Origin of the sequence: Azohydromonas caseinilytica, from assembly GCF_012927045.1 — a bacterium.
In the GTDB taxonomy this organism is placed as follows: domain Bacteria; phylum Pseudomonadota; class Gammaproteobacteria; order Burkholderiales; family Burkholderiaceae_C; genus Azohydromonas; species Azohydromonas caseinilytica.
Genome location: NZ_JABBFW010000002.1, coordinates 449,661 through 507,212, shown reverse-complemented (window position 1 = coordinate 507,212; position 57,552 = coordinate 449,661). Strand labels below are relative to the sequence as shown.

Here is a 57,552-nt window from a genome sequence, read left to right as displayed (position 1 = left end):
GTGCGCTGGCTGGGGGTCCACGACAGCCGCCAGCCGTAGGTAGCTCGCCCTTCCTTCTCGATGGAGCCGATGTCGGTGGACTCATAGCCCCCAATTACGCCGGCCGTGAACTCAGGACTGATGCGGTAATTGAGCACGCCTCGCGCGATGTCGCTGACGGTGCTGCGTCCGCGGCTGAAATCCTGGGTGTTGTGCGAAGCCTGCAGCGACCAGCCAATGGTCGTCGGGAGGTCACCGTTGCTGAGCTGCAACTGGGCCGATGTGGCCGACGAATTGGATACTGCAGAGGAATCAGCCTGACTCGTCTGGTAGGCCACGCGCGCATCCCATTTCGCCACGTCGCCGAACCGGCCCTGAATACGCGGCGTCACGCTCAAGGTACGTACTTCAGTACGGTTGCCACGGCCGAGCTGATCGTCCGTCGATTGCGAACGCAGAGGGTTGATGGCCTGCTGCGTGATGCTTGCTTCTGCATCGACGTAGGCATGCTGCTCCAGCAGCTCAGCCTGACCTTTGCTCTGCAGCGCATTGAGCAGGCTGTTGCGCTCAGTGGAGCGGGCATAGGCCAGACCGCTGAGTGTGTAGTCCAGGAAGCCCTGCACCCGCCCGGACTGGCGACGCAGCAGTACGCCAGGCGAGATGCGGGTAACGGTATCGGCCCGGCGCTGCGGGCGCAGGTCCACGTTGCTCGTGATGGTCTGTGTCAGGCCCAGCCGCGGCTCGAACCGGACAGGCACGCTGGCAGCCGACTCCAAGGGCTGGTCGTCCTGCTGTGCCCACGCCGACGTGACCGCCATGGCCAGCATGCCCAGGACAGGGAGCGCCGTGATCGTGTTTTTCATCGGCACGCGCTCCCCAAGCGCGGCCGAACCTCAGCTTGCCTGCTCACCTTGCTGCTCTTGCTCATATCCGTACCCGTATTTGTATTCGCTGGCGTAAGTATCAAACTTGTTGCCACGGGCCTGGTTCAGCAGCAGCAGCTTCACGGGGCAGAACTCGATGGTGGCCAGCGCAGCCTGCACGTCAGACTGACTGGTGCGTCCGGCTCGCACGACCATGATGATCTGGCCCATGTGGCTGGCCAGCGCGCGCGCCTCAGTGGTCAGCAGCAGCGGCGGCGAATCGAAGACGATGATGCGATCGTCATAGCGCTGTGCCACCTCCTGCAGCAGCGCGTGCATACCGTCGCTGGCCAACACCTCGGTGGCACGGTCGTGCAACGTGCCTGCGGACAGCAGCGTGAGCTTGTCGATGTTGGTGCGCAGCAGCACCTCCGGCATAGTGGCCCGCCCTTCCAGCACGTCGAGCAAGCCTGGCCCGGGCGCCAGCCCCAGTGTCTTGAGCACGGACGGACGGCCGACGTCAGCATCCACCAGCATCACTGTCGTATCAAGCTCGGCGGCGATGCTCAATGCCAAGTTGACGGCAGTGAATGTTTTGCCTTCTCCAGGCAAGGCGCTGGTGACCATGATCCGGTTGCCGTGGGCTACTGGTGCAGCACCCTTGCCCAGCGCGTTGGCAATCAGCGGGCGCTTGATGACGCGGTACTGGTCAGCAATGCGTGTGCGCGGCGAACCTGGCGTGACGAAATGGGCAGCAGCCAGTCGCTCTAAGTCCAGCTCGACACGGCGCGAGGTCGTCGGCGAGGACCGGAAAGTGGTCGGTGAGTGCACCGAGGCTGTGGCCATGGCGAACTCGCTTCCCGCGGGAGCGCCGGACTGGACGTCGGAATGCATGTCCGCGGGAAACTCGGAATGCATCATTGGCGGCTGCCCGGACGCGAACACGGGCGGCGAATCCGCCTGGAGTTCGAGGTCGAGCGTGGACTGGAAAGCGGGTGGGACGTCCGGTTGAAACTCGGTCGGAAACGGCGTTGTCGGTTCAGTGGGTACCGATGCTGCTCGCTCTACCCCAGTACCGCGCAATTGCGCCAAGCGCGCGGCGGCTTGTTCGATAAGACTGCTCATGACGTCACTTCGGGGATTTAATGGCCGTGATCGCCATGACGATCAGCAGCAGGCCCACCAAGCTACCTAGGGCACCGAGAAAGCGCATTCGGTCGAGTCGCTCCTGGCGCCGTTGGGCCGGCGACATCACCAACGTCACTACACCCAGCAGTGGTAGACCCAGCTTCTTGCGCAGGTCGCCACCCTGGTAGAACACGGGGCGTAACTGGCTCATGCCAAACGTCGTCAGCACACCCAAGACGAGCGCAGCGACCAGTACCACCGGCAACAGCAGCATCCGGTTCGGCGAAGTAGGCTTAGAAGGTACGCGCGGCGGATCAACGAGGCGGAATTCGGCCACGCCGGCATCCTCAAGTTGTCCGGACATGGTTGCCGACTCACGTCGTGCTACTAAGCCCTCATAGTTTTTCTTGTGAATGTCGTAGTCGCGGTTAAGCTGCGCCGCCTCGGCTTCCAACGCTGGAGCGTTCTTCATTTGTTCGCGCGCAGCGGCGTAGCGCGCGCTGTATTCGTCCACGCGGGCACGCAGCGTGGCTACCTGGACTTCAGCAGCAGCCAGCATCTTGCTTAGCTCCTGGTAAGCAGGGCTGGCGTTGCCTGCCGTGTTCGCAACGGAGCCGTTGGAAGCCGAGCGCTTCAGTTCGGCCACCTCTCGCTGCTTCTGTTCCTCTAACTCCTGAAGCAGACGCCGCGTGGCCTGTACCTCAGGATGCTGGTCCGTGAATCGCTGCAGCAATCCGTCCAAGTGGCGGCGCTGCGCCTCGATGCGCCCGTCGATTTCCGGCGTGGAGACAGACAGCGAGGAGTCCGACGCTGAGCTCGAAGCAACGGCGGCGCCCTTCGCCTGGGACTGTCCCCCAACAAGCTGCGCGCGTGCGGCATCGCGGGCCGTTTCGGCTTCGCGCAAGGCAAGCTTGGCCTGCTCCAGCTGATTGCTCAGCTCGCCCAGACGCAGAGCGCTGTCCTTGCCACCTGCCTGCATCTCGATATTGCGCAGACGAAACTCTTTCAGCCGCGTCTCTGCCTCTTCTAGCTTGCTGCGGTATGCCTTGATTTGCTCATCAAGGAAGAGCTTGGCGGAATTCGTGTCCTTGCGGCTGGCGCCTAGGCTGGACTCCACAAATATAGACACCAGAGATTGGATAACACGCCGAGCCTTCTCGGGGTTCGAGTCCAAATAGCTGAGTTGATAGAAATTGTCACGCCCCACGGCCTTGATCGAAAGTTTGTTCGTGAGCTGCTCAATGAGAGCTTCCTGTTGCGCGATGGGGGCGTCCTTGAGATCGAGATTGGCCATGTGGATGAGTTTTTCCACATTGGGGCGGCTGATCAGCGTGCGGCTGAGCATCTGCAACTGCTGGTCGACATTAGGCTGCACGGCCAAGCCTGACATCAGAGGACGCAGGATGGACTGCGTATCCACATAGATGCGCGCGGAAGCCTCGTAGCGGTCGGGCAGCCGCCACACCACGATAGTCCCAGCCACCGCCACAACCCAGGCCACGATAAGCCCGTACCAGCGGAAGCGCCACATGCCGCGCGCGAAACCAGTCAGCTGCTCAAGCAGCTCTTCCATCAGGATTCCTTCCCAAACACCAATTGGGACCTACCCCTCCAGGTCCCGGCCGCCGCGACAGACTGTGCTGCAGAGAGCTTCAGAAATAGCTCTGCGGGATGATGAGGATGTCGCCAGGACGCATCTCGACGTTGGCTGAGATGTCACCTCGGTTGAGCAAATCTTTCAAACGCACTGAGTACTGCTTGTTACCTTCAGCGGTCCGCAGGATGGTGGCGCTGTTGCCAGCCGCGAACTCCGTGAGCCCGCCCACAGCGATCATCACGTCCAGCAGTGTCATCTTCTGCTTATAGGGAAGGAATTGTGGCTTGGCGGCTTGGCCTACGACGCGTACTTGCTCGCTGTAAGGCCCGACAAACGTGGTGACGATCACGGTAACAACTGGATCACGCACGTACTTGGACAGCGCTTGCTCCAGTTCGCGGGCAAGTTGCTGCGGGTTCTTGCCTTGAGCCACCACCTCGTCGACCAGCGGCGTGGCAATCTTGCCATCGGGTCGAACCGGCACAACCATTGACAGTTCAGGGTTGCGCGAAACGATGATGTTGATGTTGTCGCCAGCACCAATGATGTAGGAGTACTCATCAGTAGCCGCGCTGGTTGGCGCTGCCGGGAAGTCGGGCGTGCTGCCGCAAGCAGCCAGCAGTGCCAATGCAGCGACCATGATCACACCGCGACCCGATCGTGCAGATTGTTTCACGTACTTTCCCACAGCCCCTCCCGATTGTGCTGCCAACAATTCATGGACTGGGCGGCCTGGCCTGCATGTCGCCCCTTTGGATTGCACAGACAGCCCTCGTCGTCTGCACCACTCAGCAACTCGTGCAATTTTGCAGGATCTATCACTTACAAAGACTTGCATGTCTCCCTCGGCACCCGAATGGGGCTCATTTGTCTTGAAACTAACAAGTTTGCACGTTGTGCTATAGGCAGATGAAAACCTTCTGCAAGCTTGTACGCAAAAATTAGAACGTGACTGTGCTGCAGTTGAAGCCCCACATCGTGAGAAACCACCGTTTCCGTTACTAAATGTACTTTTAATGCGGCGGATTCTAGGGCTGGCTCCCAGCAGCACCTGCCTCTATTCAGTTTTATCCCTGACCATGGATGGCAAATGACCGCGTCCGCCTTCTTGCATAAGCCGTCCTCTTGCAGGCTGCTCCCTGACGACAGGCCACACGTCAGCGCGCGACTTTGATTGCAAGGCGATTGAGCAAGTCGTACAGCGTAGGGCGGCTTACACCCAGCAACTCGGCTGCCTTGACAAGATTGCCATCGGACCGCGCCAGTGCAGTGACGACGGCGGCACGTTCTGCGCGGTCGCGTACGGTGCGCAGATTCAGTACGTCAACGTCATCAGCCGGCTCTCCGCCTGTCACGGACAACCCAAGATCTTCTAACGTAACAAGCTGGCCGTCGGCCATGATGACTGCCCGACGCACCACGTTAATCAACTCGCGCACGTTGCCCGGCCAAGCATGAGCCTCAATCGCTCGCAACGCTTCGCTTGTGAAACGCAACGCGCGGCGCTGTTCCTCGTTGAAGCGACGCAGGAACGCATGAGCAAGCAACACCGCATCACCTTGGCGCTGACGCAGCGGCGGGATCTGTACCACGATTTCCGATAATCGATAGTAGAGATCCTCGCGGAAGCGCCCCTCACGAATGAGTGCCTGCAAATCTTGGTGCGTGGCACAGACGATGCGCGTGTCGATAGGGATTTCCTGGCGCCCGCCGATACGCTCAATGGTGCGCTGCTGCAGGAAACGCAGCAGCTTCGCCTGCAACGGATGAGGCAGATCGCCGATCTCGTCAAGCAGCAACGTGCCACCATGCGCTGTTTCGATACGGCCCACAGTGGTCTTGGTGGCACCGGTGAAGGCACCACGCTCGAACCCAAACAACTCGCTCTCCAACAGTGCTTCAGGAATGGCGGCGCAGTTGATGGCCACAAAACGGCCACTACGCTTAGAAGCGTCGTGCAGCGCTTGTGCCAGTACCTCCTTACCCGTGCCGCTTTCACCCAAAAGCATCACGGACGCGCTGCTAGGGGCAACCTTCTCAATGGTGCGGCAGATGCGCAGCACCCCCTCGTCACGTGTGATCACACCTTGCGTGGCGTCACCCTGGTTCAACGTCCGTAATCTCGTGTTCTCGGCTTGCAAGGTATACAGCTTGTAGGCGCGCTCCACGATAAGGCCCAGCACGTCGGGGTCGAAGGGCTTCTCCAGAAAATCGTAAGCGCCGAGCTCAATGGCACGCAGAGCGTTGGAGCGGCCGTTCTGCCCGGTAATGACAATGACCTTGATCAGGGGGTCAAGCTCCAGCAGTTGCTCCAGCAACTTAAATCCCTCGGACACTGAGTCAGGATCGGGAGGCAAGCCCAGGTCCATCGTTGCTACCGCAGGCCGATGGCGACGACATTGCCGCAGCGCCGCCTCACGATCATTGGCTTCGACGCTGGCATAGCGATCCAGTGACCATTGGATCTGCTTCTGCAAAGCCGGATCGTCCTCAACGATCAGCAACGGGGGATTAGTCGTCGTCATGCGACACTAGCCATGAATGCGTCGGGAGGACGCTCGGTTTCAATCAACGGGATGAGCATCGTGATCACCGTGCCGCGACCCGGCTCACTTTGTGCAGAGATGTTGCCACCCAACTCCCGCAAATACTGTGCGCTTTCATAGGCGCCGATACCCATGCCTCCAGACTTGGTTGTGCTGAACGGCTTGAACAGACGGTTGGTGATGAAGTCCGCCGACATCCCGCAACCGTCGTCGCCAACGGTAATCTTGGCCTGCCCAACGCAACGCTCCACGCGCAGCCACACGCGCTTATCTGCGGGCGTGGCATCCAGGGCGTTCTGCACCACATGCCCCACAACTCGTTCCAACCGCAGCTCATGGCCACGCGCCTTCACACATTGAATCAACTCGATATCGAGTGTGCGCCCACGCGAGCTCACGCTGCGCTGTAGCCGCTGCGCCAACGCAGCCAGATCGACACCATGGCGGCCGTCGGCAGGAGCTTCTCCTTCGCGCAGCTGCGCCATCAGCTGGCGCATCTTCTCCAGCGCGTTCTCCACCGTGGCAAGCATGTCCTGCTGAAACTCGGGGTTATGCTGTAGCCGCTTGGCGTTCTTCATCATGAGCGACAACTGCGTCACGATGTTTTTGAGGTCGTGAACCACAAAGGCTGACATGCGGTTGAAGGCTTCGAACTTACGCGCCTCCAGCAGCGCCTCGGCCGCACGCATGCGGGCAATGAAGATGCCAGCTTGCCTGCCCGCCGTCTTTAGCAGATCTCGCACTTCCCAGTTCAGCGTCAAGGGCATGCGTGGACGAGCCAACACCACAAAACCAATGAACTCGTGCGCCACGGGTAGCGGCACGACAACCCATGCCGTCGCGTCCGACGCCAGCCATACCGGCATCGCTAGCCCGTCATAGCGCTCGGGACTCTCACGCATCTCCTGCACGTCCACAAGCCAGTCGCGCTCGCGCATGAAGTTTACGAAAGCTGAATTGATGGCTTCTCGTGCCGTCGTGCGTGCGCTGTTCCAATGGGCGGCGGGAAAAAAGTGGGATCCGTCAGCCGCTGCAATCCACAACGTGCCCGCTGGGCTCTCTACCATATCGCCCAGTCCGCGCACCACTTGCGGACCGAAATCTCCGCTGCCTGGATCGGCTGACAGAGCGGCCGTGAAACGCAGCCACTCGGTGCGGTAGTCGTAGTGGTAGCGAAAAAAATGCTTGCCCACGAAGACGCGCAGATGTGCCCGCACAGCACCTGAGCTCAATAGCATGGCCAGCGCCGCCAGCGCCGCCACACCGAAGCCGACCTGCAGCGCATGCCCCCAGTCGCCACCGAGTTCACGCACGTAATACCCAACGGCAGAAATGATGAGCAGGTAGCAGCCCACCAACAACAGCGTCAAGGTATGAAACGCCATGCTATGCGAAAGCTGCAGCGTACGCTGCCCCAGAGCCTGGCGTCGCAGTGCAATGGCCATGGCAGGCACCGTCAGCGAATGTACTGCGGCACGCACTACCAACGTGTGCGGCTCGGACTGCCCGAACAGTACGCCATGGGAATGGAGATACAAGTCGAATACAAAGACACAGCCCAACCCGATGCACATGGGCTTGGCTGCCCAGCGCAGCCCGTCGGACGCATTTCGGTAAAGTTGCTCTACCAACAAAAGTCCCAATATCGGCGTTGCCAGCGCTACCGCGGAAGTTAGATGCGGCAGCGACCATCCCGACAGGGCCAGGACAGGCAGTGCGACCGCCGTCAATACTAACCAGCGCGCGAGTTCGCACATCCAGCGTTGAGGATGCAGCAGCAGCAGTAGCAGCAGGAACCACGCGCCGTAGCGGGCTGCGTCGAACATCAGCGTTGCGGCAATCCAAGCCGGCCTACTGTGCAACTGCGTGATCAGTGCCACAGCTGCCCACGCTGCAGTACAGAGCAGCGCCAGACGCAATGCACGCACCACCGACGCACCGGGCTCACTGCCCACCCCCACACGAGCCGGTCTTGCTCCCAGCCATAGATGGGCAACCGCGGCCAGTGCATAGCTGCCAATCGCGGCTTCCCCGAGCATCAATGCCACTGCAGTTCCGCTTTAGTCATCTGGTTGCGCCCAGCGCCAACGTCTTCTTATCAGCGAGCGCCCTTGCCCGTAAGCACCACACCTACAGTCTCGAACAGCACCAGCAGATCCAGCAGCAAGTTGTGGTTTTTGACGTAGTAAAGATCGTACTGGAGCTTCTGGAGCGAGTCTTCGACGGTTGCGCCGTACGGATAACGTACCTGTGCCCACCCTGTGACACCCGGCTTGATGCTGTGACGCAGTCCATAGTAAGGCAGCTCGCACACAAGCTGCTCGACAAAGAACGGGCGCTCGGGACGCGGGCCGACGATACTCATGTCTCCCAGCAGTACGTTGAAAATCTGAGGTAGTTCGTCAATACGCAATCGCCGAATGACACGACCCACGCGCGTGACTCGATCGTCTTGAGCCGAAGCCCAACGCGGCTGCCCATCTTTCTCAGCATCAGTACGCATACTGCGGAACTTGATGACGTTAAAGGTGCGCCCGTTGAGCCCTACCCGTTCTTGCCGATAAAGCACTGGCCCCGGACTTTCTAGCTTGATCAGCAACGCTGTCACCAGCATCACAGGCGTAGACGCCAGGAGCAGCAGCGTTGCGCTGGCGATATCGCACACACGCTTGACAACTAGGCGCAATGAGCCTTGGTTGAACCCCTTACCAAACACCAGCAGAGCCGGATCAATGCAGTCCACTCGTAATTGACCTAACGTTTTTTCGAAGTGGCTGGACATATCTAGCACACGCACCCCCTGTGTGCGGCAGGCTAGCAGTTGATCCATAGGCAGGCCGCCTCCACGCCGCTCCGTCGGAGCCACGATCACCTCATGGACTTTGAGGCGTTGCACCAGCTCAGCCAGCGACTCCTGAGCGGACAGCAACTGGTGAGCAGGCACCACAATCTCACCTTCGTTTGGCGTGAGGTAGTAACCCACCAGTTCGGCCCCCGCGTCCGCTTCTTTCAGCGTATGACCAACGCGCGCGGCCCGTTCGCCGGCTCCAAGAATAAGCACGCGTGGACGCAGCCCAGCTGGCAGCACGGCATGCGCTGCATAAACTCGATGCCCAACCACCACTGCAGTGCCAAGTAATGCTGCAGCAGGTAACGCTGCCGCCGGCAGCACGCTGGTAGGCATCAGATGCCCGATCAAGAATGCAATAGGCAACACTAACAAAATGCAAACTAGCGCCCGGATGCAAGATTGGGTCAAGGAGCGCTTGTGAGCAGGTTCATAAAAGCCCGAAGCGGTATTGATCAGACAGAGGAACGCCGCCAATGAGAGGCCTTGCGCTGCCACGCCAGGCATCAACGTAGATGGCTCTCCCACCTGGGACATGCCGAACAAGACCACGACCGCTGTGAGAACTGCAAAGTCAAAGCCAACCTGAAACAACACTCGCTGATGCACGTGATGCTTATAGACGCTAATCACCTTCCCCCCTCGCTGTTCTAGAGAACAGACTCTTCCTTGTTGCCGTCACGGCTTAGGGCAGCTTTCGCCATATCGCCTCTGCCCGGGCCAGCTTCAATCACTGGCATCGGCCAAGCTGCCACAACTACTGGCAAGGCCTTTCTTCATCGGATGTAGACGGACTATTTTGTCCGCTCACTTGTAGCAAGACACTACAACTGTCTCAACATCCGCGACAGGCCGTAACAAATTGCGCACTTGTGAGATGGAAGTGAGCCAACTTGATGTTGCTGAGCCACTTTATGAACTCAGAACCAAGCATTCTGCCTGTGCGAAGGGGCACTCCTCTTTGGCTTACGTTCGCTTGCTCCCCAATCCCCCTGTTTGCGGTGAAGATCGCTTGGGACGTTGCAATGCAAGGCGAAAAGGTCTGCGCGGTATGCCTTGGCCAAGAGCTAAACCCTATGCCTTTCGCCTGCCAGCAGGCTCAGGTTGTGTATTAAGCATACTTAACCCCAGACAGGTGGGGGGTTAGAGAGCGAGAGCCCACCCCTCATCAGCAACTGCGGTAAACGCCAGCAGCGAGATCCCGCAGAGATCCGCGCTGCACATCGCTGCGTTAGCAAGCAGCGTGGTCAGCACGTCTTGATCGATCCGTGGTTGTCATGGCGTTGCTTCCCTTGAACAGCCTGCTTGGCTGCACTGGAAATCATGGGCGGCGCATCCCAATGGCGCAACATCATGACGCCAGAACAAGCAGCCTTGCGTGCGAAGCGTCACTGTACGCGCGGCACCGGAGCCAGGCAGGCTGGCCCCAGAGGATCAGTCGTCCAGGCCGAGGTCCTGGATCTTGCGGGTAATGGTGTTGCGCCCGATGCCTAACTTGTGCGCTGCCTCGATGCGTCGCCCCCGCGTAAGTTCCAACGCGGTGTGGATCAGCCGGCCTTCGAACTGACGCGTGAGGGTATCCCAGACTTCGGGAGATCCCGCCTCCAGCATGCCGCGCGCATGGCGCTCGAGATCGCGCAGCCAGTCGGCGTCCATAACAGTCCCGGTTGGCGGAACAGGCTCGCCTGCCAAGGGTTGCTCGACAGGCATTGCCGCAGTGGCCGCAACCGGGACAGGCACGGCTTCGTTGATCAGCGCAACGGAACTGCTCATGAGCTCGGGCGGCAGGTCTTTGGGCTCGATCACCTGAGCCGGCGCCATCACGGTGAGCCAGTGGCAGATGTTTTCCAGCTGGCGCACGTTGCCAGGGAAGTCAAATGCGGCCAGACGCTGCAACGCCGCCTCAGTAATGCGCTTGGGCTCCACACCCAGCTCGCGGGCGCTCTTGGAAAGGAAGTAGCGCGCCAGCGCCGGCACGTCCTCGCGGCGTTCGCGCAGCGGTGGCAGCCGCAGCCGGATGACGTTGAGGCGGTGGAACAAGTCCTCCCGGAATGCGCCCTCCTTCACCCGCTGTTCCAGGTTCTGGTGCGTGGCCGCGATCACGCGCACGTTGCTCTTGAGTGGCTGGTGTCCGCCCACGCGGTAGAACTGCCCATCCGAGAGCACGCGCAGCAGCCGCGTCTGCAGGTCGAAGGGCATGTCGCCGATCTCGTCGAGGAACAGCGTGCCGCCGTCGGCCTGCTCGAAGCGGCCGCGGCGCATGCTCTGCGCGCCGGTGAAGGCGCCGCGCTCGTGGCCGAAGAGCTCGGACTCCAGCAGGTCCTTCGGGATGGCCGCGGTGTTGATGGCCACGAAGGGCCCGTTGCTGCGCGGGCTGTGCTTGTGCAGCGCCCGGGCCACGAGCTCCTTGCCCGAGCCGCTCTCGCCGGTGATGAGCACCGTGACGTTGCTCTGCGACAGGCGGCCGATGGCGCGGAACACGTCCTGCATCGCCGGCGCCTGGCCCAGCATCTCCGGCACCTGCGCCAGCCGCTCGCCTTCAACCTGCTCGCGCAGGCTCTCCTCCACCGCGCGGCGGATGAGCTCCACCGCCTTGGTGACGTCAAAGGGTTTTGGGAGGTACTCGAAGGCCCCGCCCTGGAAGGCTGAAACGGCACTGTCGAGGTCGGAGTAGGCCGTCATCACGATCACCGGCAGCCCAGGCAGGCGCTGCTTGACCTTGGCCAGCAGATCCAGCCCCGAGCCTCCAGGCATGCGGATGTCGCTCACCAGCACTTGCGGCTCATCGTCGTCCAGCGCTGCGAGCACGTCACGCGGGCTGCCGAAGCTGCGGACTTGGAACTGCTCGCGCGCCAACGCCTTTTCGAGCACGAAGCGGATGGATTGATCGTCGTCTACGACCCAGATCGGTTTCATGCTTGGGCGCTTACCTTGGCTGTCAGGGCAATGGAATCAGGATTTTGAAAAGCGTCTGGCCGGGTGCGCTGTCGCATTCGATCGTGCCTTGATGCTGCTGCACGAAGGTCTGCGCCAGCGTCAGCCCCAGACCCGACCCGCCTTCGCGTCCCGACACCAGCGGGTAAAAGATGCGATCGCGGATCGACTCCGGAATCCCCGGACCGTTGTCCTCGATATGCAATTCCAATGCCAGTCTGTAGCGCGTCTTGCCGATGGTGACCTGCCGCGCCACGCGCGTGCGCAGCACGATGCAGGCGCCGCCCTCGGCAATGCGCTGCGACAGCGCCTGTGCCGCGTTGTGCGCGATGTTGAGCACGGCCTGGATGAGCTGCTCGCGGTCGCCGCGAAACTCGGGAATCGAGGTGTCGTAGTCGCGCTGCACGGCCAGCCCACGCGGGAACTCGGCCAGGATCAGCGCCCGCACCCGCTCGCACACCTCATGGATGTTCACGTCGCCCACCACATGCGGCTTGCGGTGCGGCGCCAGCAGCCTGTCCACCAGCGCCTGCAGCCGGTCCGCTTCCTGCACGATGACCTGCGTGTACTCGGTGAGCTCCTTGGACTGCAGCTCCATCTGCAGCAGCTGCGCCGCGCCCCGGATGCCGCCCAGCGGGTTCTTGATCTCGTGCGCGAGATTGCGGATGAGTTCCTTGTTGGCCTGCGCCTGGTCCAGCGCACGCTCCTCGCGGTCCAGCCGGGTCTGCTGCTCGATCTCGATCATCTCCACGATGATCCGCTCGGTGCTGTCGGTCTGGTTGACGATCACATGCACGGGCAGCGCTTCGGGCTGGACGCCCGGCAGCCGCTTGAGCTGGGCATCGAAGCGGCCGCTGGCGTAGTCGTTGCGCGCCACCGCCGCCAGCGTCTCCTGCAGCTGCCGCGGCAGCATGAACCACTGCGGCAAGCTCGACCCCAACAAGCTGCGCCGTGACAGGCCGATCTGGTCCTCGAAGGCCGAGTTGACGAACAGGCACTGCCCCTGGGGCGAGACCACGGCCACCAGCGTCGCGAGCAGGTCGAAGTTGTCGTAGTTGGGCTCGGCGTGGGACTTCATGGGCGGGAATGTCGGGCGAGTTCGCGCTGCAGCGCAGCGATGTCGGCGCTGCTGCGTTCGATGGCGGCTTTCAGGGCGGCCACGCGGTCGAGGTAGCGCTGGTAGTTGCGTTCGTGGCCCTGGCGCTCGGGCTGGCCGTCGTTGTACTCGGCCAGCAGCTGCTGCAGCCGCGCCTGCTCGCGTTGCAGCTCGGCCTGCAGGATGCTGCGCGCGTCGTTGTCACGCTCACGCTGCTGCGGCGGCGCCACGCGCTCGGTCTCGCGCGTGGGCGCACGCGCCGGCGCCGAGGCGGCGCTGCCGGCCGGTGCCGGCGCGGCCGCGCGGCGCGGCGGACGGTCCTGGGCCACAGTCACGGGGCCCGCCTCCAGGGGACGGCAACCGCGCTCCCGGGCCTGCTGCACGCCGATGGCGTCGGTGTAGAGCACGGGCGGCCCGGGGCAGCGGTAGACCGTGCCGCCCGGCGCCGACTGCACCGCCAGACCCGACAGCAGCGCCGCCCCCACCAGGACGGTTCCGATGGGCTTCATGCGCAAAGGTGTTCCTCCTCGTGAGCCCGCATTGTCCCCGAGCCACCGCAGCGGCGGCCACAAGCGAAAAGGGACGGCCCGGAGGCCGTCCCTTGCGCGTCACGATCCGAACGGGATCACAGCGCGTAGTACATGTCGAACTCGACCGGGTGCGTGGCCATGCGGAAGCGCGTGACTTCCTGCATCTTCAGCTCGATGTAGGCGTCAATGTAGGCATCCGTGAACACGCCGCCCTTGGTCAGGAACGCGCGGTCGGCGTCCAGCGCCTCGAGGGCCTGGTCCAAGCTGTGGCAGACGGTCGGGATCTTCGCGTCCTCTTCCGGCGGCAGGTGGTACAGGTCCTTGGTGGCGGCCTCGCCCGGGTGGATCTTGTTCTCCACGCCGTCCAGGCCCGCCATCAGCAGCGCGGCAAAGCCCAGGTACGGGTTCATCAGGGGGTCCGGGAAGCGGGCTTCCACGCGACGGCCCTTCGGATTGGCCACGTACGGGATGCGGATCGAGGCCGAGCGGTTCTTGGCCGAGTAGGCCAGCTTCACCGGGGCTTCGAAGCCGGGTACCAGGCGCTTGTAGCTGTTGGTGCCGGGGTTGGTGATGGCGTTCAGGGCACGGGCGTGCTTGATGATGCCGCCGATGTAGAACAGCGCGAACTCCGACAGGCCCGCGTAGCCGTCACCGGCGAACAGGTTCTTGCCGTCCTTCCACACCGACTGGTGCACGTGCATGCCGCTGCCGTTGTCGCCGACGATGGGCTTGGGCATGAACGTGGCGGTCTTGCCGTAGGCGGCCGCGACGTTGTGGATCACGTACTTCTGCAGCTGCGTCCAGTCGGCGCGCTCGATCAGCGTGCTGAACCGGGTGCCGATTTCCATCTGGCCGGCGTTGGCCACTTCGTGGTGGTGCACTTCCACGGGGATGCCCAGCTGCTCCAGCAGCAGGCACATTTCCGAGCGCAGGTCCTGGCCGGAATCGACCGGCGGCACCGGGAAGTAGCCGCCCTTGACGGTGGGACGGAAGCCGGAGTTGCCGTGCTCGTACTCCTTGCCGGTGTTCCAGGCGGCCTCCTCGCTCTCGATCTTGGAGAAGCAGCCCGACATGTCCACGTTCCAGCGCACGCTGTCGAACACGAAGAACTCGGGCTCCGGACCGAAGTAGGCGGTGTCGCCCAGGCCGGAGGCGCGCATGTAGGCTTCGGCGCGCTTGGCCAGCGAGCGCGGGTCGCGCTCGTAGGGCTTGCCGTCGGCCGGATCGATGACGTCGCAGCTCAGGATCAGGGTCGGCTCTTCGAAGAACGGGTCGATGTTGGCCGTGTTCGGGTCCGGCAGCAGCAGCATGTCGGAGGCTTCGATGCCCTTCCAGCCGGCGATGGACGAGCCGTCGAAGGCGTGGCCCGAATTGAACTTGTCTTCGTCGAAATGAGAGACAGGCACCGAGACGTGGTGCTCCTTGCCGCGGGTGTCGGTGAAGCGGAAGTCGACGAATTTGACTTCGTTCTCCTTCACCATCTTCATCACGTCGGCGACGGTCTTGGCCATCAAACTCTCCTAGCGGGAAATGCTGTGCGGGTGGGTTGAAAACAGCTGGTCAAACAAAGGCCCGGGATGGAACCGGGCCCTCGAAAGCGCTCCGGAATCTAGCAGAAAGCATGCCGATTTCAGCGATGCCGAATGTGCATTGCGTCAACTCGGGGCGGCCCTTAGTAAAGCCAGCCCCAGGGAGGGCCAACAGCGCCCCAAATCGATGCATTTTCACGCACCGATTTGGTGAAATGACAATCCTGCTAACGCACCATCTCGGTGCCGACGCGGATCTGCAATTGCGCCAGCCCGGCGCGCAGCGCTTCGAACGCGGCGTCTACCGTGCCGGCCGGGCCCTTGACGCCCAGCTCCACGTGCCGGCCCCACTGCGGGTGGTCCACGCTGGGCAGGCTGAAGACGCGCACCGAGTCATGCGCGGCCTCGATGGCCTCCATCAGCGGCGTGAGCGTGGCCTCCATGGCGCCCAGGACGATGAAGGAGCGCTCGCGCTGGCGCTGCGTGCCGTGCAGCGCCGCGTAGCGGGTGTCGAGCAGCCTCTCCATCATCGGGTGCGCCATCACCGGGAAGCCCGGCAGGAAGTGCACCTCGCCGACGCTGAAGCCGGGAATACGGTTGTAGGGGTTGGGCACGATCCGCGCGCCACGCGGGAACTCGCCCATGTGGAGCCGCTGCAGGTTGTCCGGATGCCGGGGATCGAAGGCTTCACCTCTCTCCGCCGCCATCTCGCGCATGCGCTGCGTGATGAGCTCGCGGGCCTCGGGATGCAGCTCCAGCGGTACGCCCAGCGCCGCGGCGGCAGCCTGGCGGGTGTGGTCGTCGGGGGTGGCGCCGATGCCGCCGCAACTGAACACGGCGTCGCCGCTGTCGAAGGCCTGGCGCAGCGCCGCCGCGATCTGCGCGCGCTCGTCGCCCAGGTAGCGCGCCCAGCTCAGTTGCAGGCCGCGCGCGCCGAGCAGCTCGATGGCCTTGGCCATGTGCCGGTCCTGGCGCTTGCCGGAAAGGATCTCGTCGCCGATGACGATCAATCCGAAATTCATGCGTGGGGCTCCCGGGGCAAGTGGAGGGATGGCGTGGCCGGCGGCATCTCGATGATCTCGCCGCCGGGCGGCGGCGCCATGGCGGCCGCGGCCTCGCGCGCGCGCAGCCGCTGCAGCGCCGCCAGGCTGAAATGGGCGAACCACAGCGAGGAGAAGGCGAACACCAGCGTGTACAGCCACACCGACACCACCACCAGCAGCGGCGCCAGGATCAGCACCGTGGCGCTGAAGGCCCACAGCAGCGAAGGCGCCGCGCCCAGGTAGCCGGTGACCACGCCCATGGCCAGCAGCGGCCAGCGCTGCTCCTGCAGGATGCGCCGCCGCTCCTCCTTGCTGGCGTGGTCGGACAGCACGTCGAAAGCCACCATCTGGTAGGTCAGCCAGCCCCAGATCAGCGGCGGCAGCACCAGCACCAGCGGCGGAATGAGCCACAGCGGCACCGACGCCGCCAGGGCCAGCAGCGCCAGCAGCGAGCAGCCCAGCGACCAGGCCACGCTGTGCCAGAAGCCCGCGCCATGGCGCCGCTCCAGGCCCGGGAAGCGGCGCCGCGCCACCAGGCCGGTAAGCGCCGGCGTGGCCAGCACCGAGACCAGCAGCAGCGACAGCACCACCAGCACCGGCACCGCCAGCGCCACCACCAGCAGCGGCGCGACCACGGCGCGCAGGCTCTCGCCGCCCATGGCGTCCAGCCAGCCCAGCACCGCTGCGGTGAGCGACCAGCGCTGCAGCGTCTCGCGCACGCCGTCCAGCGCGCTTTCCCAGTACAGCCAGCCCAGGCCCAGCGCCAGCCCGGCCGCGATCACCAGCGGCAGCAGCGTCAGCAGCACCACGCGCGGATGCAGGCAGTAGGCCGCGGCACGCCAGAAGGCATCCAGGAGTTCCTTCAGTGGGCGCATGAGGCTTTCCAGGTCAGGACCGGCCAGCAGCCGGCAGGTTCAGGCGCCGCGGCACGGCGCATCGAAGCGCAGTGTGGCGCCGACCGCTCAGGCACGGCCGGCCAGCCGCTTGATCCCGAGCCACTGCTGGGCCCAGAAGCTGCGCCCCCAGTCGCGCCCGTCCTCGGGCAGTCCGGTGCGCTCGTAGTGCTCGCCGAAGTAGGCGGTGCCGAAGAGCCGGTCCCAGATCGGGAACAGCACCGAGAAATTGTCCCCGCCCGGGCGGCCATGGCCGTCGGCCACCTCGCCGTCGCCGGTGCGGTGGTGCCAGCGGTGGTAGCGCGGGCTCACCAGCCAGCCCTCCAGCGGCCCGTAGGACAGGCGCACGTTGGCGTGCGAAAGGCTCTCCAGCAGCTGCGTGCAGGCCACCACGGCCACGAACTGCCCCGGCGCGATGCCCACCAGCAGCCCCAGGATCACCAGCGCGCTGTCGCGGATGACGTCGTCCAGCAGGTGGTTGCGGTTGTCGCTCCACAGCGTCATCTGGCGCTGGCTGTGGTGCAGCCCGTGCAGGTTCCACCACCAGCGGAAGCGGTGCTGGCCGCGGTGCAGCAGGTAGTCGACGAAGTCGAACAGCACCAGGTACAGGGCGAAGCTCACCAGCGCGATGTCGGTGACGCCCGGCCACAGCGCGTCGAGCTGGAAGGTGGGCAGCCCCTGCACGCGCAGCCGGCCGATGAGCAGGTCCCACAGCGGATCGAGCGTGAAGAACAGCACCACGCGGAACAGGCCCAGGCGGTGGATGAGCGTGTAGAGCATGTCCACGCGCACGGCGCGGCGGTCCGCCACCGGCTCCACCGGGCGCCAGCGCTCCAGCGCGCGCATGAAGGTCAGCATCACCACGATCTGCAGCAGCCCCACCAGCAGCCAGCCGGTGGCAACGAAGGCGTCCTCCATCACGCTGGCCAGGCCCAGCTCGAACAGCAGCGGCTGCACCACCCGCTCGAACAGCAGCTGCTGCGCCTGCGCAAAAAGGTCAATGAACCATTGCATGGGGTCGAGTTCAACGTCCGGCGGCCAGCGCCGCGTACTTTGGATGCTCGCGCAACGTGGCGAAGCAGAAGCCGCGCTGCTTCAGGCCCTCGATCAACGGCTCCAGCACCGCCGGGGCCCAGGGGTCCTTGCGCGACCAGATGCCCAGGTGCGCCAGCAGGATGTCGCCCGGGCGAATGTCGCGCAGCGCCTGCGCCAGCAGCCTGTCGTTCGGATAGCGCTCGCTGGGCAGCTCGTCGCCCAGGAAGCCGGCCGGCGCCCAGCCCACGTGCGTGAAGCCGCAGCGCTGCGCCGCCGCCAGCAGCGCCGGCGAGGTCTTGCCGCCGGGCGCGCGAAACAGCGGCAACATCTTCCGGCCCGTCATGGCCTCGAAGCGCTGGGCCGGCTTCTTCAGCTCGGCGCAGTACGCCGCCTCATCCATGGTCAGGCGCTGGCCGGCCTGCTCACCGGCCGTGGGCTGCATGCGGAAGGCGCCGCGCTCGTCGCCGCGCCATACCACGTGGTCCCAGGTGTGCGAGCCGAAGGCATGACCTTCGGCGGCACGCGCGCGCCACCACGGCGCCCAGTGCTCGTCCAGGCTGCCGCCCCCGTCGAGCGTGCGCTCGTCGGCCAGGAAGAAGGTGGCCTTGACGCCCTGGCGCTGCAGCACCTGCGCCACCAGCGGCGCGACGCCCATGTGGCCGGTGTCGAAGGTCAGGTACACCGGCTTGTCGCAGGGCTGCGCCGCGGCCCAGCCGGCCGCCAGCCCGAGGCCAAGGGTCAGGACGCTAGCGGCGCGACGCATGGTCCAGCGTCCAGATGCCGTGCGGCGAACGGCCCACCGCCACCTGCTGCACGATCTGCTTCTTCTCGGTGTCGATCACCGTGACCTTGCGCGCCCAGCGCGAGGACACCAGCAGCGTCTTGCCGTCGGAGAGCAGCTCCATGCAGTCCGGGCCGCCCGGCGCGGGATAGTCGGCCACCACCGCGAGCGCCTGCGTGTCGATCTTGCTGATCGTGTTGGCCACGCGGTTGGACACGAAGATGTGCTTGCCGTCACCGCTCGAACGGAAGGCGTGCGCGCCCTTGCCGGTGGGGATGCGCTTGATCAGCTTCGGCTGCGCGCCGCTGACGTCGTAGGCCTCCACCACCTCGTCGCCGGTCAGCCCCACCAGCAGCGTGCGGTCGTCGGGCGTGAGGTAGACGTCCGCGGGCATCTTGCCCACGGGCACGCGCCAGCGCGGGGTCTGGGTGTGCAGGTCGATGGCGATGAGCTCGTCGCTGTCCTGCAAGGAGCCGTAGACCACCGTGGACTTGCTGTCGATGGACAGGTGGCTGGGCGTGCGCCCGGCCGGGATGCGCTTGGCCAGCTGCAGCGGCTGCGCGGCGTTGGCGGGCTGCCACTTGTAGATGTCGATGTGGTTGAGGCGGTTGGCCGCCGTGACGAACCACTTCATGTCCGGCGAGAAGCGCAGGTGGTAGGGGTCGCTGATGTCCGTCACCGTGCGCTGCACCTGCGCGGTCTTGGGGTCGATGAAGGTCAGCGAGTCGGCCAGCGCGTTGGCCACGACGATCGACTTCTCGTCCGGCGTCAGGTAGAGGTGGTGCGGCTCCTTGCCGGTGGGAATGAGCGCGCGCGGCTGCATGGTGGCGCGGTCCAGGACGCTGACGTTGGCGTCCTGCGAATTGAGCACGAACACCGGCGGCAAGGCGGTGGCGGCAGCGGCGCCCTGGGCGGCGGCCCAGGATGCGGCGGCCAGTAAAAACACACCGGCGCCAGCGCGCGCCACCGTCGAGAACAGCTTCATGGGTCCACCACCGTTTGCAGGGGGCGTCAGTGTAGTCAAGCCACCCCGGCCCGACAGCCCGGCGGGCTGCTCGGATGTTGACGTCCGTCACGGTCCCGCCATGCACGTGCCGCCCGCCGCTGCGGCACCCCGGCGCGCACGCCGGAGCGCGTGCCTTATCAATCGTCGTCGCCGCCGCCAAAGAGGCCGCCCAGCAGCCCGGCGCCGGCCGCCATGGGCAGGATCGAGCCCTCCTCGCGCCCGCCGCCGCCGGTCTGCGGCGCGGCCGCGAACACGCGCGAGGCCAGGCGCGAGAAGGGCAGGCTCTGCAGCCACACCGTGCCCGGGCCGGTGACGCGCGCGAAGAACAGCCCTTCCCCGCCGAACAGCGCCGTCTTGATCTTGCCGACGTACTGGATCTCGAAGTTGACGCTGGGCGTCATCGCCACCACGCAGCCGGTGTCGATCAGCAGCGTCTGCCCGGGCTGCAGCTCGCGCCGCACCACGGTGCCGCCGGCGTGCACGAAGGCCAGGCCGTCGCCGTCGAGGCGCTGCATGATGAAACCCTCGCCGCCGAAGAAGCCCACCGAGAGCTTCTGCTGCAGGTAGATGCCCAGCGAGACGCCGCGCGCGGCGCACAGGAATGCGTCCTTCTGGCAGATGAGCGTGCCGCCGAGCTGGCGCAGGTCCATCGGCAGGATCTTGCCCGGGTAGGGCGCGGCGAAGGCCACGCGCTGCTTGCCCGGCGCCTGGTTGGTGTAGACGGTGGTGAACAGCGACTCGCCGGTGATGAGCCGCTTGCCCGCGCCCAACAGCTTGCCGAACAGGCCGCCGCCGCCCTGGCGCGCGCCGTCGCCGAACACCGTGTCCATGGCGATGCCGCCGTCCATGAACATCAGGCTGCCGGCCTCGCCCACCGCGGCCTCGCCGGGATCGAGCTCGATCTCGACGAACTGCATCTCCGCGCCCTTGATTTCGTAATCGACGACGTCCATGGCCATGGTGCAAACCCCCTGGGTGTTGAAAGCGCGGCGATGGTAACCAACCCCCCCAGGCACCGGCCCTGCTGTATCCAGGCGTCAGCCGGGCCGTCAGGGTGATGCAGGCGGTTGCAGTCCGTGCCTTGCCGATAGCGACAGTGCGGCTGCGTCCCCACCACACTGGCCGGCGGCGCCCGGTGACGATGCAACCCGACCTTCCGACCCTGCTGCTGGCCGACCTGGTGCTCACCGCCGGCGTGGCGCTGCTGATGGCTGCCTGGGGCCTGCTGCATGCCATGCCGCGCGGCCATTGGGGCTGGGTGGCGGCGCCGGCGCTGGCCGCAGCCGGCGCGGCGCTGCAGCTCGCGGGCGAGGAGTCGCGGCTGCTGGCGGGCCTGGGGCTGTGGCTGCTGTCGCTGTGGCCGCTGGCGGCGCTGCAGGGGCTGCGCCGCTTCGACGCGCGCCAGCGCCTGCCCGGCAGCGCCGGGGGCGACGCGCTGCTGGCCGGGCTGGCGGCGCTGTGGGCGCTGGGCCTGGAGTTCGAGGAAGGCCCGCAGCGCGACGCGCATGCCGCGGTGCTGGCCGCGGCGCTGCAGGCCTGCGTCGCGCTGGTGCTGGCCCGCGCCCAGGCGCACCGCCACAGCTTCGTGCTGCGCATCTCGGCGCTGACGCTGGCCACCGGCGCCACGCTGCAGGGCCTGGCCGCCTGGCTGGCACTGCAGGCGCAGGCCTGGGCCGCGCCGGCGGCGCTGATGCTCAATGCCCTGCTGGCCATGGCCGCCAGCGGCGTGGCGGCGCTGCTGGCGCACGAGCGCGCGGAGAGCGCGCTGCGCGAGTCGCGCCGGCGGCTGCGCATGCTGGGCCGGCGCGAGCTGCTGGCCCCGGGCAGCGCCCATTTCGAGGTGCTGGCGCGGCGGCTGCTGCGGCGCGAGACCCGGCCCTCGGCGGTGCTGCTGTTCGACATCGATCCCCATCCGCAGGCCAACCAGGAGGAGGCCCGCGTGCGCGCGCGCCAGCGCGTGGTGGCGCACGGCGTGCATGCCACGCTGCGCGGGCACGACCTCGCCGGCCGCCACGGCGATGCCTTCGTGCTGCTGCTGCCCGGCACCACGCTGCGCAACGCCATGGCGGCGGCGGCGCGCATCGCCGAGCGCGTGCAGGCCCTGGCGCTGCTGGAGCCGCCGCCGCCGTTGAGCCTGAGCTTCGGCGTGGGCGAGCTGCGCGCGGGCGAGGACTTGGCGCAGGGCCTGCACCGCGCGCGCCTGGCGCTGGCCGAGGCCCGGCGCCAGGGGCCCGGCCGCGCCGTCAGCGCCGCCGCCGGCGAGCGCGAGCCGGTGTTCGTGGAAAGCCGCCGCCTGGGCGCGCGCGATCCGTGGCCGCTGGGCGCTACTGCGCCACGTAGCGCCCGGGCCGGTGGTTGAGCGCCAGCACCAGGTTCAGCGCCACCGCGCCGACGATGGACAGCGCCACGCGCTGCCAGGACACGGTGAACAGCGCCGCCGCGACGATGGCGCAGTCGATGGCCATCTGCACATGGCCCGCGCGCCAGCCGCGGCGCTCCTGCAGCACCAATGCCAGGATGCCCACGCCGCCCAGGCTGGCCCGGTGCCGGAACAGGATCAGGAAGCCCGCGCCCAGCAGCATCCCGCCCAGCACCGCCGCGTACAGCGGCGCCAGCCGCCCGAAGTCCACCCACTGCGCCTGCGCGGCGGTGAACAGCGACAGCAGCGACACCGCCACCACCGTCTTGGCCGTGAAGCGCCGGCCCATGCGCACCCAGGCCAGCGCGTAGAAGGGCAGGTTCAGCACGAAGAAGGCCGCACCGAAGGGCACGTCCAGCAGGTAGTGGGCGAGAAAGGCCAGCCCGGCCGTGCCGCCGGCCAGCAGCCCCGCGTGCTGGAACATCGCCACCGCCAGCGCGATGAACAGCGTGCCCATCACCAGCGCCAGCACGTCCTCGAAGGCACTGTGGCGCAAGGCCTCGGCCGGGGCGGCGGCGGCGGCGGGGGAAGACGTGGCGGGGGTGGTCATGGCACTGCGGGCAAAGGCGCGATTGTTCCGCAGTCCGCGCGGCCGGCCGCGCCCGCGATGGCCCGCGCCCGGCGTGCCGCCTGCCGGGCTGGCAGCATCGCCCCATGGACTCCCTCACTCATGTCGCCCTGGGCGCCACCCTCGGCGTAGCCGTGCTGGGGCGCCGCATCGCCCCCTGGAAAGCCGCGCTGTGGGGCGCGGTCTGCAACACCCTGCCCGACCTGGACGTGCTCATCGACCACGGCGATGCCGTGAGCAACATGGTGCTGCACCGCGGCCACAGCCACTCGCTGCTGTGGCTGGCGCTGCTGGCCCCGCTGCTGGCCGCGCCGATGGCGCGCTGGCTCGGCGGCGGCTTCAAGCGCTGGTGGCTGGCCACCACGCTGGCGCTGCTGACGCACCCGCTGCTGGACCTGATGACCGTCTACGGCACGCGGCTGGCCCTGCCCTTCAGCGACCACCCCTTCGCCGTGGGCTCGCTGTTCATCATCGATCCGCTGGTGACGCTGCCGCTGCTGGGCGGACTGCTGGCAGCGCTGGCGCTGCGCGGCGCGCGCGGGCGGCGCTGGAACCTGCTCGGCCTGGCCCTGTCCGTGGGCTACATCGCCTGGAGCGTGGTGGCCCAGCAGCAGGTGCAGCGGCTGGCGCTGGCCTCGGCGCGGGCGCAGGGCTTGGCGCCGCAGCGCGTGCTGGTCACGCCCGCGCCGCTGAACACCCTCCTGTGGCGCGTGGTGCTGGTGCAGGACGGCCACTACCACGAGGGTTTCAGGTCGCTGCTGGACCGCGGCGACACCATGGCCTTCGAGCGCTTCGACCGCGGCACCGCCCTGGCGCCGCTGCTGCGCCCGGTGCAGGCGGCGCAGCATGTGCGCAGCTTCAGCCACGGCTTCTACAAGCTCGCCCAGGCGGGCGAGGAGCTGCTGATCACGGACCTGCGCATGGGCCAGGAGCCGCAGTACGTGTTTGGCTTCGTGGTGGCGCGGCAGGAGGCCGACGGCGCGGTGCGGCCCGTGCCGCCGCGCCAGGTGGGCGGACGCATCGACACCGGGCGCGCCCTGGCCTGGCTGTGGCCGCGCATGCTGGGCCGGCCGCTGCCGCCGCCGCGTTGAGCTAAGTCATCCGACGACTCGGGACAAGCCCCAGGGGGCCTCTTTTTGTCAGCTTTGTGTGGGTTGTCGCGCCTAACGTGAACAACTCCACACAACAGAGGCACCCCACATGACTCAGGAAGTGTTCGTTCTCTCGGCCATGCGCACGGCCATCGGCACCTTCGGCGGCACGCTCAAGGACACGCCGCTGGCAGACCTGGCCACCACTGCCGTCAAGGCCGCGCTCGACAGGAGCGGCGTCGATCCGCAGCGCATCGGCCACCTGGCCATGGGCAACGTGATTCCCACCGAGGCCCGCGACGCCTACCTGAGCCGCGTCGCCGCCCTCAACGCCGGCTGCCCCAACGAGACGCCGGCCTTCAACGTCAACCGCCTGTGCGGCTCGGGCCTGCAGGCCATCGTCTCGGCCTCGCAGGCGATCATGCTGGGCGACTGCGAGTTCGCCATCGGCGCCGGCGCCGAGCACATGAGCCGCGGCCCGTACCTGATGCCCGCCGCGCGCTGGGGCCAGCGCATGGGCGACGCGCAGCTGCAGGACTACATGCTGGGCATCCTGCACGACCCCTTCGGCCGCATCCACATGGGCGTGACCGCCGAGAACGTGGCCGACCGCTTCGGCATCACGCGCGAGCAGATGGACGCGCTGGCCGTGCAAAGCCACCAACGCGCCGCCGCCGCGATTGCCGCGGGCCGCTTCAAGGACCAGATCGCCCCGGTGCAGATCGTCACCCGCAAGGGCACGGTGAGCTTCGAGGTGGACGAGCACGTCAAGGCCGACACCTCGCTGGAGACGCTGGCCAAGATGAAGCCCGCCTTCCGCAAGGAGAACGGCCGCGTCACCGCCGGCAATGCCTCGGGCATCAACGACGGCGCCGGCGCGCTGGTGCTGGCCAGCGGCAATGCCGTCAAGGCCGGCGGCCTGAAACCCATCGCGCGCCTGGTGGCCTACGCCCACGCCGGCGTGGAGCCCGAGGTCATGGGCATCGGCCCGGTGCCGGCCACCCGGCTGGCGCTGCAGCGCGCGGGGCTGAAGGTGGCGGACCTGGACGTGATCGAGTCCAACGAGGCCTTCGCGGCCCAGGCCTGCGCGGTGAGCAAGGAGCTCGACCTCGACCCGGCCAAGGTCAACCCCAACGGCTCCGGCATCTCGCTGGGCCACCCGGTGGGCGCCACGGGCGCGATCATCGCCACCAAGGCGCTGCACGAGCTGCAGCGCGTGCAGGGCCGCTACGCGCTGGTGACCATGTGCATCGGCGGGGGCCAGGGCATCGCGGCGGTGTTCGAGCGCTGCTGACGGAACAACGCCCCGGCTAGCCGGGGCGTGTCTCCATACAAACAAAGGGCCCCGCGGGCCCTTTGTGTTTCACAAACCCCAGTCGGCACCGGACGCCACACCACCCGTTCGCCCTGAGCTTGTCGAAGGGCATGCGCCCGGATGCCGCCGCGGGGGCTTCGACAGGCTCAGCCCGAACGGGAGTCGTGAGTTCACGAGCTTCGTGGGATGCGAATCACCCCCAGCGCGTCGTGCTGCTGACCGAGATGCGCTCGTCGCCCGGGGGCGCGCCGAACTGCTCCTTGGGCTTGGTGAGCACGTTCTCGATGAGCTCGCCCCACGGCCCGTCGGTGGGCGAGGCTTCGAGCTCCTTCTCGCGCTGCTGGACCAGCTCGTCGAAATGCTTGGCCGCCACGGCGGGCACGCGGTCCACCACGCGGTGCTGCCCCGGATGCCCGAAGTGGTTGGAGATGCGCTGCAGCACCGACTTGTAGAGCTGCGACACGCGCGAGGGCGTGACCTTGAGCGAGGCCGCCAGCTCCACCGGCGTCATGCCCACGCCCAGGTAGGAATCGATCACCTGGCGGTCGCGCTCGGGCAGCTGCGCGAAGAACTTCTCCAGGTGGCGCATGACGATGCTGGTGTCCACGCGCGCCTCCACCTCTTCCTTCTCGGTGGCGGGGTGGAACTCGTGGTGCGGCTCGTCGAAGTCCGAGTCGGGCCCGCTGCTGCTGCGCGTGCGCCCGGCCTGGTCCAGCATCTCCAGCGCGGAAATCTCGTCCACGCTGATGCCGCAGACCTTGCTGAGCTGCGCCAGCGTGGGCTCGCCGCCGTTGGTGGCGCGCCAGCGCTCGCGCGCGATCTGGATGATCTTGACCTTGCGCCGCTGGCCACGGCCCAGGTGGTCCATCTGGCGCAGCTCGTCGAGCATCGCGCCCTTGACCCGCATGCGCGCATAGCGCACGAAAGCCTCTTTCGCCTCTTCGGTGTCGCGGTCGCCCTCCCACTCGAAGCTCAATGCGGCCTGTGCCACGGCAATGAGCCCGACCTGGATCAGGTCAGCCTTTTCGACGTTGGCCGGCAGATGCCGCACCAGGGCCTGCGCCTGCTTGCGCACCCAGGATTCGTTGCGGGCAATCAATGCCGACGGGACGCCTTGCATAGGGAGAACCATGAGCCGATTCTAGGCCTCCCTCTTTCGGGGGAGAGCTTGCCGGATTTCACGCTCCAGCCAGCGCTCCAGCGTGGCGTAAAGCAATACCGGATTGACGGGCTTGGGGATGTAGTCGTTCATGCCGGCCTCGATGCAGGCGGCGCGGTCCTCGGCAAAGGCATTGGCCGTCATGGCCAGGATGGGCACCTGCCGCCCTTCGGGCAGCGCCCGGATAGCGCGCGCCGCCTGCAACCCGTCCATCACCGGCATCTGCATGTCCATGAGGATCAGCGCGTAGCCAGCCTTGTGCCCGCGCACCTTCGCCACGGCCTCGGCGCCGTCGTCGGCACAGTCCACCTCGAAGCCGGCAAAGCGCAGCAGCTCCATGGCCAGCTCGCGATTGACGGGGTTGTCCTCCACCAGCAGCACCCGCGTGCCGGCAAAGCGCGTCCGCAGCGCCGCCGCGCCGGCGGCCGGCGTAGTGGCCTGCGCGGACCCGGAGGCCGGCACGGCCACGGGCATCGGCATCGCCGGCGGGGACGCGGACAGCGGCAGCTGCACCAGGCGGTCCAGCAGCGTGGAGGCCGTCAGCGGCTTCATCAGCACGCCCGCGAAGCCGGCCCGCCGCGCCACCGCCTCCAGCGCGTCCGGGTCGTGCCCCGTCACCAGCAGGCTCGGCGGCAGCTCGCCGCCCAGGCGCCGGAGCTGCTGCAGGGTTTGCAGGCCGTCCATGTCCGGCATCTGCCAGTCGACGAGCAGCAGCTCGTAGGGCTCGTGGCGCTGCCGCGCCGCCTGCACGGCCTGCAGCGCCTGCGCGCCGGAGCCGGCCTGGTCCACCCGCAGCCCCATCAGTTGCAGCATGTGCTCCAGCGCCTCGCGGGCCTCGGGCAGGTCGTCCACCAGCAGCGCGCGCTGGCCCTGCAGCGCCAGCGGCAGCATCGGCCCGGGCACGTCCCGCGCCACGCGCAGCGGCACGGTGAACCAGAAGCGGCTGCCCTGCTCCGGCACGCTGTCCACGCCGATCTCGCCGCCCATGAGCTGCACCAGCCGCCGCGTGATGGCCAGGCCCAGCCCGGTGCCGCCGAAGCGCCGCGTGGTGGAGCTGTCGGCCTGCTCGAAAGCCTGGAACAGCTGCGCGCGCTGCCCGGCCGCGATGCCGATGCCGGTGTCGCGCACCTCGAAGCGCACCAACAGCTCCACCTCCTCGCGCCGCAGCGGCTCGGCGCGCAGCAGCACCATGCCCTGGTGCGTGAACTTCACGGCGTTGCTCAGCAGGTTCACCAGCGCCTGCGACAGCCGCGTCGGGTCGCCGTGCAGCGCCTCGGGCAGCCCGGTGCCGTCCACCACCAGCTCCAGGTTCTTCTGGTGCGCGGCCTGGGCCACGAGCGCGCAGCTGCGCGACAGCAGCTCGTCGAGGCGGAAGTCCACGCGCTCCAGCTCCAGCTTGCCGGCCTCGATCTTGGAGAGGTCCAGCACGTCGTTGATGACGCCCAGCAGGTGCTGCGCGGCGTCCTCCATCGTGGCCAGGCGCTCGGCCTGCGCCGGCGTGGGCTGGTCGCGCCGCAGCAGGTGGGTCAGGCCGATGATGGCGTTGAGCGGGGTGCGGATCTCGTGGCTCATGTTGGCCAGGAACGCGCTCTTGGCCCGGTTGGCGGCCTCGGCCTCGTCGGCGCGCTGCGCCAGCCGCGCCGTCAGCGCCTGGATCTCGGCCTCGCGTGCCTTGCGCTCGCGGTTGTCGAACATGGTGGCGCGGGTGCGCAGCAGCCGGCCCCGGCTGTCGAGCTCGGCCACCACGTCCACCACCACCGGCAGCACGCTGCCGTCCTTGCGCACGAGGTCGTATTCCAGGCCGCGCAGCATGCCCAGCCGCTCCAGCTGCGCGCGGTACTGGGCGAACAGCGGGCGCTGCGCCGGCGGCATCAGGTCGGGCAGGCGAAGCCGGTTGACCAGCTCCTCGCGCCGGTAGCCGAGCATGGCCAGCTCGGTGTCGTTGATGGCCACGAAGGTGCCGTCCGTGTCGGTGGAGTGGTAGCCGCAGGGCGCACGGTTGTAGAGCGTGGCCACCTCCTCGGCCTGCACGCGCAGCGCGCGGTTGGCGTCCTCCAGCTGGCGCGTGCGCTCGGCCACGCGCTGCTCCAGCAGGTCGCGGTGCTGCGCCAGCTCGGCGGCCTGGCAGCGCAGCGCCGTCACGTCCTCGAACACCAGCAGCAGCTCCTGCTCGCGCCCCTCGGGATGCTGGATGGGAGCCAGGCGCACGAGCAGGTCGCGCGGCTCGCCCTGGCGGCCGCCCAGGCGCAGCTCGCCCGTCCAGGGCAAGGCGGCGTCCAGCGCCGCCCACAGGGCACCCACCTTGGCCTGGCCCAGCCCGGCCTCGCGCAGGCTGCGGCCCGGGAAGGCCTGCACCGGCTCGCCCACGAAGTCGGCCCAGGCGGCATTGGCATAGTGGATGAGCCCCTGGCGGTCGGTGATGACGACGCCGTTGGGGCTCTGCTCCACCGCCAGCGACAGCCGCCGCAGCCGGTCCTGCGCGGCATCCATCTCCGTGATGTCGCGCGCGATGCTGAACAGCCCGATCACACGGTCCTGACCGTCGCGCAGCGGCCCCTTGGTGGTGAGGTAAGTCCGCGCCCCCCGCACCGTATGGATGTGCTCCAGGCGGGTGGCGACGGTGTCTTCCACCAGGGCCCGTTCGTCGCTGGCGCGCACATGGGCGGCGTCCTCGGCCGACATCAGCTCCCGGTCGTCCCTTCCGCGCACCTCATCAACGCTGCGGCCCAGCGCCTGCGCCGTTGCGCGGTTGCACAGCAGGTAACGGCCCTGCAGGTCCTTCACGAAGATGGCGTCGGTGGAGTTCTCGGAAATCGCTTCCAGCAGGGTGAGCGCGCGCAGCCGCTCCTGCTGCGCCGCGGCCAGGCGCCGCGATTCCTCCAGCGTGCGGCGCTGGCGCTGCAGGTACAGCGCCGTGGCGGCAGCGGCCAGCAGCGCGGCGGCCGCGGCGCCGATGCTGGCGGCCAGGCGCTGCGTGGCGGCCAGGGCTTCGCCGCGGTCCATCTTGGCCACCAGCACCCAGTCCGTGTCCGGCACCGCGCGCCAGGCGGCCAGCACCGGCACGCCGAGGAAATCCATCCGGTCCGTCACGGCGCTGGGCGAGTCGGGCTGGCCCATCACGCGCCCCAGCACCCAGTCCTGCAGGTCCAGCGGCCGGCGCAGCCGCAGCGGAGCCTGCGGGTCGCTGCGCAGCGGGGTCAGGGCCAGGGCCTGCTCGCCGTCCCGGCGCCACAGCACGGTCTCGGCCGTCTCGCTGGGCACGGGCCAGCGGCGCAGCAGGGGATAGAGCTCGGTGTGCGGGTCCACGCGGAACACCAGCAGCGCCCGCGCCGGCGTGCCGCTGTGGACCAGGGGCGCCACCACGTCCAGCCTCAGCGGCAGCGGCAGCCCGGGCTGCTCGTAGAGGCCGCTGTGCTGCACCTCGCCGGTGGACAGCGCCCGCGCGATGGCCGTCTGCAGCTCGGGCGCGGGCGAGGCATCGGCCGGCCCGTCCTGCTGCAGCACCCGGCCCTGGGCGTCCATGACCAGCACCTCGCGCGCATTGATGACCGCCCGGTAGCCCTGCAACCGCTCCTGCAGCACGGCCCAGGCGCTGTCGCTGCCCTCGTCGCGCCACTGGCGAAACAGGTTGGCCAGCGGCTGGCTGGTGCCCAAGAAGCGCGCGGCGCGGTGCATCCCCTCCAGCCAGCCGGCCACCTGGTTGGCGCGCAGCTCGGCCACCGCCTCCAGCCGCGCGGCCTCCCGCTGCTCGTCTTGCCGGTACAGCGCCCGGATGCCCAGCACGGTCAGCACGACGGTGAACACCGTCAGCAGCAGCAAGGAGCCCCACAGGCTGGCGCGCGGCTTGGCGCCTCGGCTCATCGAGTCCCTCCGGTGCGGCAGTGATCAAGGTGAAAGCCCGGGTTCATTGAAGTTCTTGATGGGGCGGACGGACATGATGCTCAGGCGCCCGGAAACCCCAGCAAGCGTGCTGCCATGCCCCCCGGACAGGGCAAGCTATAGTCGCCGGCCTCGCCCGCTCGCGGGCCTTCCCCTGCAGCTCCGGCCTTGCCAGCCGTCCGACCCGTGGATTTCGCCCGCCAGCAACGCAACCCCGCACGCCATCTCGCCGGCATCGCGGCCGTGCTGGGGATGCACCTGCTGCTGGGCTGGGCCCTCTACACCGGCCTGGCGCGCAAGGTGGTGGACGTGGTCAAGGCGCCCGTGACGGCCATGCTGCTCGACGAGCCGAAGCCCGCCCCGCCGCCTCCTCCACCCCCACCTCCGCCGCCGCCACGCCCGGCCCCTCCGCCACCGCGCCCCGCGCCGCCGCCGCCCCGTCCGGCCCCCGCGCCGCCGCCGCCCGCGGTGGTGCCCGTGCCCGAGGTGCAGCGGCCGGCGCCGCAGGCTCCCGCCATCACCAGCGTGCCGGTGGCCCCGCCGCCCGCGCCGCCGGCTCCGCCCGCGCCCCCGGTGGAGGCCCCGCCCGCCCCGCCGGCGCCGGTGCAGCGCACGGCGCCGGTGATCAGCTTCTCGGCCTGCGCCAAGCCCGAGTACAACGCCGCGGCGCGGCGCGCCGAGGCGCAGGGCTCCACCGTCATCAGCTTCCTCATCGACACCGACGGCCACGTGCTGGAGAGCCGCATCGACCGCTCCGCCGGCCCCACGCGCGAGCACAAGATGCTCGACCGCCTGGCCGTGGAGGCGCTGGCGCAGTGCCGCTTCAAGCCCGGCACCGTCAACGGCCAGCCCGAGCGCTCCTGGTCCAAGGTGGAGTACGTCTGGAAGCTGGTGGACTGACCCGACGCCTCCCCTCAATCCGTTCGACCTTCGCACCCGTTCCCGACCATGCCCTCCAAGAACAAACCTTTCTGGCCCCGGCTGCTGAGCGCGGGGCTGCTGACCGTCTGCCTGCATGCCGGCGCGCAGCCCGCCGCCCCGGCCGAGCCCGCCGCGCCGGCGGCCGCGCAGCGGGAGGCCGTCGCCAATCCCTACGGCCTGCAGGCGATCTGGGAACAGGGCGACCTGGTGGCGCGCGGCACGCTGGTGCTGATGCTGCTGATGTCCATGGGCAGCTGGTACGTCATCTTCACCAAGCTCGCCGAGCAGCGCCGGCTGATGAAGAGCGCCGAGGCCGCCTCGCGCAGCTTCTGGAACGCCGACAGCGTCAAGGCCGGCACGCAGACGCTGCAGGACGGCAGTGCCTTCCGCTTCATCGCCGAGGCCGGGCTGAAGGCCAGCGAGCACCACGAGGGCAAGCTCACCGAGCAGATCGACCGCCACACCTGGATCTCGATGTCGATCCAGCGCGCCATCGACAACGTCGCCAGCCGGCTGCAGGACGGTCTCGCCTTCCTGGCCACCGTGGGCTCGACGGCGCCCTTCGTGGGCCTGTTCGGCACGGTGTGGGGCATCTACCACGCGCTCACCGCCATCGGCATCAGCGGCCAGGCCAGCATCGACAAGGTGGCCGGCCCGGTGGGCGAGGCGTTGATCATGACCGCCCTCGGCCTCGCCGTCGCCGTGCCGGCGGTCATGGGCTACAACTGGCTGATCCGGCGCAACAAGGCCGCCATGGAACAGGTGCGCGGCTTCGGCAGCGACCTGCACAGCGTGCTGCTCGCCGGCAAGCGCTGACGGAGCCCCGCCATGGCCATGGGCCTGAGCCCGCAGGACGGGGCGTCCGACGAGGAGGCGATGATCTCCACCATCAACACCACGCCGCTGGTGGACGTGATGCTGGTGCTGCTGATCATCTTCCTGATCACGGTGCCGGTGGTGACCGCCTCCATCCGGCTGGAACTGCCCAAGGAGCGCAACCAGCCCACGCAGACCAAGCCCGAGAACATCGTGCTGGCGGTGGACCGCGACGGGGCCCTGTACTGGGGCCTGGAGCCGCTGGACCTCGCCGCCCTGCAGGCGCGGCTGCGCGCCGTGGCGGCGCAGGACCCGCAGCCCGAAGTCCACATCCGCGGCGACATGGCCGCGCGCTACGAGGCCGTGGGCCGCGTGGTGGCGGCCTGCCAGAAGATCGGCATCCGCAAGGTGGGCTTCATCACCGAGCCGCCGGCCGGCGGCGGGCGCTGAACGGGGCCGAAGGAGAAGACGCCGATGGCGATGCAATTCCGCGATGACGGCGACGACGGCCTGATGGCCGAGATCAACACCACGCCGCTGATCGACGTGATGCTGGTGCTGTTGATCATGTTCATCGTCACCATCCCGATCCAGACCCACGCGGTGAAGATGGAGCTGCCCGTGGCCGCGCCCGCGGCGCCGCCCACGCCGCCGACCATCGTGCGCATCGACGTGGACGCCGCCGGCGCCGTCACCTGGAACGGCGAGGCCCTGGGCGCCGAGGCGCTGGAGGCGCGGCTGGCCGCCGCAGCGGCGCAAGTGCCGCAGCCCGAGCTGCACCTGCGCGCCGACCGGGCCGTGCCCTACGCGGCGGTGGCCGGCGTGCTGGCCGCGGCGCAGCGCCAGCGCGCCACGCGCATCGCGCTGGTGGGCAACGAGCAGTTCCTGCCCTGAGTCATTCCTTCCCCATTTCCATTCAGCCCATGACGCTCCCCACCTTCCTGCAGCCGGCCGGCGCCGGCGTGTACGCCATCGACACCGGCTTCCAGCGCGAGGGCTTCGATGCCGCCTACCTGCTGGTGCAGGACGGGCGCGCCGCCTTCATCGACACCGGCACCAACCATTCCGTGCCGCGGCTGCTGGCCGCGCTGGAGGCGCTGGGTTTGCAGCGCGAGGCGGTGGACCTGGTGATCCCGACCCACGTGCACCTGGACCATGCCGGCGGCGTGGGGCTGCTGATGCAGGCACTGCCCGAGGCCACGCTGTGGGCGCATCCGCGCGGCGCGCGGCATCTGATCGACCCGCGCGTGCTGTACCAGGGCGCGCTGGCCGTCTACGGCGCCGAGGAGATGGAGCGCTCCTACGGCCGCCTGGTGCCGGTGGACGCCGCGCGCGTGAAGACCACCGAGGAAGGCATGAGCATCACGCTGGCCGGCCGCACCCTGCGCGTGCTGGACACGCCCGGCCACGCCCGCCACCACCACTGCCTCTGGGACGAGGCCAGCGCCGGCGTCTTCACCGGCGACACCTTCGGATTGAGCTACCGCGAGCTGGACGTGAACGGGAACGCCTGGGTGTTCCCGACCTCCACGCCGGTGCAGTTCGAGCCGGACGCGCTGCGCGAGTCGGTGAGCCGCATCGCGGCGCTGCGGCCGGAGCGGCTGTACCTGACGCACTTCGGCGCCGTGCAGGACGTGCCGCGGCTGAAAGAGCTGCTGCTGGAGGTGCTGGACGGGATGGTCGAGTTGGGCCGGCGGCTGCAGGCAGCGCCGGGGCGGCATGAGGCGCTGAAGGACGGGCTGTTCGAGCTTTATTTAGGCAGCCTGCGGGCACATGGGTGTGCGCTTTCCGATGCGCAAATCCATGAATTGCTGGAAATGGATATTGAGTTGAATGCGCAGGGGATTGAGGTTTGGTTGGATAAAGAAGCCAAGGCCGCGGGCTAAGCGGTGCGGCACTCCGGTTCGTCTGATCGACTGGGATTTTCTCATTACACCGACGTAGGCCGGCGTCTATGATTACCGGTCTGTGTCTTGGTTACGGTTGGTGCTGGCATTAGACGGCATGACGGCAAATATTTCAGACTCGGATAAAGAATAGGGTAAATTCTACTATCCGAAAGACTACTTAATGCCCATTGCTGCCTGCCGGCGGCCGCCACTGAATGACTGCTCTGTAGCAGGAGCATTTCTACCCGTGCCGTCATGAAAATCCAAGCGCGACCGGAACTCCAACACCAAATGCACTTACCCGCAAGTGCGCCGAGCATATGGTGCGAGCCGGAGGTCTTTACATAAGCCAAGACGCATTCGTCCTTGTTCGACGGTTTGTCGCAGTCGAAGGCATTCAGGCCTTGGCTACGGCTGCGGCAACGGACGTTTTGTCGACGTCCACGGCACCAGTGTCAAGCTGCAAAGGCTCACTCTTTTGGTACCTCCGGAAGAGTTGAACGGCAGCTTCGGTGTATTTATGCGTAAGCTGGTCCGACTTGTGGCCGATCTTATACGCGATGTGGTATTTGTTATCCGTTGCCGTGATGTCGAATCCGGTTTCCTCTGCAATTTTGCTGATCATCACACGAACCGGATACCAGTAAGTGAAGCCAAGTTGCTGCGCAACACCGCTGATAGTGTATTTGTAATCCAGGTTAACCTTCGATGGATCAGCGAGCGATGTGACACCAAACAGCTTCGCAAAGTTCTCACCTGACTCAACGGCGTGTTCCAGTTGCTGAAAATTGATCTCGACATACTTTTTAGGGATATCTGACCGAATTAGCTCGACCGACCGGGCCATTAGAGCGCGTAGGAGCTTGGTGTTGATCTTTTCGAGGTTGCCAGCTTGACCAAACGCCTTGAAAACCCACTCGAAGGAGTTCGCGGTGATGCTTTTTATCCGGATATTGATGTCCGGCGCGACTGAAATAACGTACTCACGCGCGGGGTTCGAATCATCGGTAATCGACGGGTCCCACTGCAGAATGTAGATGTTTGGGACAATGTCTGCAGTTGAAGCGCGCACCATGCGGTATACGTCGTACAAAATCGCCTTGATGTTCGGGTCGTCAGCACGGTAGCCGATGAAGATGAGCGGGTGCTCAATGAAGTACGTCAGGAGCTTTGCGCTGAGGTACTTGTGATCCTCATCGAACCGTTGATAGTCTGCTTCGTTGACGACAATCGACTGCGGTATCGTGCAGCAACCATGGATTTTAAAAATCTCTCCGATCGCTAGGTATCCCTTCCGCATGATTTGCTGCCCGATGATAGGCTCATACTCGGGGAACAGCGGATCGAGCATCTGATCGTAGTTCGTAGTAATTATGGCATGCGCGCTAATGTTTTTGAGTGCTTCGATTTCTGCGTCAAGGTCCTTCGAGCCATACGATCCCTTGGCGTTAGGTCCGAGGTTCTTCAGCAGCTCTGCGATCATATGCTTGATGAAAATGTCCGCGGGCGCCGTCGCACTAAAGTACTCGGCAGGAAACTCACTCTTGCCCTTGCCCCATGCCCATTCCCGGTAAAGATCAGTGAATACTGAGCCAATCTTCTTGAGATCGCCTTTTTGCGCCTGCTTATAGTAGGCAAAGTCTTTGTCGATGAGCGGGCACTTCTTGGCAAGCGCTGTCAACAGTTCCTCCCAGTTCGGTCCCTTCCCGTACCGCTTTGAAAACCCAGAACCGACGAATAGAATTGGCTGACACTCGGCATCGCGGAGGACCTTCGCGACATCAGCGGTGACCTCCTCTTGGTACTGCTTGTAATTCATTGGCATGGGTTGGCTCCTGTTGTAATTTGCCGATAATTATGCCCAACGACGTATAAAGCCTTCCATCGAGAGGAAGCGCGCCTACGAACCGGGGCACGTCTTTTATTTCAAACGTTGACTATCTACTCAGCGTCGGCTCTTGTGATATTCGAGACCGCAACAGACACGACCCCCCCCCAGGAACACATTCGGTGAAGGACGGCTTCTCCCCAAACCAGCCTCTCGCTTCAACAAGACGACTTAATCACTTAAACCGAAGCCGTACCGGTAGTGCCAAAACCACTTCCCGGTGATTCTACTTCAAGAAGTATCTGCATCAGCTCGTTCAATTCAAATGCGCAGAATTTTTAAGTTTCAACTGCTCTGTGCAGGCAGTATATGCCTCTACATCGATGTCCAGCGACAGTGCGTCGCTTTAATTTATATCGTGATGCTTCGTGTTATTCCGTGTGAAGTTCATTCTTCGACCAATTGAGCACAATAAAGCTTATATGAAAGCCTCATGCTTACGTAGCCTACACAGCGTGAAAAAGTCACATGAGCCTCCTGTTTTGATCGTTACCGCATCAAGAGAGTGGCAAAATTTCTGAAACTGCAACTGTTGTATGCAAAATTGCGCGGGACCGCTTTTGGTAGCAGCCTATTAATCATGATTCGCCTTAACATTGTTGGATTGCCGAACTTCTACGACAGCATGATAGAGGCTCGCTCTTACTCTAACGCCATTCAGACTGTCGCAGGCGAGGAGCTTGGACTAGCGTTGTTGCTCCACTATATGCAGGAGCAAGAAAATCAGTCGATTTAATTTATTCAAGCAATATCATGACAACAAACACAAAATCAAAACCTAGGACGACTCTTTCGCAGCCTAACGCTAGAAGTCAAGGCGCGCGGGAACACACACAAGATCAACAGTGGTTCCCGGGTGATATGGAGCGAAATTTTCGACGCTCTCTCGGTCGACACAATTTACACCTTGCCCTGCTCGAACTAGCAGCAAGAACATTCACCAAGAAGATCGCCGAACAACCGAGCGAAAGCATATTTATTCGAGATATAGCCAAAACAGAGGGATTCCATTCATTGCACCTACAAGGAGAAGCGTTTAAAAATGCGCGAGCATACTTAGTTTTCTCCCATATAGCTTATGTGTTTAGCGCGGGAGATGCATTGTGTCAGCGCATTCGATCGCATGCAGAAATTCGAACCCTTAAGACGCAGGACCAAACTTTGGCGCGCGCCTTAGACGAGGGCGATTTTATTACTAAGACGCTTGCACTAACGGTTTGGGCCAGCTCCAGCCCTGAGAAACGCCTAGTTTCGGCAATTCAAAAAGAAGCCGAAAAAATAAAAACCACACCTTCGTTTGAAACGGTCAACTACTACCGACTTGTGCGGAACATGGAACTTCATACTGAAAGCGACGAAGGCACAGGAATTCTTGAGCCCGAATGGCAAGCACTTCCTCATGAGGCCATATTGTCCCGTTACGGCTTGAGGCCAAGCCGCTATGGCGATCTAAACTCAAACGATGCACTACTTTGTTCTAAAGCTTGGCAAGACGTAGCCAAGTGGCTATGTAGGCACGTACTCAATGACTCGCAGATCACGATACCTCTGCTGGCACGTCGATACGGTAATTTGTCACACGCACGAAGAAAAAATGCTGCCACCAACTTCATGAAGGAAGCGTTGCTCATGTCTGATGCTGAAGTCGTTGATATACTGACTGAACTTGGTTGGTTAACCGACTAAGGGCCGGTTAGCACAGTGGCAGTGCGTTCCTAGGTCGCGGGAGAAATCCCGCGGCTTCCCTACACAAGCTAATAAGCATTGGCTTGTGTAGGGAAGACGAAGGTTCGATTCCTTCACCGGCCACCATTACTCTCTGATTTCTCCAAGTAATACGAGCGGGTATTCGCGGTCAAAGCCACAGCGCTACCGGCGCGCGCCGCTTACACCCCTCTCCACCCGCTCCTGCGTCTCCTGGTGCCGCAAAATGATGATCGCTTCGCTCTGCGTCAGCGTCGCGGCCAGTTCCAACTCCTGCGCCCAAGGTGCCCACGGCTCCTTCCCATACATCGCCAGGGAGCCCGCCAGCGTCCCTGGCAACGTCTCCACCGGAAACGACAAACAGCCCCGGTAGTCGTATTCGAGCGCTAGCGAGGTGCAAGCCAGCCACCCGGCGACACCGGCATGCGCCCCGTGCTCCGGAAGCGATGCCCGGCAGGCCTTCTCTCCCCCACCCCCTAGACTGCCCCTTCCATCCATCACGGGAGGCACGCATGGCAGACATCGGTTTTGGCCTGGACGAGCGGGTGTTCGTGGTCACGGGCGGGGCGCAGGGCATCGGCGCAGCCTGCGCGCGGCGGTTGTTCGCCGACGGGGCGCGCGTGGCGCTGTGGGACCTCCACGACGAGGCCGGCGGGGCGCTGGCGGCGGAGCTGGGCAGCGAGGACGGCCGCGCGCTGTACCAGCGCTGCGACGTCTCCAGCGCCGCCGAGGTGCAGGCCGCCATGGCGGCGACGCTGAGCTTCTTCGGGCGCGTGGACGGGCTGGTCAACAACGCCGGCATCTTCCGTGCCGCGGAGTTCCTGGACATCACGGAGGCCGACTGGGACGCGGTCATCAACGTCAACCTCAAGGGCGCCTTCCTCGCCGGCCAGGCCGTGGCGCGCGAGCTGGTGCGCCAGGGCACGGGCGGCTCCATCGTCAATATGAGCTCGGTCAACGGCCGCACCGCCATCCCGACGATCGCCAGCTACAACGCCAGCAAGGGCGCCATCGACCAGCTCACCCGCGCCATGGCGCTCGGGTTGGTGAAGCAGCGCATCCGCGTCAACGCGGTGGCGCCGGGCACCATCGCCACCGAGCTGGCGCGCCAGGCGGTGCTCACCAGCGAGGAGGCCAAGGCGCGCATCCTCAGCCGCACCCCCATGGGCCGCCTGGGCGAGCCCGACGAGGTGGCCGACACCGTGGCCTACCTGCTCAGCGACGCCGCCAGCTACATCACCGGCGAGATCGTGGTCGTGGACGGGGGGCGCATGGCGTTGAACTACACGATGCCGGTGTGAGGGTTGGGGCGCGGTGCCCCGCCCCCTCCGTTCCGCCATGTGGCACCGCGCCCCCGGAGCCCGCACGCCGCGCGGGCCCGCCCCGGCAAGCGCCCTACGGCGCCCGGAGCCGGGTGGCACACTCGCCCGCTCTTTCCACACCCCTGGAACACATCCCATGAGACTTCTGCACACCATGCTGCGCGTGGGCAACCTGCAGCGCTCCATCGACTTCTACACGCAGGTGCTGGGCATGGAGCTGCTGCGCACCACGCAGCGGCCCGAGCAGCAGTACGACCTGGCCTTCGTCGGTTACGCCGGCGGCAACCCGGGCCAGGCCGAGATCGAGCTGACCTACAACTACGGCGTCGAGAAGTACGAGCTGGGCAGCGCCTACGGCCACATCGCCATCGGCGTCGAAGACGTGGCCGCCACCTGCGCGGCCGTGCGCGAGAAGGCCGCGGCCCTGGGCGGCGCCATCACGCGCGAGCCCGGCCCGGTCAAGGGCGGCAACACCGTCATCGCCTTCATCACCGACCCGGACGGGTACAAGGTGGAGCTGATTCAGCGCGGCACCTGAGCCTGCGCCCCGGCCCCGCCCACGGGGCCATGACGGCGGCAGTCTGCCGCCGTCCTCAAGCCCGGCACACCGCCGGGCAAGCCCTTCACCCCCGCAGCGCCTGCGCCTCGCGCGCCAGCTGCGTGATGCGGCCCCAGTCGCCGGCCTGCACGGCGTCGGCCGGCGTGAGCCAGGAGCCGCCGCAGACCTTGACGTTGGGCAGCGCCAGGAAGTCCGGCGCGTTCTGCGGCGTCAGGCCGCCGGTGGGGCAGAACGCCACGTCGGCGAACGGGCCGGCCAGGCCCTTGAGCATCGGGATGCCGCCCGCCGCCGTCGCCGGGAAGAACTTCAGGAAGTTGAAGCCGTCGATGTTGGCGGCCATCACCTCCGAGGCGGTGGCCACGCCGGGCAGCAGCGGCAGGCCGATCTCGCGGCACTCCAGGCCGATCTCCGAGACGTAGCCCGGCGTCACGGCGAACTGGCAGCCGGCGTTGAACGCGGCGCGCGCGTCGGCCACCGAGCGCACGGTGCCGGCGCCGACGATGGCGTCGGGCACCTCGCGCGCGATGGCCTCCATGCACTGCAGCGCCACCGGGGTGCGCAGCGTCACCTCCAGCACGCGCACGCCGCCTTCGACCAGGGCTTGCGCCATGGGCACGGCGTCTTCCAGGCGCTGCAGGACGATGACGGGAATGACCGGGCCGAAGCCGGCCAGCTCGATGGGATTGGTTACAGCCATGTGCAGGCGCCCTCCTCGGCGCTGGTGACATTGCGGCGCATGCCGCCGAAGAGATCGCGGCCCAGGCCATGGGCGTTGTCCTCGGCCTGCGCGGGATCGATGGTGGCCGGCTCGCGCGCGGCCCAGGTGGCGTCGTCGATCAGCACCTCCAGGGTGCCGGCGCCGGCGTCGAGACGGATCAGGTCGCCGTCGCGCACGCGCGCCAGCGGGCCGCCCGCCAGCGCCTCGGGCGTGACGTGGATGGCGGCGGGCACCTTGCCCGAGGCGCCGCTCATGCGCCCGTCGGTGACCAGCGCGACCTTGAAACCCTTGCCCTGCAGCACCGCCAGCGGCGGCGTGAGCTTGTGCAGCTCGGGCATGCCGTTGGCGTGCGGGCCCTGGAAGCGCACCACGGCAACGAGGTCGCGCTCCAGCTCGCCGGCCTTGAAGGCGGCCATCAGCGCCTCCTGCGAGTCGAACACCCGTGCCGGCGCCTCGATCACATGCCGGTCGGCCGGCACCGCGGAAACCTTGATCACCGAGCGGCCCAGGTTGCCGGTGAGCAGCTTCAGGCCGCCGGTGGCCGAGAACGGCGCGGTGTGGGTGCGCACGACAGCGGGGTCGATGGGCGACGGCGGCAGCGCGCGCCAGGTGAGCTTGCCCTCGTCGCGCACCGGCACCTGCGTATAGGCGCCGATGCCGCCCTCGGCGACGGCGGCCACGTCGGGGTGCAGGCAGCCGGCGTCCAGCAGCTCGCGCAGCACGAAGCCGGGGCCGCCGGCGGCCTGGAACTGGTTCACGTCGGCACTGCCGTTGGGATAGACGCGTGCCAGCAGCGGCACCACGGCGGAGAGCTCGGCGAAATCGCTCCAGTCAATGTGGATGCCGGCCGCGCGCGCCACCGCCACCCAGTGGATGAGATGGTTCGTGGAGCCGCCGGTGGCCAGCAGCGCCACCATGGCATTGACGATGACACGCTCGTCCACCTGCTCGCCGATGAGCTGCCTGCGCTCGACCAGCGCCAGCGCGCTGCGCACCGCCTCGCGGGTCAAGTCTTCGCGCAGGCCGTCGTGCGGATGGATGAAGGCGGCGCCGGGCACGTGCAGGCCCATGGCCTCCAGCAGCATCTGGTTGCTGTTGGCGGTGCCGTAGAAGGTGCAGGTGCCGGGGCCATGGTAGGCGGAGCTCTCGGCCTGCAGCAGCGCCTCGCGGCCCACCTGCCCCTGCGCGTACTGCTCGCGCACGTGGGACTTCTCGGTGTTTGAGAGGCCGCTGCTCATCGGCCCGGCAGGGACGAAGACGCAGGGCAGATGGCCGAAGTGCAGCGCGCCGATGAGCAGGCCCGGGACGATCTTGTCGCAGATGCCCAGCAGCAGCGCGCCGTCGAAGACGTCGTGCGACAGCGCGATGGCCGTGCCCATGGCGATGGTGTCGCGCGAGAACAGGCTCAGCTCCATGCCGGGCGTGCCCTGCGTGACACCGTCGCACATGGCAGGCACGCCGCCGGCGACCTGCAGCGTGGCGCCGTGGCGGCGGGCCTCGTCGCGCAACAGCCCGGGGTAGCTCTCGTAGGGCTGGTGCGCCGAGAGCATGTCGTTGTAGGCCGTGACCACGCCGAGGTTGGGCGCGCGCTCGGCCACGATGCGCAGCTTGTCGCTGCCGGGCAGCGCGGCGAAGGCGTGGGCGACGTTGGCGCAGCCCAGGCGGTCGCTGCCGCGCTGGCGAGCGGCCAGGCGCCGCACCCGCGCCAGGTAGGCGCCGCGGCTGGCCGCGCTGCGCTCACGGATGCGGTCGGTGATGTCGAGGATGGCGGTCTTCATGGGCGTCCCGGCGTCGTGTAACTCAGTTACCCATTTTGAAGTAACCAGGTTACAGCGTCAAATCGGTGGAACTACGGGGCCGGCAATCGCTGCACCCGCTACGCTGGTCGGCATGGACGAGACGCTGCTGCACGAGAGCCTGCAACTGCGCGATCCCGTCCGACTGCTGCAGCAGGTGCTGCGGCAGTGGGATCGCGGCGACCTGTGGGTGTTCGGCTACGGCTCGCTGATCTGGCGGCCGGAGTTCGAGGCCGAGGAGCAGCGCCCGGCGCAGGTGCATGGCTACCACCGCGCGCTGCGCATGCGCTCGCGCGTCAACCGCGGCACGCCCGAACGTCCGGGGCTGGTCTATGCGCTGCTGCCCGGCGGTTGCTGCCGCGGCGTGGTGTACCGGCTGGCGCAGGAGCGCGTCGAGGAGGAATTGCCGCGGCTGTGGGTGCGCGAGATGCCCACCGGCGTGTACGACCCGCGCTGGCTGCGCTGCCGCACGCCCGGCGGCCCGGTGCGGGCGCTGGCCTTCACGCTCAGCCGGCGCAGCCCCAGCTACACCGGGCACCTGAGCGAGGACGAGCTGCTGGAGGTGCTGCGCCATGCGCGCGGGCGCTACGGCAGCACGCTGGAGTACCTGCTGCACACCGCCACCGCGCTGCGCTGCCACGGCATGCCCGACCGCGAGAGCGAGAAGCTGCTCGCCCTGGCGCGCCGGCATCGGCTGCTGGACGAGCGCTGAGCCCACGTCCCGAGAAAAACAAAGGGCCGCCCGTGAAGGCGGCCCGGTGAGCGTGTGCGGCGCGTCGAGCGAGGCGCCGCAGGAATCAGAAGAGCGGCGGCACCGGGGCCAGGGCCGGCGGCCCGGGCGGCAGCGGCAGGGCATGCAGATCCTGCAGCGATTCCAGGTCGAGCTGCGTGCCCGGGTCGTCCACGTCCACGCCGCAGGAGGGATAGCGCGCCACCAGGCGGCGCGCGGCGCTGTCGTCGGGCAGCTGCACCAGCTCGGAATAGAGCTCGGCGGCGAAGCCCACCGGGTGGCCGCGCCGGCCCGCGTGCTGGGCATAGGCCACGGCGTGCACGCGCAGCGCCTGCGCCACGGCCACCAGGGTGCCGGGCTGCACCAGCGGCATGTCGGCCGGCAGCACCACCCAGCCCGAGGCGTCGGGCCGCGCGCCGACGCCGGCGGCGATGGAGGCGCTGAGCCCGGGCGTTGCCAGGCTGCCGTCGGGCAGCTTCACGTCCGGCAGCACTGCCACGTCACGCGCGGCCACCAGCGAGCGCGCACTGGGCTCTAGCGCCGGCGTGGTCACCACCAGCACCGGCAACTCGCTGGCCACCGCCTGGCGCAGCGTGGCTTCGAGCATGTCGGCATCGTCGAGTTGCCGCGGCGCGCGTTGCGGGCCGTAGAAGCGGCTGCCCCGACCCGCGGCCAGCACGATGACCGTGGGGCAAAAGGTCATGTCGAGCACCATCGTCAAACCTCCACGAACACCTTCGGGTGCCCAAGGCCGGCAGTCTCGTTGCAGTGCAGCAAGAATCACAGTGGGAACTGTCCCTAGGGCCCACTGCGGAACCGGTCCAGGCTGACCCAGGGTTTATCCTTGGTCATGGACTCCAAACTCGCCGACCTGCGCAAGAGCTACGAGCGCGCCGAACTCGATGAAACGGCCTCCCAGGCCGATCCGCTGCAGCAATTCGAGCTGTGGCTGCAGCAGGCGCTGGACGCGCAGCTGCCCGAGCCCAACGCCATGACGGTGGCCACCGTGGGCCCCGACGGCCGGCCTTCCACGCGCGTGGTGCTGATCAAGGGCTGCGACGCGCGAGGCATCGTCTGGTACACGAACTACCACAGCCGCAAGGGCCGCGAGTTGGCCGTCAATCCCTTCGCGGCGCTGCAGTTCCACTGGGTCGAGCTGGAGCGCGTGGTGCGCATCGAGGGCCGCGTGGAGAAGACCAGCGACGCGGAATCGGATGCCTATTTCGCCTCGCGCCCGCTGGACTCGCGCCTGGGCGCCTGGGCCTCGCCGCAGAGCGAGGTCATCCACGGCCGCGCCGTGCTGGTCGCCAACGCCGCCAAGGCCGGCGTGCGCTTCGGGCTCAACCCGCCGCGCCCGCCGCACTGGGGCGGCTACCGGCTGGTGCCGGATCGCTGGGAGTTCTGGCAGGGCCGCAAGTCGCGCCTGCACGACCGGCTGCAGTACCGGCTCCAGGACGGCCAGTGGGTGCGCGAGCGGCTGGCGCCGTGAAGTTGAAATTCCGTTCGGGCTGAGCCTGTCGAAGCCCTGCGGCGACAACCAGGCGCCTGCCCTTCGACAGGCTCAGGGCGAACGGGAAACGGACTGTCCTATAACCACTTCAAACCCGCGTCAAACCGCCCTCACCCGCTCCTTGAAGGTCTTCCTGAACTTCTCCACCTTGGGCGCCACCACGAAGGCGCAGTAGCCCTGGCCGGGGTGGTTCGCGAAGTAGTGCTGGTGGTAGTCCTCGGCGCGCCAGTAGTTGGCCTCGGGCATCAGCTCGGTGACGGCGCGCCCGCCCTGCGCCGCGTTCACCTCGGCCAGCACCTCGCGCGCGACGGCCGCCTGCTCCTCGCTGTGGGTGTAGATGCCGGAGCGGTACTGCGGCCCCACGTCGTTGCCCTGGCGGTTGCGGGTGGTGGGGTCGTGGATGGTGAAGAAGATCTCCAGGATCTCGCGCAACGAAATGCGCTGCGGGTCGAAGGTGACGCGCACCACCTCGGCATGGCCGGTGTCGCCCTCGCACACCTGCTCGTAGCTCGGCCGCACCACCTGGCCGTTGCTGTAACCCGATTCCACCGCCAGCACGCCGTCCACCAGCTCGTACACCGCCTCCAGGCACCAGAAGCAGCCGCCGCCCAGCGTGATCGTTTCAGAAGCCATGTGGGCCCTCCTCGCATGCGGCCCGGCCGGGCCGCGACGCGGGGATTCTGCGGCCTGGACCATCAGCCCTTCGGCGGCCCAGGTCGATGCGCCGGGCGGCGCGGCCTCAGGGCTGGTAGGTGATGCGGTAGATCGCGCCGGCGTAGTCGTCCGACACCAGCAGCGAGCCGTCCTTCATCACGGCCACGTCCACCGGGCGGCCGCGCAGGGTGCCGGTCTCGTCGTCGAGCCAGCCGCTGGCGAAGACCTCGGTCTTGTCGGCCGTGCCGTCGGGCTTGAGCGAGGTGAACAGCACCTGCGCGCCGTTGGGCTTGGTGCGGTTCCAGGAGCCGTGCTGGGCCGAGAAGATGCCGCCCTGGTACTTCGCCGGGAAGCGCTTGCCCGTGTAGAACACCAGGCCCAGGTCCGCGGCATGGGCCTCGGTGAGCACCTGCGCGGGCGTGACGTTGGGCGGCAGCGGGTCCTTGTCGTAGCCGTTCTCGGTGATGCGGGTCTTGCCCTGAATCCATGGGTAGCCGAAGAACTGCCCGGGCTTGGTGGCGCGGTTGATCTCGCCGTTGGGAATGTCGTCGCCCATGCCGTCGGTCTGGTTGTCGGTGAACCAGAGCGTGCCGTCCTTGGGATTGAAATCCTGGCCCACGGAGTTGCGCACGCCCGTGGCGAAGACCTCGCGCTTGCTGCCGTCGAGATCCATGCGCACGATGCCGCCGATGCCCCACTTGTTGTAGAGCTCCAGCTTCTCGCGCGGGGGCACGTTGAAGGGCTGGCCCAGCGTGATGTAGAGCTTCTTGTCCGGCCCCACGCGGCAGGTGCGCGCGCCGTGGTTGAAGGATTCCTCCTCCACCGGGATCAGCTTGCCCTGCGGCACCACCTCGCCCACCGCCACGTCCGGCCCTTCATAGAAGAACTCGGCGGCCGGGAAGCTGAGCACGCGGTTGTGCTCGGCAACGATCAGGATGCCGTCGCGCGTCCAGCACACGCCGTTGGGGTTGGTGAACTTCAGGCTCGGCGCGAAGGGCTTCACCTCGTCGGCCACGCCGTCGGAGTTGCGGTCCGTGACGGCCCAGACGGTGGTCTTGCGCGTGCCCACGAACAGCATGTTGGTGGTGGGCGCCACGGCCATGTGGCGCGCGTCGGGCACGACCGCGAACAGGTCGATCTTGAAGCCCGGCGGCAGCTTGACCAGCTTGAGGTTGTCGCGGATGGCGTTGGCGTTGCGGCCTTCCTGCGGCACGGGCGGGATGTTGAGGTCGGTGCCCGAGACCTTGAACTGCTTGAGCTTGTCCATGTTGCTGGACGCGGGGGCCGCCGGCTGCGCCTGCGCGGCGGTGGCCAGCAGCAGCGCGGACGCCAGCAGGCCCAGGGTGAACGGTCGATTCGGGTTCTTCACGGCGCTGTCTCCTTCACCAGTGAGCCGTTGTCGCCGCAACGGGGGCGACACGGCGGGACCGGCGCGGATGCGGCGCCGGGCCCGCCACTGTGACCACGGCCCAGGGGCCGAGGCAGATGGGGCAATTCCCTATGCCCGGCGCCGCCCCAGTGGGGCAGGCGTGCCGTTTCAGCGCAGTGACAGCTCCACCCGCGGCGTCCAGCGCGGCGCTTCCTTGTCGCCCGGCTCGCCCTCTTTCTGGCCCTCGTGCAGGCGCGGCGCGGCCACGAACAGCCGCTCGCCGGGCACGCCCTGGGCCGTCAGCTCGTCGCGCACCGCCAGCGCGCGCTGCACCGCCAGCGCCCGCGCGCTCTCCTCATTCACGGCGATGCCCGCCAGCAGCCGCTGCTCGACCTCGGCCAGGGGCAGCTCGCGCGCCAGGCCGATGAAGTTGCGCGGCTTGTTGGGCAGCGGCGTGTCGGCGTAGAGGCGGCGCAGCAGCGTCTCGCGCTCGGCCGGCGTGGGCTCGGGCAGCACGGCCTGCGCGGACGCGCCGCCGCGCAGCGCCAGCTTGCGCTGCTCGGCGCGGATGCGCGCCTCCAGCTGCGCGCGGCGGATGGCCTCGGCCTCCGCGGCGGCGTCGGCCTCGCCGGTGATGGTGGTCTGCAGCTCGGGCTTGTCCACCAGCGCCTGCGCCGCGCGGCGCAGCACCTCCTGCCCCTGCTGCGCCGGCAGCGCGCTGCCCGGTTCGAAGGGCACGCCGCTGAGGTCGGGCCCATGGGCGCCGGCCAGCAGCGCGAAAGGCGCCGTCACGGCCTTGAGCAGCAGGTTGCCGATGAGGCGCAGGATGATGCCGCCGATGCTGAACTGCGGGTCGTTGAGGCTGCCGCTGACGGGCAGGTCCAGGTCGATGTTGCCGTTGCGGTCCTTGAGCAGCGACACCGCCAGCAGCACCGGCAGCTTGGTGGCGCTGGGCGACTCCACGCGCTCGCCGAAGGTGAGCTGGTTGAGGACGACGCGGTTGCTGGCCTGCAGCCGGCCCTCGCCGTCGATGCGGTAGCCCAGCTCGACGCTGAGCTTGCCGCGCTCGATGGCGTAGCCGGCGTACTTGGCGGCGTAGGGCGACAGCGGCGGCAGCTCCAGCCCGGTGGCGCGGGCCTGCAGGTCCAGCTCCGGCGGGTTGCTCAGCGGATTGAGCGTGCCCTGGATGTCCAGCAGCGCGCTGCCCGCGGCACGGCCGCGCAGGCTCAGCGGCGCCAAGCCCGGGCTGTCCGAGCGCAGCGGGCCCAGCGAGCCGTTGAGCTCGGTGAGCTCGGCGCTGTAGTTGGGTCGCACGAAGCGGTCGTTGAAGTCGATGCGGCCGTTGACCAGCGTGGTGGTGCCCAGCGCCAGATCCAGCGGCAGCTCGCGCGTGCGCTGCCGCGGCGGACCGACCGTCACACCCTCGCGCGTGGTGGGCGCCGCGGCCGGCGCCGAGGCGGCTCCATCGGCCGGCGCGTCCTTGGGCGCCTGGCCGGCGGGAGGGTTGTCCAGCACGGCGCGGCCACCCAGGTCCTGCAGGTTGAGGCGGCCCTGCTCCGTCACCACCAGGCGGGCATAGAAGTCCGACAGCGTGGCCGACTGCAATTGCACCCGCGGCTTGGCGCCCGGCTGCAGCGCCGCGTCCAGGCCGCGCAGCGCCAGCGACTGCCAGCTCAGCAGCTCGTCGCCGGCGGCGCGGTCGCGGGCCGCGGCCACGTGCACGCCCGCCAGCAGCGCGTCGCCGCGCGCCTGCACGCGCGGGCCTTCGGCGCCCAGGCTCAAGGCCAGCTCGCCGTCGAAGCCGCCCTCGGCATGCAGCAGGCGCAGCGGCAGCTCCGTGCCGGCATAGGCCTGCAGCAGGTGCAGCGGCAGCCGCTCGATGCGCCAGCGCCCGTCCAGCGCCAGGGGCGCCGCCTGCAGCCGGCCGCTCCACTGCACGCGCGCCGGCGTGGCGTCGCCGGGCTCGCGCAGCTGCATGCCCAGGCTGGCGCGGCGCGCTCCGGCGGCCAGCGGCCATTGCAGGTCCTGCATCACCAGCTGCAGCCGGCTGGCTTCCAGCCGCAGCGGGGACTGCGGCGCGGGCTGCGCATCCAGCCACGCCACGCGGCCTTCGGCAATCTGCAACTGGCGCAGCTTCAGCCGCCAGGCGTCCGCTCCGGGCGTGGACTTGGCCGGCTGCGCCGCAGCCGCGGGAGCCGGCGCGGCCGGCTGGAACCAGGCCGCGGCGTTCAATTGGCCCTGGGCGTCGCGGGCGAGCTGCAGCGCCGGGGCCTGCAGGCGCAGCCGGCCGATCTCGGCCTCCCGGCGCGGCAGCTCGACGCGCACGCCTTCGAGCACCAGCTCGTCCCAGGCTGCCACCGGCGGCGCGGCGCGTTCGCCCTCGCGCAGCCGCAGCCCGTCGAGCCGCGCCTGCGCCAGCTCCACCGCCTGCAGCCCGTCCGGCGTCCAGCGCAGCCGGCCCTGCGCGCCCAGCCGGCCCTCCGGACGCGGCCGCAGCGCCTGCGCCAGCACCGGCGCCAGCGGCCCCAGGGGCAGCGCCTCCAGCTCGAAGTCGAGCGCGCCGCCCTCGGCCGCCGCCTCGCCCTTGAGCTTCAGGCTGGCGGCGGGCGCATCGGCCGTGCCGTCCTCGGGCCGCAGCCGCGCGGAGCTTTCAAAGGGCATCGCGTCGCGCAGCGGCCACTGCAGGCCGCGCGCCTGGGCCGCCAGCGCCTCCACGCGCCAGCGCAGCTTGAGCGCCTCGTCGCGCCAGTGCAGCGCGGCGTCCTGCACGGCCAGCTCCTGCACCGACACGGTCCAGGCGCCCTGGGCCGGCGTCCCGTCATCCGGGCGCGCCGCGCCGCCGGGCTTGGTCGAGCTGCCCTGGGCCGCCGGCGCACCGGACGGCGCCAGCGCCGGCAGCAGCCGGCCCTGCGCGTCCCGCCCCGCGTGCACATCAAGGCCGTCGAGCCGCACCGCGCCCAGCGCGACATGGCGCTGCAGCGGCTGCGAAGGCTGCACCTCGATGCGCAGCGACTTCCAGCCCAGCAGCGGCTGGCCCTGGGCGTCGGCCAGGGCCAGGTCCTGCGCCTGGAGCTGGCCCTGCACGTCGAGCCGCGGCGTGCCGTCGTCCTCCAGGCGGAAGCGCAGCTGCAGCCGGGTGTCCAGCTGCCCGCCCTGCAGCTCCAGCGCCGCGGGCAGATAGGCGCTCAAGGATGCGAGCTTCAGCGCGTCGAGGCGCAGCTCCAGCGTGCTGTCGCGGTGGCGCGAGAACGGCGTCGTGGTGGCGCCGCTGTCGAAGCGGCTGCCGTCGAGCACGAAGGCCAGGCGCGGCTGCACCTGCGTCTGCACGTCGGCGGGCAGGCTGGAAATGAAGGGCAGCCCCAGCTGCAGCTCGCGCACCTCGTGGCGCACCTGGCGCGCCTCGTCCTCGTAGACCAGCTCGCCGCGCTCCAGGCGCAGGTTGTGCAACGCGAAGCGCGGCGGCGGGCCGGCGGGCTCCTCAGTCTGAGGTTGCGAGCGCAACGCCTGCAGCATGTCATCGATGTCCGTACCGCCGTCGGCACGCTGCCTGAGCCGCACTTTCGGCGCCTCGATCTCGATGGCGCTGAGCACCGGCGCGCGCTTCCACAGCGAGCTCGCTTCCAGGTTGAGCATCAGGCGCTCGATCTGCAGCTGCGGCGGCTGGGGCTCGGCCGCGGCGGCTTCCCGCGGTGCGGCGCCGGCCAGCGCGATGCCCCGCAGCGTGAGCTGCAGGTTCCACGGCGTGAAGCGGACGCTCTGGACGCTGAGTTCCCGGCCGAGCAGCGCGCTGCCGCGCTGCTGCAGTTGCCACTTCAACAACGGCGGCAGGGCCAGCGCGCCCAGCAGCCACAGCACTCCCAACGCGATCGCCAGCGCGGCCGCGATCCTTGCCGCGCGCTTGCCCTTGAACATGATTTCTTTCCGCTTGGTCACGCAGGCGGCCTGCGCACAATGCGCGCCACTGCAGGTGAGAGAACAACCAAATGAACGAGATTGTGATGCGCCTGGGCCTGGAGGCCTGGAAGCCGGCGCTGGGCTCGCTGCTGCTGCCGCCCATGCCGGCCCTGCTGCTGGTGCTGCTGGGCCTGGCCCTGTGGCGGGAGCGGCTGGGCCGGGCGCTGGCGCTGCTGGGCGTGCTGACGCTGTGGCTGGGCGCGAGCGACGCGGTGGCCGAGCAGGCCAAGCGCTGGCTGCTGGCGCCGCCGCCGGCGCTGGCCGCGGCGTCCCTGAAGACGCTGCGGCCCGCACAGGCCGCCATTGTCGTGCTGGGCGGCGGGCGCGAAGCCTGGGCGCCGGAGTATGGCGGCTCCAGCCTCAGCCTCCACTCGATGGAGCGCCTGCGCTACGGCCTGTGGCTGGCGCGCGCCAGCGGCCTGGGCGCGGGCTTCAGCGGCGGGGTCGGGCACGCGGGCGCCACGGGGGAGCCCGAGGCGCGGATTGCCGCCCGCATCGCCGCCGACGAGTTCCGCCAGCCACTGCGCTGGGTCGAGGACGCCTCGCGCGACACGCGCGAGAACGCCGCACGCACCGTGGCGCTGCTGCGCCCGCGAGGCATCCAGGACATCGTGCTGGTGACCCATGACTGGCACATGCCGCGCGCCCAGCGCGCCTTCGAGCAGGCCGCGGCGGCTGCGGGCATGAGGGTGCGCGTGATCCCGGCACCGGTCGGGCTGGCGCCCCGCGTCGAGCAGCCGCTGCTGCGCTGGCTGCCCAGCAGCGAAGGCTTCACCCTGCTGCGCCAGGTGGTGCGCGAACGCATCGGGCTGCTCATGGGCGCCTGAGGCTGTTTGCTGCCTCCCAAAAGGCGAACCCCTCCACGCGCGAAGCGTGGAGGGGACGGGCGATTGCCACCGCCGCTGGAGATCCGGAGGTAGGCGGTCCGGGGCTCCTGTTGCGCAGAAGACTGCGCCACTGCATGAACCTGCGAAGCAGGCGCTTCAAAGGTAGCTCAGCCCTTGAGCCTCATCAAGCTTGGTGACGGCCGCCGCAGGGACATCAAGCACCCGGGGCGCCAGGCATGAGACGCTTGAAGAGTTCGTCCATGCGCGCCTGCACCGCCGGTTCCATGGTGATGGTGCGCCCCCACTCGCGGTCGGTCTCGCCCGGCCACTTGTTGGTGGCGTCCAGGCCCATCTTGCCGCCCAGTCCGCTCACGGGCGAGGCGAAGTCGAGGTAGTCGATGGGCGTGTCCGACACCAGCGTGGTGTCGCGCACCGGGTCCATGCGCGTGGTGATGGCCCAGATCACGTCGCGCCAGTCGCGGATGTTCACGTCCTCGTCGGTGACGACGATGAACTTGGTGTACATGAACTGGCGCAGGAAGCTCCACAAGCCGAACATCAATCGCTTGGCATGGCCGGGATAGGCCTTGCGGATCGAGATGACGGCCAGCCGGTAGCTGCAGCCTTCGGGCGGCAGGTAGAAGTCCACGATCTCCGGAAACTGCTTCTGCAGGATCGGCACGAAGACTTCGTTGAGCGCCACGCCCAGCACCGCCGGCTCATCGGGCGGCTTGCCGGTGTAGGTGGAGTGGTAGACCGGGTCGCGCCGCTGCGTGAGGCGGTCCACGCGGAACACCGGAAACCAGTCCTGCTCGTTGTAGTAGCCCGTGTGGTCGCCGAAGGGCCCTTCCAGGGCATGCAGGTAGCCACCCCGCTCCTTGAGCGGCACGCCGTCCTCGCTGGTGCCCTGGTAGCCGGGCGCGGCAGTGGGAATGTGGCCTTCCAGCACGATCTCGGCACTGGCCGGGACCTGCAGCTTCAACGGCCCCTCGCCCACCGACGTGTCGGCCAGCTCGGTGCGGCTGCCGCGCAGCAGGCCGGCGAACTGGTATTCCGAGAGCGTGTCCGGCACCGGCGTGACCGCGCCCAGCAGCGTGGCCGGGTCGGCGCCCAGCGCCACCGCGATCGGGAACGGTTGACCCGGGTTGGCGCGGGCGAACTCGCGGAAGTCCAGCGCGCCGCCGCGGTGCGCCAGCCAGCGCATGATCAGCTCGCGCCGGCCGATGAGCTGCTGGCGGTAGATGCCCAGGTTCTGCCGCGTGCGCGGCTGCACCACCGACTGCGGCCCGCGCGTGATCACCAGGCCCCAGGTCAGCAGCGGGCCGGCATCGCGGGGCCAGCACAGCTGGATAGGCAGGCGGTGCAGGTCCACCTCGTCGCCCTGCAATACCTGCGCCTGGCAGGCGGGCGAGGAAACGCGCGCGGGCTTCATGTCCCACAGCGCCTTGGCCATGTGCAGCAGCCGTCCGGCATCCTTGAGGCCGCGCGGGGGCTCGGGCTCCTTCAGGCTGGCCAGCAGGCGGCCGATGTCGCGCAGCTCCGAGGTGTCCTGCGCTCCCATGCCCAGTGCCACGCGGCGCGGCGTGCCGAAGAGGTTGGCCAGCACCGGCATGTCATGGCCGGCGGGCTTCTCGAACCACAGCGCCGGGCCGCCGGCCTGCAGCACGCGGTCGCTCAGCGCCGTCATCTCCAGCCGCGGCGACACCGGTTCGCTCACACGGCGCAGCTCACCCAGACGCTCAAGCTGGGCCACGAAGTCCCGCAGGTCGCGGTATTTCATTACCTATAGATATTAAAAGACGAGTTGATATTCTTGACCGGTTATTTGAACCGTTCCTAGAATGAGGCAACCTGATACAGATCAGGGTTAACCCGAACCCACCTCAGGGTACCGCTGCCTTGCAGCCCGCGCGCCACGGACGCGCCGGAAAGGTTCGCCTTCGGGCGGATCCGCTGCCGAACCATTATCGCCGCCGCCTCTGCGGCGCCCGTGCCGTCCCAGCGGGGCGGGCGGACGCCGCGCCGGCAGACGAAAGGAGAGCAATGACAGCGCTTGTCATGTTGCGCGCCCTGCGCGCCTCGGTCGCCGTCTTCGTGCGCGACGTTCTTTCCGGGCTGCTGCAAGTCAGCCACAACACCCTGGCCTTGCTGGGTCTTGCCGTGGTCGCCGTGCTGGCCTTCGCCAGCGGACATGCCGACCTGCGGCATGAAGCCGAACGCGTCGCCTTCGGCTGGCTGCAATCCCGCCACGAGGCCCGCGCCGAGCGCGAGGGCAACCTGCTGGTGGCGCTGTCGGACCCGCAGGGCGTGGCGCGCGCCACGGCGGCCGATCCGCGCGAGCTCAATCGCCAGCAGGCGGCGGTGGCGAAGTGGCTGTCACGCCGCTACCGCGTGGCGCCCGAGCCGATCAGCCGCCTGGTGCAGGAGGCATGGCAGGTCGGCCAGCGCGCCGGGCTGGAGCCGACGCTGATCCTGGCCATCATGGCCGTCGAGTCCAGCTTCAACCCCTTCGCGCAAAGCGCGGTGGGCGCGCAGGGGCTGATGCAGGTGATGACCCGTGTGCATGACGACAAGTACGAGGCCTTCGGCGGCACGCTGGCGGCCTTCGATCCGGTCACGAACCTGCGCGTGGGCGTGCAGGTGCTCAAGGAGTGCATCGCGCGCGCCGGCGGGCTGGAAGCCGGGCTGCGCTATTACGTGGGGGCAGCCAATCTCAATGACGATGGCGGCTACGTGGGCAAGGTGCTGGCCGAACAGGGCTACCTGCGGCAGGTGGCCAACGGACGTGGTGTACCCATCAACGCCCCGATGCCCGTGCGCCCTGCTCCGTCCTCACCGGCCGCGCCCGTGGAGCAGACGGCTTCCGCAACTGGCAGCAACCAGGTAGTCGCCTTGCGCTGAAACGCTCTTGATCCGCCCTGCCGGTCGCGCCGGCAACCATTGCCGTTTCATCATCAGCGCCTTCCCCAGGCGCCTTTTTGTGTCCGGGACGAGTTGATGAGCGTGCAACCGACCACAAAGCGAAAAGCCCTTGACGAGATCACTCGTCAAGGGCTTGCATTGGTAGGCGCGATTGGACTCGAACCAACGACCCCCACCATGTCAAGGTGGTGCTCTAACCAGCTGAGCTACGCGCCTGTCGTTCGTTTGCTGAAGCCGCTATTCTATACGCACTTTTTTCAGTTGTGCAAGCACCTCTCGCAAAAATTTGAAGAAAGTGCTGCGAAGGCTCCGGCGGGTGAGTGCAGCGGGGGCCGGACCAACTCCGTGGACCCGGCACTGTCAAGGCCATCAACACCCACCCGCCCGGCTCAGCGGCGCGCCGCGCGCCGCACGCCGCCGATGCGTTGCACCTGGCTCAGCACTTGAGCCAGCCGCGCTGCATCGTGGACTTCGATGGTGAAGTTCATGCGCGTGCTGCCGCCATGCAGATCCTTCACCGACTGCATCTGCATGCCCGTCACCTTCATCTTCTCCTTGGCAAAGAGCTCGGAGATGTCGCGCAGCAGTCCGGGCCGGTCAGCGGCCTCCACCGTCACGTCCACCGGGTACAGCGCCGCCTGATCGCCACGCGGCTTGCCCCAGGCCACCGCAATGACACGCTCGGGCGACTGGCGCGCGGCATGGCGGAAGTTGGTGCAGTCGGCGCGGTGCACCGCGACGCCCTTGCCGCGAGTGACGAAGCCGGCGATCGCATCGGGCGGCGCGGGCCGGCAGCAGCGCGCCAGGCTCGTGAGCAGCGACTCCACGCCCACCACCAGCACGCCCCCGCGCGGGCCACCCTCGGGCACGCTGGCGCGCTTGGTGACGAGCTCGTCCGGCGGCGGCGCGGGCTCGGCCGGGCGCAGCAGCTGCTCGATGTTGCGCAGCGAGTACTCGTCCTTGCCGACAACTTCGAACAGCGCGTCCGCGCTCTTGAAGCCCAGCCGCGCCGCCAGCTCCTCCAGCTTGAGCGCCGTGCGGCCCTCGCGCTGCAGCAGCTTCTCGACCGCCTCGCGCCCGCGCGCGATGGTGTCGCGCTGCGCCAGCGCATTGAACCAGGCGCGGACCTTGGCGCGCGCCCGTGCGCTGGCCAGGTAGCCCAGCTCGGGATTGAGCCAATCCAGTGATGGCCCTCCCTCCTTGGCGACGCTGACCTCCACGGTCTGGCCACTGCGCAGCGGCGTGTTCAGCGGCACCAATGCCCCGTCCACGCGCGCACCGCGGCAGCGATGGCCCAGGTCGGTGTGCACCGTGTAGGCGAAGTCCACCGGCGTGGCCCCGGCGGGCAGCTCGACCACGGAGGCCTGCGGCGTGAAGACGTAGATGCGGTCGTCGAAGGCGCCGGGCTCGCCGGACTGCACATAGTCGCGCTCCCAGGCCAGCAGCTGGCGCAACACGGCCTTGCGCGCCTCGGCGATGCGCTCCTCGAACTCGCCCGCAGCGCTCACGCCGGCATAGCCGCGCGCGCCAGCTTCCTTATAGGCCCAGTGCGCCGCCACGCCGTACTCGGCGTGCTCGTGCATGGCGCGGGTGCGGATCTGCACCTCCACCGGCCGGTCCTCGTCGTCGAGCACCACGGTGTGCAGCGACTGGTAGCCGTTGGGCTTCGGTTTGGCGATGTAGTCGTCGAACTCACCTTCCAGCGGCCGGTAGCGCTCGTGCACCCGTGCCAGGGCGGCATAGCACTGCGACACGTCCTCAACGATGACACGCAGCGCGCGCAGGTCCAGCACGCGCTCGAAGCCCAGGCGCTTGCCCTGCATCTTTTTCCAGATGCTGTAGATGTGCTTGGGACGCCCCTGCACGGTGGCATGGATGCCGACCTCCATCAGCTCCTGCGCCAGCTCGGCGCGGAAACGCTCCACGCCCTGCTCGCGCTCGCTGCGCTTCTCGTGCAGCAGCGTGGCGATGCGCTTGTATTCGTCGGGCTGCAGGAAGCGGAACGCCAGGTCCTCCAGCTCCCACTTGATCTGCCAGATGCCCAGCCGGTTGGCCAGCGGCGCGAACACCTGCTGCGACTCCAGCGCCAGATCGTGCGGACAAGCTCGCTTGCTGGCGGCGAACCAGCGCAGCGTCTGCAGCCGCGAGGCTAGGCGCAGCAGCACCACGCGCAGGTCGCGCGAAAAGGCCAGCAGCATCTTGCGCACGCGCTCTGTCTGCAGCGCGCGCGCGGGCTCCTCCACGCGCGCCTGTCGCGCCGCGCGCTGGATCTGCACCAGCTGCCGCGTGTGGCTGACCAGGCTGGCGTAGGACTCGCCGAACGCCTTGCTGACCACCTCGTCGGGCTTCTGCAGGAAGTCGCCGGCATAGACCAGATAGGCCGCGGCCTGCATCGCCGGCGCCGCGCCGATGCTGCGCAGCACGGCACACACACCGTCGGCATGCGCCAAGGCATCCTCGCCGGTGTCGAGTGCGCGCTGCCACAGCAGCGGCTCGGCGAAGGCCCGCGCGCGCTGCAGCGCCAGCAGGCCGGCATCCTCGGGCGAGAGCTCGCCCTCACCGGGCGAGGGCAGCTCCGCCAATTCAACGATGGTCGCGGGCCGTGCCGTGACCCATTCGGACTGAAGACTTCTCATGGCGACAGCAGAAACTCCCGCACCGCAGCCACCTGCTCGGGCTGCACCAGCATCGGCGCATGGCCCACACCCTCGAACTCGACCAGCCGCGCGCGCGGGCCGCGCTGCGTCATCGCCTGCGCGGTGGCATGCGACAGCAGGTCCGACTGCGCGCCGCGCAGCAGCAGCACCGGGCAGCGCAGCGCCTCATAGGCGTGCCACAGCGCGGCGTTGCCGGCCGCGACCGACTCCGGCGTGATCGCCTTGAACACCTGGGCGATGCGCAGGTCGTAGTGCAGCGTGAAGCCCGCTTCGTCGGGCTTGAGCTGGTTGCGGCACAGCGCCAGCCATTGCTCGTCCGTGTGCGGGCCGAAGCTTTCGGACATGGCGTGCAGGAACGCGGCCGCCTCCTCTTCGGTGTCCCAATGCCGAGGCTGGCCGACGTAGTCGGAAATGCGCTGCAGCCCTTCGAATTCAAGGTCCGGGCCGACGTCGTTGAGCACCATGCGCCGCAGCGGCGCGTTGGCCAGCGAACCCAGCCCCATGCCGATGAGCCCGCCCATGGACGTGCCCACCCAGTCGATCTCGCGCGCCTCCAGCCGCGACAGCAGGCTCACCATGTCGGCCACGTACGCCGGCACGGTGTAGCCGGCCGGGTCATGCAGCCAGTCGGAGTGGCCCCGGCCCAGCACGTCCGGGCACACCACGCGGTAGTCGTGGCACAGGGCGCGCGCGAGCGTGTCGAAGTCACGTCCCTGGCGCGTGAGGCCGTGCACGCACACCAGCACGCGCTCGTTGGCCGGGTCGCCCCACTCCCAGCACGCCATGCGGTACAGCGCGCCCGGGCGCAGGCACGGGACGTGAATCAGCCGCGGCGAATCGTTCATGATGGCTCCCGTTTGTCTTTGGTTCATCGTATCAACCCAACAGGAGGCCATTCATGCTCAAGGCAAAGACCGCCCTCGTCACCGGCTCCACCAGCGGCATCGGGCTGGGCATCGCCAAGTCCCTGGCACGGCAGGGCGCCAACATCATGCTCAACGGCTTTGGCGACAGCGAGGCGGCACTGGCCGAGGTGCGCGCGCTGGGCGTGCGGGTGTCCTATCACGGCGCCGACAT

Annotated in this window: 46 protein-coding genes and 2 tRNA genes (2 of these 48 running past the window's edge); 17 read left to right on the top strand and 31 right to left on the bottom strand. The window is 67.7% G+C overall.

Annotation, left to right across the window (positions count from 1 at the left end; genetic code table 11):
* The 17 genes from HHL10_RS05320 to HHL10_RS05240 all read right to left on the bottom strand — a co-directional run.
* Positions 1–842: the 5' portion of a TIGR03016 family PEP-CTERM system-associated outer membrane protein gene (locus HHL10_RS05320; protein ID WP_169159276.1), read on the bottom strand. 691 nt of this gene lie to the left of the window's left edge; the window shows 842 of its 1,533 coding nt (coding positions 1–842); it begins with the start codon at positions 840–842; the stop codon falls past the left edge of the window.
* A 30-nt stretch (positions 843–872) separates the two neighbouring features.
* Positions 873–1,967: an XrtA-associated tyrosine autokinase gene (locus HHL10_RS05315; protein ID WP_235971086.1), complete on the bottom strand. Its 1,095-nt coding sequence runs from the start codon at positions 1,965–1,967 to the stop codon at positions 873–875.
* A 4-nt stretch (positions 1,968–1,971) separates the two neighbouring features.
* The gene (locus tag HHL10_RS05310; protein ID WP_169159275.1) at positions 1,972–3,543 is read right to left on the bottom strand and encodes an XrtA system polysaccharide chain length determinant; all 1,572 of its coding nucleotides are present in this window, start codon (positions 3,541–3,543) and stop codon (positions 1,972–1,974) included.
* 79 nt (positions 3,544–3,622) lie between these two features.
* Positions 3,623–4,207 (bottom strand): XrtA/PEP-CTERM system exopolysaccharide export protein, encoded by a 585-nt coding sequence (locus tag HHL10_RS05305; protein ID WP_169159338.1) that lies wholly within the window; start codon positions 4,205–4,207, stop codon positions 3,623–3,625.
* 517 nt (positions 4,208–4,724) lie between these two features.
* Entirely contained in the window at positions 4,725–6,092 is a 1,368-nt protein-coding gene (prsR, locus tag HHL10_RS05300) for a PEP-CTERM-box response regulator transcription factor (protein ID WP_169159274.1), read from the bottom strand.
* Positions 6,089–8,152, bottom strand: a complete 2,064-nt coding sequence (gene prsK / locus HHL10_RS05295) for an XrtA/PEP-CTERM system histidine kinase PrsK (protein ID WP_169159337.1) — start codon at positions 8,150–8,152, stop codon at positions 6,089–6,091. Before prsK ends, prsR begins: the two co-directional genes overlap by 4 nt.
* Before the next feature lie 59 nt (positions 8,153–8,211).
* Positions 8,212–9,570: a TIGR03013 family XrtA/PEP-CTERM system glycosyltransferase gene (locus HHL10_RS05290; RefSeq protein WP_310734530.1), complete on the bottom strand. Its 1,359-nt coding sequence runs from the start codon at positions 9,568–9,570 to the stop codon at positions 8,212–8,214.
* Between the two features lie 825 nt (positions 9,571–10,395).
* Positions 10,396–11,877 carry a nitrogen regulation protein NR(I) gene (gene ntrC / locus HHL10_RS05285; protein ID WP_169159272.1) on the bottom strand — a complete coding sequence of 494 codons (1,482 nt, stop codon included), beginning with the start codon at positions 11,875–11,877 and terminating at the stop codon, positions 10,396–10,398.
* Between the two features lie 22 nt (positions 11,878–11,899).
* Positions 11,900–12,973: a nitrogen regulation protein NR(II) gene (gene glnL / locus HHL10_RS05280; protein WP_169159271.1), complete on the bottom strand. Its 1,074-nt coding sequence runs from the start codon at positions 12,971–12,973 to the stop codon at positions 11,900–11,902.
* On the bottom strand, positions 12,970–13,500 hold the full coding sequence (locus HHL10_RS05275; RefSeq protein ID WP_235971084.1) for a hypothetical protein: 531 nt from the start codon (positions 13,498–13,500) through the stop codon (positions 12,970–12,972). The genes glnL and HHL10_RS05275 overlap by 4 nt, the downstream gene beginning before the upstream one ends.
* A 116-nt stretch (positions 13,501–13,616) precedes the next feature.
* Complete coding sequence (gene glnA / locus HHL10_RS05270; protein ID WP_169159270.1) at positions 13,617–15,032, bottom strand: type I glutamate--ammonia ligase; 1,416 nt, start codon at positions 15,030–15,032, stop codon at positions 13,617–13,619.
* A gap of 245 nt (positions 15,033–15,277) precedes the next feature.
* A complete protein-coding gene (locus HHL10_RS05265; RefSeq protein WP_169159269.1) occupies positions 15,278–16,072 on the bottom strand; it encodes a competence/damage-inducible protein A in 795 nt (264 codons plus the stop codon).
* Positions 16,069–16,959 carry an EI24 domain-containing protein gene (locus HHL10_RS05260; RefSeq protein WP_169159335.1) on the bottom strand — a complete coding sequence of 297 codons (891 nt, stop codon included), beginning with the start codon at positions 16,957–16,959 and terminating at the stop codon, positions 16,069–16,071. The genes HHL10_RS05265 and HHL10_RS05260 overlap by 4 nt, the downstream gene beginning before the upstream one ends.
* A gap of 96 nt (positions 16,960–17,055) precedes the next feature.
* Positions 17,056–18,000: a sterol desaturase family protein gene (locus HHL10_RS05255; protein ID WP_169159268.1), complete on the bottom strand. Its 945-nt coding sequence runs from the start codon at positions 17,998–18,000 to the stop codon at positions 17,056–17,058.
* Between the two features lie 10 nt (positions 18,001–18,010).
* Positions 18,011–18,784 carry a polysaccharide deacetylase family protein gene (locus HHL10_RS05250; protein WP_169159267.1) on the bottom strand — a complete coding sequence of 258 codons (774 nt, stop codon included), beginning with the start codon at positions 18,782–18,784 and terminating at the stop codon, positions 18,011–18,013.
* A complete protein-coding gene (locus HHL10_RS05245) occupies positions 18,768–19,787 on the bottom strand; it encodes a YncE family protein (RefSeq protein WP_169159266.1) in 1,020 nt (339 codons plus the stop codon). The genes HHL10_RS05250 and HHL10_RS05245 overlap by 17 nt, the downstream gene beginning before the upstream one ends.
* 158 nt (positions 19,788–19,945) lie before the next feature.
* A complete protein-coding gene (locus HHL10_RS05240; protein WP_169159265.1) occupies positions 19,946–20,767 on the bottom strand; it encodes a TIGR00266 family protein in 822 nt (273 codons plus the stop codon).
* A 182-nt stretch (positions 20,768–20,949) separates the two neighbouring features.
* Between HHL10_RS05240 and HHL10_RS05235 the strand changes: the two genes are divergently transcribed.
* Positions 20,950–22,167 carry a diguanylate cyclase domain-containing protein gene (locus tag HHL10_RS05235; protein WP_169159264.1) on the top strand — a complete coding sequence of 406 codons (1,218 nt, stop codon included), beginning with the start codon at positions 20,950–20,952 and terminating at the stop codon, positions 22,165–22,167.
* Here the strand turns inward: HHL10_RS05235 and HHL10_RS05230 are convergent.
* The gene (locus HHL10_RS05230; RefSeq protein ID WP_169159263.1) at positions 22,133–22,777 is read right to left on the bottom strand and encodes a YitT family protein; all 645 of its coding nucleotides are present in this window, start codon (positions 22,775–22,777) and stop codon (positions 22,133–22,135) included. The genes HHL10_RS05235 and HHL10_RS05230 overlap by 35 nt on opposite strands.
* A gap of 104 nt (positions 22,778–22,881) precedes the next feature.
* Here HHL10_RS05230 and HHL10_RS05225 point away from each other — a divergent pair, with 104 nt between their 5' ends.
* Both HHL10_RS05225 and HHL10_RS05220 read left to right on the top strand, forming a co-directional pair.
* Entirely contained in the window at positions 22,882–23,886 is a 1,005-nt protein-coding gene (locus HHL10_RS05225; RefSeq protein WP_169159262.1) for a metal-dependent hydrolase, read from the top strand.
* 109 nt (positions 23,887–23,995) lie between these two features.
* On the top strand, positions 23,996–25,180 hold the full coding sequence (locus tag HHL10_RS05220) for an acetyl-CoA C-acyltransferase family protein (RefSeq protein WP_169159261.1): 1,185 nt from the start codon (positions 23,996–23,998) through the stop codon (positions 25,178–25,180).
* A gap of 214 nt (positions 25,181–25,394) precedes the next feature.
* On the opposite strand, the gene HHL10_RS05215 is transcribed toward HHL10_RS05220, so the two are convergent.
* Together HHL10_RS05215 and HHL10_RS05210 are read right to left on the bottom strand one after the other, a co-directional pair.
* On the bottom strand, positions 25,395–26,333 hold the full coding sequence (locus HHL10_RS05215; RefSeq protein ID WP_169159260.1) for a sigma-70 family RNA polymerase sigma factor: 939 nt from the start codon (positions 26,331–26,333) through the stop codon (positions 25,395–25,397).
* 9 nt (positions 26,334–26,342) lie between these two features.
* The gene (locus tag HHL10_RS05210; RefSeq protein ID WP_169159259.1) at positions 26,343–30,221 is read right to left on the bottom strand and encodes a response regulator; all 3,879 of its coding nucleotides are present in this window, start codon (positions 30,219–30,221) and stop codon (positions 26,343–26,345) included.
* Positions 30,222–30,425: 204 nt separating this feature from the next.
* Between HHL10_RS05210 and HHL10_RS05205 the strand changes: the two genes are divergently transcribed.
* From HHL10_RS05205 to HHL10_RS05185, 5 genes are read left to right on the top strand one after another with little or no spacing between them, the layout of a single operon-like run.
* Positions 30,426–31,139: an energy transducer TonB gene (locus HHL10_RS05205; RefSeq protein ID WP_169159258.1), complete on the top strand. Its 714-nt coding sequence runs from the start codon at positions 30,426–30,428 to the stop codon at positions 31,137–31,139.
* 48 nt (positions 31,140–31,187) lie between these two features.
* Complete coding sequence (locus HHL10_RS05200) at positions 31,188–31,976, top strand: MotA/TolQ/ExbB proton channel family protein (protein WP_169159257.1); 789 nt, start codon at positions 31,188–31,190, stop codon at positions 31,974–31,976.
* Positions 31,977–31,994: 18 nt separating this feature from the next.
* Entirely contained in the window at positions 31,995–32,426 is a 432-nt protein-coding gene (locus HHL10_RS05195) for an ExbD/TolR family protein (RefSeq protein ID WP_169159334.1), read from the top strand.
* A gap of 24 nt (positions 32,427–32,450) precedes the next feature.
* On the top strand, positions 32,451–32,870 hold the full coding sequence (locus HHL10_RS05190) for an ExbD/TolR family protein (protein ID WP_169159256.1): 420 nt from the start codon (positions 32,451–32,453) through the stop codon (positions 32,868–32,870).
* Between the two features lie 29 nt (positions 32,871–32,899).
* Complete coding sequence (locus HHL10_RS05185; RefSeq protein ID WP_169159255.1) at positions 32,900–33,862, top strand: MBL fold metallo-hydrolase; 963 nt, start codon at positions 32,900–32,902, stop codon at positions 33,860–33,862.
* Positions 33,863–34,262: 400 nt separating this feature from the next.
* Here the strand turns inward: HHL10_RS05185 and HHL10_RS05180 are convergent, their stop codons facing one another.
* A complete protein-coding gene (locus HHL10_RS05180; protein WP_169159254.1) occupies positions 34,263–35,690 on the bottom strand; it encodes an SIR2 family protein in 1,428 nt (475 codons plus the stop codon).
* An 816-nt stretch (positions 35,691–36,506) separates the two neighbouring features.
* Here HHL10_RS05180 and HHL10_RS05175 point away from each other — a divergent pair.
* The 4 genes from HHL10_RS05175 (at position 36,507) to gloA (ending at position 39,317) form a co-directional block, all read left to right on the top strand.
* Positions 36,507–37,439: a hypothetical protein gene (locus HHL10_RS05175; protein WP_169159253.1), complete on the top strand. Its 933-nt coding sequence runs from the start codon at positions 36,507–36,509 to the stop codon at positions 37,437–37,439.
* 1 nt (position 37,440) lies between these two features.
* Positions 37,441–37,565, top strand: a tRNA-OTHER gene (locus HHL10_RS05170).
* A gap of 404 nt (positions 37,566–37,969) precedes the next feature.
* The gene (locus HHL10_RS05165; RefSeq protein ID WP_169159252.1) at positions 37,970–38,758 is read left to right on the top strand and encodes an SDR family NAD(P)-dependent oxidoreductase; all 789 of its coding nucleotides are present in this window, start codon (positions 37,970–37,972) and stop codon (positions 38,756–38,758) included.
* 157 nt (positions 38,759–38,915) lie between these two features.
* The gene (gene gloA, locus HHL10_RS05160; protein WP_235971083.1) at positions 38,916–39,317 is read left to right on the top strand and encodes a lactoylglutathione lyase; all 402 of its coding nucleotides are present in this window, start codon (positions 38,916–38,918) and stop codon (positions 39,315–39,317) included.
* A gap of 85 nt (positions 39,318–39,402) precedes the next feature.
* Here gloA and eda read toward each other — a convergent pair whose 3' ends face one another.
* Positions 39,403–40,035 (bottom strand): bifunctional 4-hydroxy-2-oxoglutarate aldolase/2-dehydro-3-deoxy-phosphogluconate aldolase, encoded by a 633-nt coding sequence (gene eda, locus HHL10_RS05155; protein ID WP_169159250.1) that lies wholly within the window; start codon positions 40,033–40,035, stop codon positions 39,403–39,405.
* Positions 40,026–41,834 (bottom strand): phosphogluconate dehydratase, encoded by a 1,809-nt coding sequence (edd, locus tag HHL10_RS05150; protein WP_169159249.1) that lies wholly within the window; start codon positions 41,832–41,834, stop codon positions 40,026–40,028. Before edd ends, eda begins: the two co-directional genes overlap by 10 nt.
* Before the next feature lie 112 nt (positions 41,835–41,946).
* Here edd and HHL10_RS05145 point away from each other — a divergent pair, with 112 nt between their 5' ends.
* Positions 41,947–42,564: a gamma-glutamylcyclotransferase gene (locus HHL10_RS05145; protein WP_169159248.1), complete on the top strand. Its 618-nt coding sequence runs from the start codon at positions 41,947–41,949 to the stop codon at positions 42,562–42,564.
* An 85-nt stretch (positions 42,565–42,649) separates the two neighbouring features.
* Here HHL10_RS05145 and HHL10_RS05140 read toward each other — a convergent pair whose 3' ends face one another.
* Complete coding sequence (locus HHL10_RS05140) at positions 42,650–43,297, bottom strand: nucleotidyltransferase family protein (protein ID WP_235971081.1); 648 nt, start codon at positions 43,295–43,297, stop codon at positions 42,650–42,652.
* Between the two features lie 135 nt (positions 43,298–43,432).
* On the opposite strand from HHL10_RS05140, the gene pdxH reads away from it, so the two are divergent.
* Positions 43,433–44,071, top strand: coding sequence for a pyridoxamine 5'-phosphate oxidase (gene pdxH / locus HHL10_RS05135; RefSeq protein WP_169159247.1), 639 nt, complete (start codon positions 43,433–43,435; stop codon positions 44,069–44,071).
* Between the two features lie 120 nt (positions 44,072–44,191).
* On the opposite strand, the gene msrA is transcribed toward pdxH, so the two are convergent.
* The 3 genes from msrA to HHL10_RS05120 all read right to left on the bottom strand — a co-directional run bounded on the left by msrA (position 44,192) and on the right by HHL10_RS05120 (position 50,027).
* Positions 44,192–44,725, bottom strand: coding sequence for a peptide-methionine (S)-S-oxide reductase MsrA (msrA, locus tag HHL10_RS05130; protein WP_169159246.1), 534 nt, complete (start codon positions 44,723–44,725; stop codon positions 44,192–44,194).
* 106 nt (positions 44,726–44,831) lie between these two features.
* On the bottom strand, positions 44,832–46,115 hold the full coding sequence (locus tag HHL10_RS05125; RefSeq protein WP_375138935.1) for a PQQ-dependent sugar dehydrogenase: 1,284 nt from the start codon (positions 46,113–46,115) through the stop codon (positions 44,832–44,834).
* Positions 46,116–46,283: 168 nt separating this feature from the next.
* A complete protein-coding gene (locus HHL10_RS05120) occupies positions 46,284–50,027 on the bottom strand; it encodes a DUF748 domain-containing protein (protein ID WP_169159245.1) in 3,744 nt (1,247 codons plus the stop codon).
* Between the two features lie 71 nt (positions 50,028–50,098).
* On the opposite strand from HHL10_RS05120, the gene HHL10_RS05115 reads away from it, so the two are divergent.
* Positions 50,099–50,896 (top strand): YdcF family protein, encoded by a 798-nt coding sequence (locus HHL10_RS05115; protein ID WP_169159244.1) that lies wholly within the window; start codon positions 50,099–50,101, stop codon positions 50,894–50,896.
* Positions 50,897–51,110: 214 nt separating this feature from the next.
* Here the strand turns inward: HHL10_RS05115 and ubiD are convergent, their stop codons facing one another.
* The gene (ubiD, locus tag HHL10_RS05110) at positions 51,111–52,676 is read right to left on the bottom strand and encodes a 4-hydroxy-3-polyprenylbenzoate decarboxylase (RefSeq protein WP_169159243.1); all 1,566 of its coding nucleotides are present in this window, start codon (positions 52,674–52,676) and stop codon (positions 51,111–51,113) included.
* A 263-nt stretch (positions 52,677–52,939) separates the two neighbouring features.
* Between ubiD and HHL10_RS05105 the strand changes: the two genes are divergently transcribed.
* Positions 52,940–53,797 (top strand): lytic transglycosylase domain-containing protein, encoded by an 858-nt coding sequence (locus tag HHL10_RS05105; RefSeq protein WP_169159242.1) that lies wholly within the window; start codon positions 52,940–52,942, stop codon positions 53,795–53,797.
* Positions 53,798–53,957: 160 nt separating this feature from the next.
* On the opposite strand, the gene HHL10_RS05100 is transcribed toward HHL10_RS05105, so the two are convergent.
* The 3 genes from HHL10_RS05100 to HHL10_RS05090 form a co-directional block, all read right to left on the bottom strand.
* A tRNA-Val gene (locus HHL10_RS05100) sits at positions 53,958–54,034 on the bottom strand.
* Between the two features lie 173 nt (positions 54,035–54,207).
* A complete protein-coding gene (locus HHL10_RS05095) occupies positions 54,208–56,454 on the bottom strand; it encodes a RelA/SpoT family protein (protein ID WP_169159241.1) in 2,247 nt (748 codons plus the stop codon).
* The gene (locus tag HHL10_RS05090) at positions 56,451–57,320 is read right to left on the bottom strand and encodes an alpha/beta fold hydrolase (protein ID WP_169159240.1); all 870 of its coding nucleotides are present in this window, start codon (positions 57,318–57,320) and stop codon (positions 56,451–56,453) included. Before HHL10_RS05090 ends, HHL10_RS05095 begins: the two co-directional genes overlap by 4 nt.
* Positions 57,321–57,373: 53 nt before the next feature.
* Between HHL10_RS05090 and HHL10_RS05085 the strand changes: the two genes are divergently transcribed.
* Positions 57,374–57,552 carry the beginning of a 3-hydroxybutyrate dehydrogenase gene (locus tag HHL10_RS05085; protein WP_169159239.1) on the top strand. Its footprint extends 592 nt past the window's final position, so only the first 179 of its 771 coding nucleotides appear in the window; its start codon is at positions 57,374–57,376; its stop codon lies beyond the right edge, outside the window.

Coding starts and splice junctions, on each gene's coding strand:
- HHL10_RS05315 (WP_235971086.1), bottom strand. CDS start 1,967: ATGAGCAGTCTTATCGAACAAGCCGCCGCGCGCTTGGCGCAATTGCGC.
- HHL10_RS05310 (WP_169159275.1), bottom strand. CDS start 3,543: ATGGAAGAGCTGCTTGAGCAGCTGACTGGTTTCGCGCGCGGCATGTGG.
- HHL10_RS05305 (WP_169159338.1), bottom strand. CDS start 4,207: ATGGTCGCTGCATTGGCACTGCTGGCTGCTTGCGGCAGCACGCCCGAC.
- prsR (WP_169159274.1), bottom strand. CDS start 6,092: ATGACGACGACTAATCCCCCGTTGCTGATCGTTGAGGACGATCCGGCT.
- prsK (WP_169159337.1), bottom strand. CDS start 8,152: ATGCTCGGGGAAGCCGCGATTGGCAGCTATGCACTGGCCGCGGTTGCC.
- ntrC (WP_169159272.1), bottom strand. CDS start 11,877: ATGAAACCGATCTGGGTCGTAGACGACGATCAATCCATCCGCTTCGTG.
- glnL (WP_169159271.1), bottom strand. CDS start 12,973: ATGAAGTCCCACGCCGAGCCCAACTACGACAACTTCGACCTGCTCGCG.
- HHL10_RS05275 (WP_235971084.1), bottom strand. CDS start 13,500: ATGAAGCCCATCGGAACCGTCCTGGTGGGGGCGGCGCTGCTGTCGGGT.
- glnA (WP_169159270.1), bottom strand. CDS start 15,032: ATGGCCAAGACCGTCGCCGACGTGATGAAGATGGTGAAGGAGAACGAA.
- HHL10_RS05265 (WP_169159269.1), bottom strand. CDS start 16,072: ATGAATTTCGGATTGATCGTCATCGGCGACGAGATCCTTTCCGGCAAG.
- HHL10_RS05255 (WP_169159268.1), bottom strand. CDS start 18,000: ATGCAATGGTTCATTGACCTTTTTGCGCAGGCGCAGCAGCTGCTGTTC.
- HHL10_RS05250 (WP_169159267.1), bottom strand. CDS start 18,784: ATGCGTCGCGCCGCTAGCGTCCTGACCCTTGGCCTCGGGCTGGCGGCC.
- HHL10_RS05245 (WP_169159266.1), bottom strand. CDS start 19,787: ATGAAGCTGTTCTCGACGGTGGCGCGCGCTGGCGCCGGTGTGTTTTTA.
- HHL10_RS05240 (WP_169159265.1), bottom strand. CDS start 20,767: ATGGCCATGGACGTCGTCGATTACGAAATCAAGGGCGCGGAGATGCAG.
- HHL10_RS05235 (WP_169159264.1), top strand. CDS start 20,950: ATGCAACCCGACCTTCCGACCCTGCTGCTGGCCGACCTGGTGCTCACC.
- HHL10_RS05230 (WP_169159263.1), bottom strand. CDS start 22,777: ATGACCACCCCCGCCACGTCTTCCCCCGCCGCCGCCGCCGCCCCGGCC.
- HHL10_RS05225 (WP_169159262.1), top strand. CDS start 22,882: ATGGACTCCCTCACTCATGTCGCCCTGGGCGCCACCCTCGGCGTAGCC.
- HHL10_RS05220 (WP_169159261.1), top strand. CDS start 23,996: ATGACTCAGGAAGTGTTCGTTCTCTCGGCCATGCGCACGGCCATCGGC.
- HHL10_RS05215 (WP_169159260.1), bottom strand. CDS start 26,333: ATGGTTCTCCCTATGCAAGGCGTCCCGTCGGCATTGATTGCCCGCAAC.
- HHL10_RS05210 (WP_169159259.1), bottom strand. CDS start 30,221: ATGAGCCGAGGCGCCAAGCCGCGCGCCAGCCTGTGGGGCTCCTTGCTG.
- HHL10_RS05200 (WP_169159257.1), top strand. CDS start 31,188: ATGCCCTCCAAGAACAAACCTTTCTGGCCCCGGCTGCTGAGCGCGGGG.
- HHL10_RS05195 (WP_169159334.1), top strand. CDS start 31,995: ATGGGCCTGAGCCCGCAGGACGGGGCGTCCGACGAGGAGGCGATGATC.
- HHL10_RS05190 (WP_169159256.1), top strand. CDS start 32,451: ATGGCGATGCAATTCCGCGATGACGGCGACGACGGCCTGATGGCCGAG.
- HHL10_RS05185 (WP_169159255.1), top strand. CDS start 32,900: ATGACGCTCCCCACCTTCCTGCAGCCGGCCGGCGCCGGCGTGTACGCC.
- HHL10_RS05180 (WP_169159254.1), bottom strand. CDS start 35,690: ATGCCAATGAATTACAAGCAGTACCAAGAGGAGGTCACCGCTGATGTC.
- HHL10_RS05175 (WP_169159253.1), top strand. CDS start 36,507: ATGACAACAAACACAAAATCAAAACCTAGGACGACTCTTTCGCAGCCT.
- HHL10_RS05165 (WP_169159252.1), top strand. CDS start 37,970: ATGGCAGACATCGGTTTTGGCCTGGACGAGCGGGTGTTCGTGGTCACG.
- gloA (WP_235971083.1), top strand. CDS start 38,916: ATGAGACTTCTGCACACCATGCTGCGCGTGGGCAACCTGCAGCGCTCC.
- eda (WP_169159250.1), bottom strand. CDS start 40,035: ATGGCTGTAACCAATCCCATCGAGCTGGCCGGCTTCGGCCCGGTCATT.
- edd (WP_169159249.1), bottom strand. CDS start 41,834: ATGAAGACCGCCATCCTCGACATCACCGACCGCATCCGTGAGCGCAGC.
- HHL10_RS05145 (WP_169159248.1), top strand. CDS start 41,947: ATGGACGAGACGCTGCTGCACGAGAGCCTGCAACTGCGCGATCCCGTC.
- HHL10_RS05140 (WP_235971081.1), bottom strand. CDS start 43,297: ATGGTGCTCGACATGACCTTTTGCCCCACGGTCATCGTGCTGGCCGCG.
- pdxH (WP_169159247.1), top strand. CDS start 43,433: ATGGACTCCAAACTCGCCGACCTGCGCAAGAGCTACGAGCGCGCCGAA.
- msrA (WP_169159246.1), bottom strand. CDS start 44,725: ATGGCTTCTGAAACGATCACGCTGGGCGGCGGCTGCTTCTGGTGCCTG.
- HHL10_RS05120 (WP_169159245.1), bottom strand. CDS start 50,027: ATGTTCAAGGGCAAGCGCGCGGCAAGGATCGCGGCCGCGCTGGCGATC.
- HHL10_RS05115 (WP_169159244.1), top strand. CDS start 50,099: ATGAACGAGATTGTGATGCGCCTGGGCCTGGAGGCCTGGAAGCCGGCG.
- ubiD (WP_169159243.1), bottom strand. CDS start 52,676: ATGAAATACCGCGACCTGCGGGACTTCGTGGCCCAGCTTGAGCGTCTG.
- HHL10_RS05105 (WP_169159242.1), top strand. CDS start 52,940: ATGACAGCGCTTGTCATGTTGCGCGCCCTGCGCGCCTCGGTCGCCGTC.
- HHL10_RS05095 (WP_169159241.1), bottom strand. CDS start 56,454: ATGAGAAGTCTTCAGTCCGAATGGGTCACGGCACGGCCCGCGACCATC.
- HHL10_RS05090 (WP_169159240.1), bottom strand. CDS start 57,320: ATGAACGATTCGCCGCGGCTGATTCACGTCCCGTGCCTGCGCCCGGGC.